Origin of the sequence: Flavobacterium crassostreae (genome assembly GCF_001831475.1) — a bacterium.
Classification (GTDB): Bacteria; Bacteroidota; Bacteroidia; order Flavobacteriales; family Flavobacteriaceae; genus Flavobacterium; species Flavobacterium crassostreae.
The window spans coordinates 2,941,241-2,997,437 of sequence record NZ_CP017688.1; the positions used below are offsets into that span (position 1 = coordinate 2,941,241).

At 33.0% G+C, this 56,197-nt stretch carries 73 protein-coding genes and 1 tRNA gene (2 of these 74 cut by a window edge); 14 read left to right on the top strand and 60 right to left on the bottom strand.

Annotated elements, in window-relative coordinates; translation table 11 throughout:
• Together LB076_RS13060 and LB076_RS13065 are read right to left on the bottom strand one after the other, a co-directional pair.
• Positions 1-228, bottom strand: partial view of an aminotransferase class IV gene (locus LB076_RS13060; protein WP_066332298.1) — the 5' portion only. It extends 606 nt beyond the left edge of the window; only the first 228 of its 834 coding nucleotides appear in the window; it begins with the start codon at positions 226-228; its stop codon lies off the left edge, out of view.
• Positions 229-282: 54 nt separating this feature from the next.
• The gene (locus tag LB076_RS13065; protein ID WP_066332300.1) at positions 283-675 is read right to left on the bottom strand and encodes an START-like domain-containing protein; all 393 of its coding nucleotides are present in this window, start codon (positions 673-675) and stop codon (positions 283-285) included.
• A 151-nt stretch (positions 676-826) separates the two neighbouring features.
• Between LB076_RS13065 and LB076_RS13070 the strand changes: the two genes are divergently transcribed.
• Both LB076_RS13070 and LB076_RS13075 read left to right on the top strand, forming a co-directional pair.
• Positions 827-900 (top strand) — tRNA-Met (locus LB076_RS13070).
• Positions 901-1,021: 121 nt separating this feature from the next.
• Positions 1,022-2,227: a site-specific integrase gene (locus tag LB076_RS13075; protein ID WP_066332301.1), complete on the top strand. Its 1,206-nt coding sequence runs from the start codon at positions 1,022-1,024 to the stop codon at positions 2,225-2,227.
• Positions 2,228-2,421: 194 nt separating this feature from the next.
• On the opposite strand, the gene LB076_RS13080 is transcribed toward LB076_RS13075, so the two are convergent.
• From LB076_RS13080 to LB076_RS13205, 26 genes are all read right to left on the bottom strand, one after another.
• Entirely contained in the window at positions 2,422-2,685 is a 264-nt protein-coding gene (locus LB076_RS13080; RefSeq protein WP_066332303.1) for a hypothetical protein, read from the bottom strand.
• 138 nt (positions 2,686-2,823) lie between these two features.
• A complete protein-coding gene (locus LB076_RS13085) occupies positions 2,824-3,489 on the bottom strand; it encodes a hypothetical protein (RefSeq protein ID WP_066332305.1) in 666 nt (221 codons plus the stop codon).
• Between the two features lie 62 nt (positions 3,490-3,551).
• Positions 3,552-4,013 (bottom strand): M15 family metallopeptidase, encoded by a 462-nt coding sequence (locus tag LB076_RS13090; RefSeq protein WP_066332307.1) that lies wholly within the window; start codon positions 4,011-4,013, stop codon positions 3,552-3,554.
• Positions 3,988-4,455: a phage holin family protein gene (locus LB076_RS13095; RefSeq protein WP_066332309.1), complete on the bottom strand. Its 468-nt coding sequence runs from the start codon at positions 4,453-4,455 to the stop codon at positions 3,988-3,990. The genes LB076_RS13090 and LB076_RS13095 overlap by 26 nt, the downstream gene beginning before the upstream one ends.
• 19 nt (positions 4,456-4,474) lie before the next feature.
• Complete coding sequence (locus LB076_RS13100) at positions 4,475-6,331, bottom strand: hypothetical protein (RefSeq protein ID WP_066332311.1); 1,857 nt, start codon at positions 6,329-6,331, stop codon at positions 4,475-4,477.
• Positions 6,332-6,747: 416 nt separating this feature from the next.
• Complete coding sequence (locus LB076_RS13110) at positions 6,748-8,763, bottom strand: hypothetical protein (protein WP_066332315.1); 2,016 nt, start codon at positions 8,761-8,763, stop codon at positions 6,748-6,750.
• A 4-nt stretch (positions 8,764-8,767) separates the two neighbouring features.
• Positions 8,768-11,008 carry a hypothetical protein gene (locus LB076_RS13115; RefSeq protein ID WP_066332322.1) on the bottom strand — a complete coding sequence of 747 codons (2,241 nt, stop codon included), beginning with the start codon at positions 11,006-11,008 and terminating at the stop codon, positions 8,768-8,770.
• Complete coding sequence (locus LB076_RS13120; RefSeq protein ID WP_066332323.1) at positions 11,008-15,186, bottom strand: hypothetical protein; 4,179 nt, start codon at positions 15,184-15,186, stop codon at positions 11,008-11,010. Before LB076_RS13120 ends, LB076_RS13115 begins: the two co-directional genes overlap by 1 nt.
• 3 nt (positions 15,187-15,189) lie before the next feature.
• Positions 15,190-15,780 carry a hypothetical protein gene (locus LB076_RS13125; protein ID WP_066332326.1) on the bottom strand — a complete coding sequence of 197 codons (591 nt, stop codon included), beginning with the start codon at positions 15,778-15,780 and terminating at the stop codon, positions 15,190-15,192.
• Positions 15,777-16,226, bottom strand: coding sequence for a hypothetical protein (locus LB076_RS13130; RefSeq protein ID WP_066332328.1), 450 nt, complete (start codon positions 16,224-16,226; stop codon positions 15,777-15,779). The genes LB076_RS13125 and LB076_RS13130 overlap by 4 nt, the downstream gene beginning before the upstream one ends.
• Positions 16,227-16,228: 2 nt before the next feature.
• Complete coding sequence (locus tag LB076_RS13135) at positions 16,229-16,408, bottom strand: hypothetical protein (RefSeq protein ID WP_066332330.1); 180 nt, start codon at positions 16,406-16,408, stop codon at positions 16,229-16,231.
• 79 nt (positions 16,409-16,487) lie between these two features.
• Positions 16,488-16,700, bottom strand: coding sequence for a hypothetical protein (locus LB076_RS13140; protein WP_066332332.1), 213 nt, complete (start codon positions 16,698-16,700; stop codon positions 16,488-16,490).
• Positions 16,701-16,715: 15 nt separating this feature from the next.
• Complete coding sequence (locus LB076_RS13145) at positions 16,716-17,579, bottom strand: hypothetical protein (protein ID WP_141672806.1); 864 nt, start codon at positions 17,577-17,579, stop codon at positions 16,716-16,718.
• Between the two features lie 16 nt (positions 17,580-17,595).
• Positions 17,596-18,111 carry a hypothetical protein gene (locus LB076_RS13150; RefSeq protein WP_066332335.1) on the bottom strand — a complete coding sequence of 172 codons (516 nt, stop codon included), beginning with the start codon at positions 18,109-18,111 and terminating at the stop codon, positions 17,596-17,598.
• 2 nt (positions 18,112-18,113) lie between these two features.
• Positions 18,114-18,695 carry a hypothetical protein gene (locus LB076_RS13155; protein ID WP_066332336.1) on the bottom strand — a complete coding sequence of 194 codons (582 nt, stop codon included), beginning with the start codon at positions 18,693-18,695 and terminating at the stop codon, positions 18,114-18,116.
• Between the two features lies 1 nt (position 18,696).
• Positions 18,697-19,983 carry a major capsid protein gene (locus LB076_RS13160; RefSeq protein ID WP_066332338.1) on the bottom strand — a complete coding sequence of 429 codons (1,287 nt, stop codon included), beginning with the start codon at positions 19,981-19,983 and terminating at the stop codon, positions 18,697-18,699.
• Between the two features lies 1 nt (position 19,984).
• Positions 19,985-20,359, bottom strand: a complete 375-nt coding sequence (locus tag LB076_RS13165; protein ID WP_066332340.1) for a hypothetical protein — start codon at positions 20,357-20,359, stop codon at positions 19,985-19,987.
• Between the two features lie 25 nt (positions 20,360-20,384).
• Positions 20,385-21,044 carry a hypothetical protein gene (locus tag LB076_RS13170; protein WP_141672807.1) on the bottom strand — a complete coding sequence of 220 codons (660 nt, stop codon included), beginning with the start codon at positions 21,042-21,044 and terminating at the stop codon, positions 20,385-20,387.
• A gap of 159 nt (positions 21,045-21,203) precedes the next feature.
• Complete coding sequence (locus tag LB076_RS13175; protein WP_066332343.1) at positions 21,204-22,616, bottom strand: phage portal protein; 1,413 nt, start codon at positions 22,614-22,616, stop codon at positions 21,204-21,206.
• A gap of 10 nt (positions 22,617-22,626) precedes the next feature.
• Positions 22,627-24,096 (bottom strand): terminase large subunit domain-containing protein, encoded by a 1,470-nt coding sequence (locus LB076_RS13180; protein WP_066332345.1) that lies wholly within the window; start codon positions 24,094-24,096, stop codon positions 22,627-22,629.
• Position 24,097: 1 nt separating this feature from the next.
• Positions 24,098-24,301 carry a hypothetical protein gene (locus LB076_RS13185; protein ID WP_066332348.1) on the bottom strand — a complete coding sequence of 68 codons (204 nt, stop codon included), beginning with the start codon at positions 24,299-24,301 and terminating at the stop codon, positions 24,098-24,100.
• 2 nt (positions 24,302-24,303) lie between these two features.
• Positions 24,304-24,525, bottom strand: a complete 222-nt coding sequence (locus LB076_RS13190) for a hypothetical protein (protein WP_066332351.1) — start codon at positions 24,523-24,525, stop codon at positions 24,304-24,306.
• A 563-nt stretch (positions 24,526-25,088) separates the two neighbouring features.
• Complete coding sequence (locus LB076_RS13195; RefSeq protein ID WP_066332354.1) at positions 25,089-25,541, bottom strand: hypothetical protein; 453 nt, start codon at positions 25,539-25,541, stop codon at positions 25,089-25,091.
• A 3-nt stretch (positions 25,542-25,544) separates the two neighbouring features.
• A complete protein-coding gene (locus tag LB076_RS13200; RefSeq protein ID WP_066332357.1) occupies positions 25,545-25,784 on the bottom strand; it encodes a hypothetical protein in 240 nt (79 codons plus the stop codon).
• Between the two features lie 106 nt (positions 25,785-25,890).
• Positions 25,891-26,040: a hypothetical protein gene (locus tag LB076_RS13930; protein WP_157776693.1), complete on the bottom strand. Its 150-nt coding sequence runs from the start codon at positions 26,038-26,040 to the stop codon at positions 25,891-25,893.
• An 18-nt stretch (positions 26,041-26,058) separates the two neighbouring features.
• On the bottom strand, positions 26,059-27,543 hold the full coding sequence (locus LB076_RS13205) for a class I SAM-dependent methyltransferase (protein ID WP_066332360.1): 1,485 nt from the start codon (positions 27,541-27,543) through the stop codon (positions 26,059-26,061).
• A 337-nt stretch (positions 27,544-27,880) separates the two neighbouring features.
• Here LB076_RS13205 and LB076_RS13210 point away from each other — a divergent pair, with 337 nt between their 5' ends.
• The 5 genes from LB076_RS13210 to LB076_RS13230 all read left to right on the top strand — a co-directional run bounded on the left by LB076_RS13210 (position 27,881) and on the right by LB076_RS13230 (position 32,812).
• Positions 27,881-28,672 (top strand): KilA-N domain-containing protein, encoded by a 792-nt coding sequence (locus tag LB076_RS13210; protein ID WP_066332363.1) that lies wholly within the window; start codon positions 27,881-27,883, stop codon positions 28,670-28,672.
• Between the two features lie 163 nt (positions 28,673-28,835).
• Complete coding sequence (locus tag LB076_RS13215; protein WP_066332368.1) at positions 28,836-29,456, top strand: hypothetical protein; 621 nt, start codon at positions 28,836-28,838, stop codon at positions 29,454-29,456.
• A 174-nt stretch (positions 29,457-29,630) separates the two neighbouring features.
• Positions 29,631-30,734, top strand: a complete 1,104-nt coding sequence (locus tag LB076_RS13220; RefSeq protein WP_066332370.1) for a DUF4236 domain-containing protein — start codon at positions 29,631-29,633, stop codon at positions 30,732-30,734.
• 199 nt (positions 30,735-30,933) lie between these two features.
• A complete protein-coding gene (locus LB076_RS13225; RefSeq protein WP_066332371.1) occupies positions 30,934-31,545 on the top strand; it encodes an HPP family protein in 612 nt (203 codons plus the stop codon).
• 268 nt (positions 31,546-31,813) lie between these two features.
• A complete protein-coding gene (locus tag LB076_RS13230; protein ID WP_066332372.1) occupies positions 31,814-32,812 on the top strand; it encodes a hypothetical protein in 999 nt (332 codons plus the stop codon).
• Between the two features lie 554 nt (positions 32,813-33,366).
• Here LB076_RS13230 and LB076_RS13235 read toward each other — a convergent pair.
• Both LB076_RS13235 and LB076_RS13240 read right to left on the bottom strand, forming a co-directional pair.
• The gene (locus LB076_RS13235) at positions 33,367-34,419 is read right to left on the bottom strand and encodes a helix-turn-helix domain-containing protein (RefSeq protein WP_066332377.1); all 1,053 of its coding nucleotides are present in this window, start codon (positions 34,417-34,419) and stop codon (positions 33,367-33,369) included.
• A gap of 27 nt (positions 34,420-34,446) precedes the next feature.
• On the bottom strand, positions 34,447-35,073 hold the full coding sequence (locus tag LB076_RS13240) for a hypothetical protein (protein ID WP_066332381.1): 627 nt from the start codon (positions 35,071-35,073) through the stop codon (positions 34,447-34,449).
• A gap of 258 nt (positions 35,074-35,331) precedes the next feature.
• Between LB076_RS13240 and LB076_RS13245 the strand changes: the two genes are divergently transcribed.
• On the top strand, positions 35,332-35,874 hold the full coding sequence (locus LB076_RS13245) for a hypothetical protein (protein ID WP_066332384.1): 543 nt from the start codon (positions 35,332-35,334) through the stop codon (positions 35,872-35,874).
• A gap of 143 nt (positions 35,875-36,017) precedes the next feature.
• Here the strand turns inward: LB076_RS13245 and LB076_RS13250 are convergent, their stop codons facing one another.
• The 29 genes from LB076_RS13250 to LB076_RS13395 form a co-directional block, all read right to left on the bottom strand.
• A complete protein-coding gene (locus LB076_RS13250) occupies positions 36,018-36,197 on the bottom strand; it encodes a hypothetical protein (RefSeq protein WP_066332390.1) in 180 nt (59 codons plus the stop codon).
• Positions 36,198-36,288: 91 nt separating this feature from the next.
• On the bottom strand, positions 36,289-36,498 hold the full coding sequence (locus tag LB076_RS13255) for a hypothetical protein (RefSeq protein WP_066332392.1): 210 nt from the start codon (positions 36,496-36,498) through the stop codon (positions 36,289-36,291).
• Positions 36,495-37,139, bottom strand: coding sequence for a DUF3560 domain-containing protein (locus LB076_RS13260; protein ID WP_066332394.1), 645 nt, complete (start codon positions 37,137-37,139; stop codon positions 36,495-36,497). Before LB076_RS13260 ends, LB076_RS13255 begins: the two co-directional genes overlap by 4 nt.
• Before the next feature lie 85 nt (positions 37,140-37,224).
• Positions 37,225-37,434, bottom strand: coding sequence for a hypothetical protein (locus LB076_RS13265; RefSeq protein ID WP_066332396.1), 210 nt, complete (start codon positions 37,432-37,434; stop codon positions 37,225-37,227).
• Between the two features lie 79 nt (positions 37,435-37,513).
• Entirely contained in the window at positions 37,514-37,774 is a 261-nt protein-coding gene (locus LB076_RS14005) for a hypothetical protein (protein ID WP_066332402.1), read from the bottom strand.
• Entirely contained in the window at positions 37,761-38,003 is a 243-nt protein-coding gene (locus LB076_RS13275; RefSeq protein ID WP_066332410.1) for a hypothetical protein, read from the bottom strand. The genes LB076_RS14005 and LB076_RS13275 overlap by 14 nt, the downstream gene beginning before the upstream one ends.
• Before the next feature lie 4 nt (positions 38,004-38,007).
• Entirely contained in the window at positions 38,008-38,586 is a 579-nt protein-coding gene (locus tag LB076_RS13280; RefSeq protein WP_066332411.1) for an ASCH domain-containing protein, read from the bottom strand.
• Complete coding sequence (locus tag LB076_RS13285) at positions 38,583-39,026, bottom strand: hypothetical protein (RefSeq protein WP_066332412.1); 444 nt, start codon at positions 39,024-39,026, stop codon at positions 38,583-38,585. Before LB076_RS13285 ends, LB076_RS13280 begins: the two co-directional genes overlap by 4 nt.
• Positions 39,023-39,229, bottom strand: a complete 207-nt coding sequence (locus tag LB076_RS13290) for a hypothetical protein (RefSeq protein ID WP_066332413.1) — start codon at positions 39,227-39,229, stop codon at positions 39,023-39,025. Before LB076_RS13290 ends, LB076_RS13285 begins: the two co-directional genes overlap by 4 nt.
• Positions 39,226-40,053: a hypothetical protein gene (locus LB076_RS13295; protein WP_176699270.1), complete on the bottom strand. Its 828-nt coding sequence runs from the start codon at positions 40,051-40,053 to the stop codon at positions 39,226-39,228. Before LB076_RS13295 ends, LB076_RS13290 begins: the two co-directional genes overlap by 4 nt.
• Complete coding sequence (locus LB076_RS13300; protein ID WP_066332421.1) at positions 39,962-40,738, bottom strand: hypothetical protein; 777 nt, start codon at positions 40,736-40,738, stop codon at positions 39,962-39,964. Before LB076_RS13300 ends, LB076_RS13295 begins: the two co-directional genes overlap by 92 nt.
• A gap of 25 nt (positions 40,739-40,763) precedes the next feature.
• Positions 40,764-42,593 carry a DEAD/DEAH box helicase gene (locus LB076_RS13305; RefSeq protein WP_078055246.1) on the bottom strand — a complete coding sequence of 610 codons (1,830 nt, stop codon included), beginning with the start codon at positions 42,591-42,593 and terminating at the stop codon, positions 40,764-40,766.
• On the bottom strand, positions 42,593-43,951 hold the full coding sequence (locus tag LB076_RS13310; protein WP_066332422.1) for a PcfJ domain-containing protein: 1,359 nt from the start codon (positions 43,949-43,951) through the stop codon (positions 42,593-42,595). The genes LB076_RS13305 and LB076_RS13310 overlap by 1 nt, the downstream gene beginning before the upstream one ends.
• Positions 43,952-43,961: 10 nt before the next feature.
• Positions 43,962-44,474, bottom strand: coding sequence for a PcfK-like family protein (locus LB076_RS13315; RefSeq protein ID WP_066332423.1), 513 nt, complete (start codon positions 44,472-44,474; stop codon positions 43,962-43,964).
• A gap of 10 nt (positions 44,475-44,484) precedes the next feature.
• Positions 44,485-45,570 (bottom strand): DNA polymerase III subunit beta, encoded by a 1,086-nt coding sequence (locus LB076_RS13320; protein ID WP_176699271.1) that lies wholly within the window; start codon positions 45,568-45,570, stop codon positions 44,485-44,487.
• 19 nt (positions 45,571-45,589) lie between these two features.
• Positions 45,590-45,745: a hypothetical protein gene (locus LB076_RS14010; protein WP_176699272.1), complete on the bottom strand. Its 156-nt coding sequence runs from the start codon at positions 45,743-45,745 to the stop codon at positions 45,590-45,592.
• A gap of 200 nt (positions 45,746-45,945) precedes the next feature.
• On the bottom strand, positions 45,946-46,506 hold the full coding sequence (locus tag LB076_RS13330; protein WP_066332429.1) for a hypothetical protein: 561 nt from the start codon (positions 46,504-46,506) through the stop codon (positions 45,946-45,948).
• A 6-nt stretch (positions 46,507-46,512) separates the two neighbouring features.
• A complete protein-coding gene (locus tag LB076_RS13335; RefSeq protein WP_066332431.1) occupies positions 46,513-46,818 on the bottom strand; it encodes a hypothetical protein in 306 nt (101 codons plus the stop codon).
• A 3-nt stretch (positions 46,819-46,821) separates the two neighbouring features.
• A complete protein-coding gene (locus tag LB076_RS13340; RefSeq protein WP_066332436.1) occupies positions 46,822-47,211 on the bottom strand; it encodes a hypothetical protein in 390 nt (129 codons plus the stop codon).
• Positions 47,212-47,225: 14 nt separating this feature from the next.
• The gene (locus LB076_RS13345) at positions 47,226-47,861 is read right to left on the bottom strand and encodes a PD-(D/E)XK nuclease-like domain-containing protein (protein WP_066332438.1); all 636 of its coding nucleotides are present in this window, start codon (positions 47,859-47,861) and stop codon (positions 47,226-47,228) included.
• The gene (locus tag LB076_RS13350; protein ID WP_066332441.1) at positions 47,861-48,151 is read right to left on the bottom strand and encodes a hypothetical protein; all 291 of its coding nucleotides are present in this window, start codon (positions 48,149-48,151) and stop codon (positions 47,861-47,863) included. Before LB076_RS13350 ends, LB076_RS13345 begins: the two co-directional genes overlap by 1 nt.
• Before the next feature lie 2 nt (positions 48,152-48,153).
• Entirely contained in the window at positions 48,154-49,353 is a 1,200-nt protein-coding gene (locus tag LB076_RS13355; protein WP_141672809.1) for a hypothetical protein, read from the bottom strand.
• Positions 49,354-49,384: 31 nt separating this feature from the next.
• Positions 49,385-50,266, bottom strand: coding sequence for a recombinase RecT (locus tag LB076_RS13360; RefSeq protein ID WP_066332446.1), 882 nt, complete (start codon positions 50,264-50,266; stop codon positions 49,385-49,387).
• Positions 50,267-50,503: 237 nt separating this feature from the next.
• Positions 50,504-50,683, bottom strand: coding sequence for a hypothetical protein (locus tag LB076_RS13370; protein WP_066332450.1), 180 nt, complete (start codon positions 50,681-50,683; stop codon positions 50,504-50,506).
• Positions 50,670-50,939, bottom strand: a complete 270-nt coding sequence (locus LB076_RS13375; protein ID WP_066332453.1) for a hypothetical protein — start codon at positions 50,937-50,939, stop codon at positions 50,670-50,672. Before LB076_RS13375 ends, LB076_RS13370 begins: the two co-directional genes overlap by 14 nt.
• Positions 50,940-51,013: 74 nt before the next feature.
• Positions 51,014-51,238, bottom strand: a complete 225-nt coding sequence (locus LB076_RS13380) for a hypothetical protein (RefSeq protein ID WP_066332456.1) — start codon at positions 51,236-51,238, stop codon at positions 51,014-51,016.
• A 10-nt stretch (positions 51,239-51,248) separates the two neighbouring features.
• A complete protein-coding gene (locus LB076_RS13385; RefSeq protein ID WP_066332458.1) occupies positions 51,249-51,473 on the bottom strand; it encodes a hypothetical protein in 225 nt (74 codons plus the stop codon).
• The gene (locus tag LB076_RS13390) at positions 51,466-51,657 is read right to left on the bottom strand and encodes a hypothetical protein (protein WP_066332460.1); all 192 of its coding nucleotides are present in this window, start codon (positions 51,655-51,657) and stop codon (positions 51,466-51,468) included. The genes LB076_RS13385 and LB076_RS13390 overlap by 8 nt, the downstream gene beginning before the upstream one ends.
• 210 nt (positions 51,658-51,867) lie before the next feature.
• Positions 51,868-52,104 (bottom strand): hypothetical protein, encoded by a 237-nt coding sequence (locus tag LB076_RS13395; RefSeq protein ID WP_066332466.1) that lies wholly within the window; start codon positions 52,102-52,104, stop codon positions 51,868-51,870.
• A 284-nt stretch (positions 52,105-52,388) separates the two neighbouring features.
• Between LB076_RS13395 and LB076_RS13400 the strand changes: the two genes are divergently transcribed.
• The 4 genes from LB076_RS13400 (at position 52,389) to LB076_RS13415 (ending at position 54,059) form a co-directional block, all read left to right on the top strand.
• Complete coding sequence (locus LB076_RS13400) at positions 52,389-53,033, top strand: LexA family transcriptional regulator (protein WP_066332468.1); 645 nt, start codon at positions 52,389-52,391, stop codon at positions 53,031-53,033.
• A gap of 235 nt (positions 53,034-53,268) precedes the next feature.
• The gene (locus LB076_RS13405; RefSeq protein WP_141672811.1) at positions 53,269-53,595 is read left to right on the top strand and encodes an ABC transporter; all 327 of its coding nucleotides are present in this window, start codon (positions 53,269-53,271) and stop codon (positions 53,593-53,595) included.
• Positions 53,596-53,597: 2 nt separating this feature from the next.
• Entirely contained in the window at positions 53,598-53,807 is a 210-nt protein-coding gene (locus tag LB076_RS13410; RefSeq protein ID WP_066332472.1) for a hypothetical protein, read from the top strand.
• Positions 53,808-53,861: 54 nt separating this feature from the next.
• Positions 53,862-54,059, top strand: coding sequence for a transcriptional regulator (locus tag LB076_RS13415; protein WP_066332475.1), 198 nt, complete (start codon positions 53,862-53,864; stop codon positions 54,057-54,059).
• Positions 54,060-54,342: 283 nt separating this feature from the next.
• On the opposite strand, the gene LB076_RS13420 is transcribed toward LB076_RS13415, so the two are convergent.
• Positions 54,343-54,945, bottom strand: a complete 603-nt coding sequence (locus LB076_RS13420; RefSeq protein ID WP_066332483.1) for a trimeric intracellular cation channel family protein — start codon at positions 54,943-54,945, stop codon at positions 54,343-54,345.
• Between the two features lie 205 nt (positions 54,946-55,150).
• Here LB076_RS13420 and LB076_RS13425 point away from each other — a divergent pair, with 205 nt between their 5' ends.
• Positions 55,151-55,936, top strand: coding sequence for a TrmH family RNA methyltransferase (locus tag LB076_RS13425; RefSeq protein WP_066332754.1), 786 nt, complete (start codon positions 55,151-55,153; stop codon positions 55,934-55,936).
• Between the two features lie 101 nt (positions 55,937-56,037).
• Positions 56,038-56,197, top strand: partial view of an acyl-CoA thioesterase gene (locus tag LB076_RS13430; RefSeq protein ID WP_066332486.1) — the 5' portion only. It continues 236 nt past the right edge of the window; the window shows 160 of its 396 coding nt (coding positions 1-160); the start codon lies at positions 56,038-56,040; its stop codon lies off the right edge, out of view.

Consider the following 56,197-nt stretch of genomic DNA (forward strand, 5'->3'; position numbering starts at 1 on the left):
CAAAGAGATAATTTGCTCTTCAAAAAACTCCATTGTAAAATGCATCGGAATTTCCATTCGTACGACACGCATAGAGGCCATTAATCTAAAATAGTGGTCTTCTAAAAATAAAATCTTAGAGTTTACTATTTTCACTGTTTCAAAAATAGCATCTCCATACAAAAAAGCACGATTGTTTGTGAGTACATTACTGTTATTACCTACGATATTCCCGTTAAAATTAATCATAAAAAAACCCTGAATTTAGTTCAGGGCAAATATAAGTTTTAAAATACAATTTTACTATACCGATCCTATCAGATGTTTTAAATCTGAAATTTGATTTTCCCATAATAATTTAGCTTCGTTAATTTCGGTCTGTTCTGCAAAATCAACAACCATTATAGACACATCTTTAGTAAGCTCATCTACTAGAATATGAATTTCAAAATAATACTCCGTATCTTTATTTTGATCATCTACCCATTTAAATTTTACTTTTTCGCCAGCTTTTTTAGAAGCCAAACGAGCTTTTTCTTCAGAACCGTCCCAAATAAAGGTAAAAAATTCACCACGTGAATTAACATTATCTGCAAACCACTCCGATAATCCTGAAGGCGTAGAAATATATTGGTAAAGTAATTGCGGAGAGGAATTTATAGGAAACTCTATTTCGTAACGTTTTTTCTGATCCATGAGCTACATTTAATTTTTTTCGAATATATAGAATATATGTCCTAAAAAAAAACATTTTTAAATTTATTTTTTTATTTAAAAAATGCTTGTGAATTCTAATATTATTTATATCTTTGCACCCGCATTCAAGGATAAATATCCAATGCCCTTTGGCGAGGTAGCTCAGTTGGTTAGAGCGCAGGATTCATAACCCTGAGGTCACGAGTTCAAATCTCGTTCTCGCTACAAAAAAAATAAAGTCTGAAACCCACTCCCAACAAGGGTTTCAGACTTTTTAATTAAACTTCTTACGGCTAGTAATTACTAAAACGGCAACCCTTACGGCAACCCCAGTAATTACACAAAAATGGCAAAATCACTACTATTCGACTGCTCATACACAGAAATATGGGTACATCCTAAAAATTGGAAAACATTAACTTCAAAGAAAAGTCTAGAACTTAACTGGTATGTAGAATGTAAATTTATTGACCCTCTATTCCTTGAAAAATATCCTAAAGGCTTTCCTTTTAGAAAAAAACTAAACAAATTTAGAACTTTAGAGGAGAGAAAAGCTGCAATTCAAGTATTGTTAACAGAAATACCTAAATTATTTGAAGACAAAGGTTGGAATCCAATTACAAAAAAGTACATGATTCCGGAAGCAATACCAATAAATGGAGTCTTACACCCAAAATTAAACTTTATTGAAGCTTTAGAAATAGCCTACTTAAAGCTATCCGTTTCAGATGGAGTAATAAAAGAACTCCGCAGAATCATTGCTAAGGTTAAAAAATCGGCTGAGCAACAAAGGATAGATTTCTCAATTAGTGAAGTTCATTCTGGCCATGTTCGCGATTTACTTGACTACCTCAACCTTACCCCAAATGAATATAATAAATTTCTGACACATTTATCTATTGTGCTATCTGATTTGGTGGAAAAAAGAATGGTTTTTCATAATCCGATAAAAGATATTAGGAAGAAAAAAACGGTAAAAAAAATTCGTGAAACATTAGAAGTTGATGAACTCAATAAAATTTTTTCTATTTTAAAAACAGATTATTACACATTTTATAGATATGGACAGATATTTTTTCATTCTGGCGCGAGAAGTGCAGAATTATTTAGGGTTCAAAAAAAAGACGTGTACCTGGAGAAAAGAGAATATAGAATTACTATTAAAAAAGGAAATAGCTACAGAGAAGTCATAAAAGTTATTTTACCAAATGCTCTAAAATTTTGGACCGAAATTGTTCAAGAATGCAAAACGGAAGAAGATTATTTATTCACAAGAAACTTACAACCGTCAGTGACTCCCACACAGCCATATCAAATAACTAAGCGATGGAAAAGACTTGTAAAGGATAAATATAACATAACAGCAGACTTTTATGCTTTAAAACACTTATTTTTGGATGAACTTGACAAAGCCACTAGCGAGAGTTCTATGTTATCTAAAGGAATGGCAAGTCACGAAACTGATGTTACTGAAAAAGTTTATTTAGTCGGTAGGAATAGCAGGAAAAACGAAGCTTTAAAAAACATTAGGATCAACGTAATCACTGCTTAATTTTCACAATTATACCAATATCATAATTTGTTATATCAGCTTTAATTTTTGTCTCAGCGGAGCGATGTCAAAATTATGCATCTGATAAGTATTATAATGAAAATTGGAAATCAGAAAGGCGAAAAAAGCAAAGATGAAGATATCTATATCTATTTTATATAAATTATTTTAAAGGCTATCTATAGATAGCTTTTTTATGGATATAATTGTGTTTGAATGTATTTCAATATTTTACTGGTATTCTTTCTATAAATAAAATCATGCTTCCTTAGTTCAAATTCAATCTCTTGAATAGAATTTACTTTTACGAATCCCTTCAATGGATTGTCATTTAGATTGATTCCAAAATGATAGCCTTTATTATTTTTATCAATATCAATGTATTTTGGATTTTCTTTTAAATTTAGATAATCAAACACATCAACATCGCAAATATTTTTAAATCCGTATGATTTCATTATTAAATCTATTTTTTTTTGCCTCTACAGTAATACAGACACAAAATGTTAGTTGCAAAGAAATAAAATTATTTTAAAGAAAAATCATAAAAAAGCAACTCGTTTAAGAGCTGCTCTAATTACTAAAAAAACAAAAAACTATCTCTTAATGTTGAGTATTGATTTCTTTAAGCTAAACATTCCAAAAGCTTGACCACTTATATTTAAGTACTCAGCTGATATAATATCCCCTTTTCTATTTTGGACACTAAGATCAAATTGATAGGCCACTTGATTGAATTCTTTATTTGCTCCAAATGCTCCACCGACTAGTAGCCTTAATACTGTTTCTTTTTGTTTTACGGGAACATGAATAGTTTTTTTCTTGATAGTGTAGCTTGGAGTAATTTCTTTGACCTCTCCTTGTACTATTCCGTTGATGTTTAGTGAAACGTTTTCGTCTTCGAAATCAGTAGAAAATTTATTGAGCTGCGCTATTTTTGAAAACAGAATTTGTTTCTTTAAAGAATCTGTTTCTTTTGCAAAATCGTTTTTTAACTTATCATTCTCGGCAACCAATTTTTCATTAATGGGATTTTCAGTTGTTAAGTATTCCTTTACAACTGATTTTTGAATTACAATCTGCTCTGGCTTTTTTGGCTGAAATTTTCCAACTACTTCGGGAACTTCTACTTTTACATTTTGTGTTCCGTTATCGGATTTTGAACAACCTTTAAACCATAACACCACAAGCAACAATATCCATCCTAAGTAAAGGAACAACTTACTTGCTACTGGCTTTATTTTTGATAAATTGATTTGCATAACTGTATTTTTTTAAATTGATAGATTTAGGGAGGTTTTATGTAAATCTCCCTATTTTACATTTATTTAATTTCAAAGTGCATCCAATCATAATTTTTCTCTACTCCTAATGAAATAAATCCATATCTATAGAAAGTATCAATCATTGGCTTGTATTCGGGTCTTGCAAAACGAGCTGTGCTAGATGTCTCGTGCAATAAGTTTCTTTCTGGGTCTAAATCAATGGCAATTCCCCATGAATGACGGCTATAATCTGAACCTCCACGCATGGCTCTAAAGTTGAAACAACCTCCAAATAAATCAATCCCTAACTCTTGTATTTTGGGTAGTCCGTAATGATCTAAAAGGTCTTTAAAAACATTTTTAAAGTTTTCGGCAACTAATTTATGGCACCTCATTTTAGTAACCTTAGTCTTTTTGTCCCAAGCTAAACGCATAGGATAAGGCAATTCTATTGTAGTTAAATAACTGCCTTGTTGGTTTGGCTTTCCAAACTCATTAATAGCTTGTTTTGTCGTTATCATCGGTATTGTTTTTTAAATCAGTTATGCTGTCTTTAATTTCATTAGCTCTTTTTAAGGCTTTTTTAATCATAGCCCAAACATCTTTTCCTGTAGCTTTTTCATAGTTTTCTTTTATTGAAACCCCCTCGATGAATATCAAAAGGATTGCGCATACTTTGGTGGCGAAAAAGGAAATTGAAAACCATTTTTCAAATATTTCAGAAAGAATGAAGAAATCTATCACATAAAGCAAAATGATACATAGCTCATAAAGAAGCATTTTGGATATAATTTCACTTAGCTTTCTACTGGTAACATATTTCCAACCCTTTACCATTATGGCTCTATATATTCCAAAACAAGTATCTAAGGCTATTGCAGCACCAACAGCTATTAATAATCCCGTGATTGGTGCAAAAAATAAAAAAGTTGCCGTTAGTAGGTATAATAAAAATGTCTTCATATTGTTTTTTGTTGTTGAATTACGCTCCCGCCTTTTTTTCTACCAAAACATATCTTAAAGTAAGGGTAGTTCCAGGCATGGTTTTAAAGTTGATATTCAGCAGATGGTTTATTGAAAATCCATTTGGTAGTGCAAGTGTGCCAAGAGGTGAATTATTAAAAAACACAGCAACTGTAGTGCTCGAATTTCTAATAATTGTATAGGTATAAACGAAAATAGAATTATTAAGAAATTGATGCATAACAACTCCGCCAAGGGACAACTCCATGGAGGTATCCGAGTTGTTTAAACTAGCAATGGCATTAACCGTGATTTTTAAAAAATCACCATCTTTAGCCAAAGTATTTGCGGGCATTGTGTACGAGAAAAGCGTGGTAAAAACAGTATCCGTTGTGCTTACATTAGTGTATAGTTGTGCTAGTACACGGTTGTCTGGAATATCTGAGAGATTGGCTAATGTTTTCCAAGCTGTCCAAGAGTTTCCATTGTTAACACCGTAATTTCCAAAACGAACTTTTAAATTATCGCCACCCAATTGACTACTATACGGCACATACAGCTGCAATGAGCCACCTCCTGCGGCTATCGTTTTTACATTTACCACGCTTCCAAAATGTGGAAATCCTTCCTTTCTAGAAACAAAACTGCAAGAAACACCATCTGCAAAGTCCATTGGTAGAGAAGAAGATTTCCAAGAGTCAACGGCAAAAGGTTTTAGATTTTTCGCACTTCCTGTAATATCAATGCCCCAAGTACCCATAGCTCCTGTACCATCTTGATTGGCTTTGTTGTCTAACAAATTTTTTAATTGCTTTCCCATTTCGGCGGTTAATGCCTTGGTTACGCCTCCTGTGGTTAAGTCATTAACTAATACATTATCTATGTAGGTCTGTACGTTTTCTAAAACGTCTACAATCTCTTGTATGGTGTCCAAATTAATGTTGTCACTAAATAGAATGCTTCGGATAGCATCTAATTGCAAGCCTAACTGCTTTCCCATTTCGGCAGATAGCATGGCAGCGGCTCCTCCTTGAGTTAGGTTGTTTATGATGTTTAGATATACGGCCGCTATTTTGGTGTCGGATTCTAAACCAACGTAGCCATTGGGTTGGTTTTTTTGATTCTTATCTTGTTTGAAAGAAAACAAATCAGTATTGGCACTAGAATAAATCAAAACCAAGTCATCAATTATCATTTGTAATTCTCCAGAGCCATAGTTGCCATTTATGCCTATAAAATTGTATAAAAGATTAACCCCGTTTATTTCGCATCTTATATAATATATTTTTTCTTGATCCGTAAATTTTTTTGCTGGTGTAATATTATTAATTGTCTCTAATATAGACGTATTGATTGCCCCTAAATCATAAACAACAGCACCTGGGGAAGATGTAAGTTCATTAGCCGTTAATTCGCTAATAAATCTAGGCTGTAATGCTATCAACTTATCATTAATATTAGAGGAACCTATCGGATTAAAAGCACCTTTTCCGAGCTTCCATAAATATTGGTGTTGAATCAAAGTTGAGTCGACAGTTGCTAAAGCTGTAAGTATAACTATCTCGTTTTTTGATACTGTAATTCCATTAGTATCCAAGAGGTAATTCAAGTCTTGATTTTTATCAATCACACCCAGTATAACCTCTCTAACATTATTGTTTTGACCAAAATCAGACGCCTCTTCAATTATTTTTTTTATTTCTATTTTTTTAGAAGTCCAAATTCCCGATTCTAATTCAGAAGCTATCAATAATGCTTCCGGATTAGCTTTCACCATCTCAGGAAGTTCTTCTGTTTTTTTAGCGTTAGCGGACCATTTATTTAGGGTCTCGTTTATTTTTTTTACATACACTAAATATTGCTTAGTATCAGCCATTTGATTATTTTTTTATTAAACAAATGTAGTGAAATTTTACTTATTCTTATTTAGACTAAATAAGAATAAAAGAATTAATTAACTTCATTAAAAATTTAAACTAATGCCATTGTATTAATTTGTAATTTTGATTTGATGGAAATATTCTTTTTATTTATTATTTGTGTTGGTGGATGCTGGCTTGTATTTAAAGCCATAGGCGTAGCTTTGTTTGGTAAAAGCAAAAAGGATCAATTCACTTTTATAGATAAATCCGTGCATTATCATCTACATGATAATAAACAAGCCCATCAACATATTCACATTATTGACGATACCACGAAGAAGAAAATACTAGAGCTAAAAAAAACAAAACCCACTAATTGATTAGCGGGTTTTTTTATTAACTAAAAATAGTATTACAGAATACATATATATCAATACTTCAAGAAACCTATTTCGGTCTGAATTAAGCCTGGAATTTCTATTACTTGATCATTCAACATCTCATCCATTTCGCTACTGGTACTATATACCGCTCCTGCTTTGACCATTATTGCACTAAGTACATATAGATTTGAGTCGTTTAAAGGTCCTTCAGTTTCAAAATCACCACTTTTTACATATTGAGTTCCATTGATATATACCATTTTATGGGATAATGCAATCATTAATTTTCTCCATATCTCTTTGCTGAGTGGTTCAAAAGTAAATTTATCTGCCTCATAGGATTGTGCACTTAACAGAACAGCATTTGTATCTGTTTTATAAACTTCACTCTCTTCTTGGCTAACTCCTGCTTGTTTGGTAACTTCAACATTCATTAAATGACGGATACCTGTGGCATAAAAAATATCCGTGTTATCATGGTTCCAATAATTTATTTCTAGATTTTTTAGAAAATTTTTGGCAATGATCAATCTCTCACTAATATGTTTTAGGGAATCGAAACGATTGTCTGTATTTTCAATTTCAATTTGAAGGGTCTGATTTAAATAATTACTCAAGTCAATTGTAAATTCATAAACTTCGTAATTAAAATCATTGTATATAGAACTTACCATCACTCCGACATCTATTCCGGAATAGGTATTGGATATCACCAATACATCCGCATTTTTATCATCATCGTAAAAAATGTTGTCAATTAAGTACCACGCATTTTCTAGATTTATGTAATTGCCAATTATTGCCCACTCAGGAAGCAATCCATTAAGTGCATAAGAATCAATAACTGCATTAGTAGCATAGTCGTATCTATTTCCTGCTAAGAAATACACTCCAGTATTAGTACCGCCTAAATTAAATTTAATAGCATCTCGCTTATCTTTAATTCCAATATTATTTGTTTTTTTTACTACCGGAACAGAAATTTTTGTTTTATCTGATTTTATGATATTAACCGTATTAGTAGCATAGTTCGATTTAAATTGTGTTGTGATAATAGTGTCTGATTTAAAATTTTGACAACCAGAATAAGCTACTTTAACATCCACTTCGGATCCCAAAGTATTTTCATCTGTTTTATAGTTAAAAGTATCACTCCATTTAACTCTTTTAGCAAAACGAATGGAGTTACTTTTTGAAATGTAAAAAAAAGGTACATACACCCCATTTTGGTCCACTGAAAATGATTTTGAAAAAGCTCCCCCATATTGATCCAGAACATAGAGAGTGTAATTACCAACATCTAAGCCGCTAAATACATTTGCGTGTTGAAAGTCAGTACCGTTTAAGGAATAGGCAAGAGTTAATCCTGTCGTGAATGCGTTATTTACTATAGCCGTAGCTCCATTGGGACTATTGTTTATTTTTATTGAAAAATTATCCGCACTCAGAACGTCTGGCAATGTAATTAAATTTGTCGCCTCCAATCCGGCAGCATTCTTTACGGTTAAATTGATGACTTGCCCTCTTTGCCACTCAAAACTAAAAGGATTACTGGTGTTGTTCAGCAAATTAAATGGCGAACTTATACTGACCGCTAATTCTGAAGTAGCTTGTGTAATTTTTATTTTTTTTGATTTATCCTCTGTTGCTTCTGAAAAAGAAGTGATAGTATGAATAAATGGAGGTGTGAACTGTTGGTTAACTATAGAAATAATTGCACCAGAGTCTGTCCCACTTAATATAAAATTTGCATTTTCATAATTAGCCAGTATGGTCACCCTTCCTGCAATTCCAGATCCATTTATTTCAACTGTAAATAAATTGGAAGTGTTATAATCTAAATTGAAAGCATTACGGTAGGAGCTAGCAAGTAGTTTATAATAAATCTCTGGATGATTATAATCTTCTGGAACACCTTCTGGAATTGCTACACTCCCTCTTGAGATTCTTGCATTTTTAAAGATCTCAAATAATGAAATTCCATAATTACTCTCAGTAAGGTTTAAAAAAGTGCCAGCTATAATTGGGCTTGTAAAATCTATTGTTATTTTAGAATATGCCATAATGCTATCTATTTGCTTTTAATAATTTCCATTTTCCTTCATTGGGTTTTAAATTGAATAAAAAACCCTTTTCGGTCTGATTTTTTTCATTAATAAATTCAAATGTTCCGTAGAAATTTTGAACCAATTTTCCGTTGATTAAAGTACTACTTTGAATAAGTTGCATTAAATCAAAGGTACATTCATGTTCAAATTCAATCCATTCTGGAACAAACCTTGGTTTTGTGAGTTCAGAGTTAAAGATATCTCCATTTTCTGAATACTCAGATTGGGTTTTTAACTGCGTTTTTAATTGACTATTGGCTGTTGAAGAACTGTATCTAATTTTTTCAGTTGCAAATTTTGTTAAAGCGGTAGCAATTAGCCAGCCATGTCTTAGTAGCATATTTACAGGCGATAACCTCAAATTTGTTGCCGTTTCTGGTGAAAAAATACCCGTTGGCTGTTTAGAAAAATCATCCTGCCATTTTCTTTCTTCAAACAAACCACTTGTAGCTCGTTTTAGATCCAAAAGAAAGATATCGTTATCGTACTTTGTATCTTCCGTTGGGTATTTTTTTCTTGGCTTCCTTCTGGTGAATTCTTTTGGGTACATCCCACCTATGTATTTAGATAGCTGAGAATAGCTGTTTTTTCCTTTATTAATAAAAGTGGTAAAATTAGACCTCCCGTTAGGTTCGTCCAAACCTTGTGCTTCCTCATTTTCGCCACCCTTTTCATATCCAATTTCTATGGATGGCCAGTAATAGTCTGATGCGGTACTTCTGGTTATTTTTTTTACTTGATTTGGAAGTTTTACTGTTACATTATTATTGTAAAAGAAACTCATATCCTCAACTCGTATACGTTCTTTTCCGTTTATTTCCTCAATACCTACCCCAATATTAAACACACTTTTTAAGGATGTAAATGCATCTCTAAGTGATGTTGTCATCGGTTTGTATAAATTTTCAATACCGTTATCCGGATCCGGTATAGGTAATTTATTAAATCCTCGCAAAGCAAAGCCATGGGTTAATCCAATGAATGCTCCAAATCCATTTACCTCATATCCTAAGTCCTTTCTACCAAAATAATCTGAATAAAAAACCTTTTTACTATTAGAGCATATACTGGCCAAATGATCTAAAACATCATGAACCAAATAACATTTTGCTGTTGAAGCATCAAAACTAGAATCTTCTTCAGCCAAAAAACTACCCTTAATATTAGTAATTGCAATTTTAAATGTAGCTGTCTTGTACCTAAGATCCTTTAAATTTGCTTTTATATAAAACTCCATCGCAACACTTTCGCCCTCATTAACTGTAATAGGTATGTTAAAGTCTGGAATAGTAATTGTTTGATTATTGATATCCCATAAATCTGGAATAGTAGCAGACCCCACACCGGCATGAAATAGTATGGTGCTGGACTTAGCGTTGTAACTTCCCCCATTAGCATAGGTGGTTAATCGTACTGTAAAAAAAGCTAACTCCCAGTCACTTTTTAGAATAGCTGCTTTAAAGGAGATTCCAGATCCTTTGATTATAATTTCCCTAGTTCTATCAAAATTTGCTAAAAACATCATTCCAGCGGTTCCAACATCTTCCGTACCTATGGATTCAGGTAATACATTTTGACCTTGCTCATGGGATTGCGAAATATAACTAAACGGAATACCGTGTGTTTGATTACGTGTATTTCCATCTTTAGAAGAAACAGACAAAATTGCATTATTTTCAATATTTTTAGCATCCCATTTTGATTTTAAAAAAATTCTTCTTCCGCTAATATAAACCTCTTGCTCCTCTATACTTTTTATGGATATTCCGTCAATTGTTGTTGTTCTATCCATTTCAAAACTTGCATCTTCTCTAGATTTTAAATCTTCTTGTAGGCCTCCAGAGTTGAACTTAACAGATACTTGATTTCTTTCTACTTTTCTGGTCATTAGATCTAAATAACCCCAATAAATCTTTATCCATTTATCTGTTTTAGGATGTTTTTCATATTTTGTGAGTTTGATATTAGCCATTACATCATGAAGCTCATAAGCAAGTTGGATATAATCCGCTCCATTACCAACAAACTTTAATGAGTTAGAAAATTTTGCAACAATACCATCATATTCCCCATTTCTAGCAAATTCCTTATTGTCTTCGTTCCATCCGATAGGCTCCGTAATGAGCATTGAACTATTTAATTTCTCGCATTCTAGGATGTATTTTACTCTATCAATATATCCGTGGTTGATTGTCCCCATTAGTTTTTCCAGTTTATATTAGAATTTCTGTAATTTTCATAACCTAAATCAATTTTATTGATTACGTTAAATGTTGTCTTTTGTTTTTTAATTGCCTCCCTGGTTAGTTTCATTTCGTTTATGAGCTCCGAATCATCATTGTATCCTCCTATGATATGGAAAGTATTAGAAAGTTCTTTTTCTTTAAAAAAACCATTGAGGATTTTTTGTCTCATAAATTTATTATATTCTGCTTCTGACTTATGAACAACATCGTCTTTTTCAAGAAATGTAAGGGTAGGCTTGTTTGGTGTTTTTCTGGCTCCTGAACCATCAGGGCGTGAAATAATCTCGGAAACGCCACCATCACCAACCTCAGCGAACTCAGCAGGACCTCCTTTACGACCATCCTTATATTTAGGTATTGGAGTGGCTATTATTGCTGCAAGTTGAGCCGCTGCTACTCCTGCTGTAAGTACAGCTAATACCAGTCCTATTCCGGGACCCGCAGATAATGCTGCCGTCACTGCTTTTGCGGTATTAAAACCAGCCTCAGCTATAGCTAATGCTTTGTTGAATACTGCCTGCTTTATTTGTTCTTTTTTCTTTTCTTTTTGAAGTTCTTTCTCTTTTTTGGCTCGCTCTTTTTCTAATAATACTTTTTGTCTTTCATCATTACCAGCGAGTTCAATTTGCTTGTCGTAATAATCATTAGAAGCGGATATTTCATTATCTATGTTTTGAATTCTGGCATCAAAAATAGTATTGGTCAAATCAACTAAGGTATCTTTTAAAGCTGTTGAAAGTTCTTTAATAGTTTCTACTGCCTCTTTTTCAAGCTCTACTCTTTTCTCAGCCATTGCTGTAAAATCTGAAATTCCAATCTCAGATAACTGCAGTTTATACTTAGCTAAATCATTTTCAATTTTGGCTCTTTTATCTGCTGAAATTCTTTCCGATTCTGGCAATACATCTTGATGGTCCAACAATGTCTGAATAGCATCGATCTGTGCTTGCAATCCTTTTTTAGCGTAAAGTTCTTTTATAGCTAATATTTGACGCTCGTGTTCTTCAGTTGCATCCTTTATGTTTTTTTGCCCTTCAGTTATCGCTTTGAACTTGATGTTCTCAGCTTCCAAAGCCTTGCTTAACTCGGTATCTTGTCCTTGAATTTTTGAGTTAGAATCTTTAGTAATTAAATCAACTTGACTATCGATAATCTTTTGACGTTCCTCTACTCCTTTTTGTTTTAATTTTGTTTGTTCATTTTGGTATTTCTCTAGTATTAGTAATTGTTCCGATGTCAATCTTTTCTTAATCGTACCTTCATCTAATAGTATTTGTATTTCGTTATTAGATAACTCGCGAACTAATTTCCCTGTTTTTTCATTGTAAACTCCCAATTGTTGAAGTTCAAATTCGGCAGATTCTTTGGTTTTAGATGAAAATAATTGCTCAAATTCATTCAATGCGTCTAAGCGATTATCTAATGTAGTTTTATCATTTTTTAATATCTCATCATCCATTTCCATCGCTAATTGTAAACGAAATTGTCTAAGTTTAAATAAGTCGTCTTGTGCTTTTTTCTCTAAGTCATAAGCCTCTTTTAGTCTTTTTTGTCTAACTGCAATTGCTTTTTTATTTTCTTCATTTTGAAAGGCAGCTTCTTTAACAGCTCGATCTTTATCAAGATCATCCAACAATGCTTGACGTCTTTTTTGCTCTTGGATCGTTATTTTTGAATTTTGAAATAAGGCGTTTTTAGTGACTTTTAATTTTTCTTTTTCATTCTCAATCAAAGCGCTTATTTCCTCACTTGTATTCCCTTGCTTGCTTACTCTATAACCGCTTTTTGCTAGTACAGCGTTTTCTTTGGTCAATTGTACTATTCTCGCTTCACTTTGCTCTATTTGATTTCTTGTTCTATCAAGTTCTTGTTTTTTCAGATTTCCATAGGTGTCTAAATTAGTCTGTAATACTTCCTTTTTTAGTAAAATCTCTTCCTCGTCTAGTTTTTTTGAATCTTCGCCTTTAGCACGGCGTAATTTTATTTCCTCCTCTATTTGTTTAAATCTTTTAGCGGTATATTCATCGTTTTTTTTATTATAATTTGCTTCGGTGTCTTGAAGCGTTTTTGTTTGATTCTTGATTATAAGTAATAATTTTTCATTGTTTGAAAGTTCATCATTAAACACCATGTAAGCAACTACAACAGCGGTCAAGGCTGCAAGAATGATCCCCCATGGTGTTGCTTTGGTTGCAATGTTTAATCCTTCCTGAGCTACTGTGGCTTCTTGCGCTGCCAATGCTTGCGCTTTCATAGCTGCAGTACCTAAACCGGTAGCAGTTGTGAATGAAATTTGAGCAGCAACGCCAGCGACTTTAATGGCATTATATGTCAATGACAGGAAATTAAGTAATTTTTGGATTGCTAGAAAAGTAACAATAACGGATCCATATTTTAAAAATCCGCTAATGATATCTTTTAGATTATCCCTAAAGAATTTTAGCGTTTTTGTGATTATCTCAGTACCGTTGTTCGCATCATTTGTGGCTAAAACATAGGCTTCAAATTCATCTTTGATATCTCCAATAATCGATGCAATACTTTGCGAAGCGGCTTCCACTTCCTTATTTAGAGCAATGTTATTTACATATTCTGCATTGGCTAAGTTCATTGCGTTTTCAAGCACACTATAGTTAGCAGCCAAAGAACCTACCACGGTGAATGCTCTTTTTTCTGTAATACCCAAATCTTCTAATACCAAGGATAGATTTTGGCCTTCATCTTTTGCGGAGCTCAATCCTTTTACAAACTTTTGAAATACACCGGTTGCGTCTTTATTAAACTGCTCTGATAATTCTTTTTGAGTAAGTCCGGTCAACTTTAAAACTTTTTCTAAATTGGCACCTGTGGACGTTGCTTTGTTTAAAATTGCAAAGGTAGATTGAATGGCGCTTCTGGAGCTTTCAGCCTCAGAACCTAATGCAGATGTTGCAGCACCCAATCCCAAAACACCTTGGGCAGAGGTTTCATAAACCGCAATACCTTTTTGAATTTCGGAAGCATTCCCTAAGACTTGTGCTTCAGTAGTAGCCATATTATTTCCAAGCTCTGTAATAACTGATGCTAAACGATCTGCATTCTCAAAACTATCCGAGGAAACTTCTATAAATTTTGCAAAATTTTGCACCTGTTCATCTGAAATAATATCAGAGGTTAATTTTAGTTTCTCGATGGCAGTGGAGAATTTCAAAATATTATCTGTTCCTTTTACTCCTAATGTTCCAGCAACCTCAGCAGAACGCAATAAACCATTTATTGAAATCCCATCTAAATCACTCCCTAAATCAACAACTTCACGACCAAATTGTTTTAAATCTTCGCCTGAAATATTAGTTGTTTTTCCAACGGCAATTAACTGGCGGTCAAAATCTTTAATAGTGCTAAAGATATCTTTCATTATGGTGCCAAACAACGCGACACCAGTAAGCAAACCAAAAGTCGATATCAAGTCCTTCAAAGTACTGTTTAGTCCTTCAAATGCCGAACCGTAATTCCCTATATTTTTACTATAGTTTTTGGTTGCTGCATCAACGGCTTTTACTCTTACATCAAGTATTTGATACTCTCTTTGAGCAATTTTTATTTCAGCATTATTTTTTACTTCAGCAGAAAGAAGATCTGCCAGCCTTTTTTGGGCTTCTGTTCGGGCACGATTCAATTTTTCGTAAGCGCCTACTAATCCCAAATTCTCTCTGGCTTGTAATTTTATTTCTTTATTTGTTTCAGATAATAAAACACGCTCTTTCGCTAATGCTTTATTCGTTCCCTCAGTAGCTAATTCATTTTTTCTTTTGGTAGAAATCAACGCTTTCTCTGCCTGATCTTGCTCTCTCCAAACAACTGTGTTTTGCTTTATTTTCTTCTCTAAAGCTGCTTCCGAAGATTCCAGTAATTTATTAGCATTAATTGCTTTAAGAGTGGTTAAATTTTCTTGCTGTTTTAATGCAATATAAGCCTGTTGGCTGTCTGTTTTCCTAAAAGCATTTACTAATGGTGCCATTTCTTTCAATGATGCCACCAATTGTTTATTGGCTTCAATAGCCGGTTGCATATTTTTAGCATATTCAGAACCAATGGTCATTGCTTGGTCCTCAATTATATCTCTTCGAGTAATTATTCCATCTTTTGCCATAGCTTATTTTTTCGGGTTACTTTTTTCAATTGCCTTAATTTTTTCGGAAACCTGTTTTTGTAATGCCATAACCTTAGTATACGTAACTGTGTTGTAGTCAAAATCTAATCCCCCAAGTATTGTACAATAGAAAGCAAGAACCTCGTCAATATTTATTTTGTTCAAACTTTGATTTTCATCTTGTTTTGGTAGTTTGCTTTGATACTTTTTAACGCTAGTTAGAATAGCTTGACTCTCCCGCCTTACCATCTCTAAATCCGAATAGTAATTCTCGGCAGTGATCTTATATCCGTATGTTCGTAAAATGTTTGCTAATTCTTCATCATAATCAAATTCTAAGGCCACAATTGCTAATTGAATAAGATCATGTTTGCAGTTTAATGCTGAAATTTCGCATTCTATTTTTAGTATTTCGTCCGAAGTACTGCTAGTATTCAAAACAATTAGTTCTTCAAAAATAGAAGCCCAAATAAGTTCTAGTTTTTCTAAATCTGGATTTTCTTCATCGGTAAGTAGATGAAGATTTAAAACGGGATCATGGACTATTTTTAGAACTATCTTGTATGGTATGGTCTCTAGTGTTTGGTATGTCATATCCTTAATTTTAAACGATAATAACTAATGATGAAAGGCTTTAATTCGTTTTCAATTAATTCCGAAAGACTTTCATCCGTAAGTCCTAAAATATCTTTTGATAACCAGCTTTTTGATTTTAGTATCTCAGCATAGTGGGGCGATTTTGAACCAAAACGAATTACTCCAGATACTTCCTGCATATACATTTTAGTGAATAAATCACCGGTATCTTTGGCATCGAAAGGTTCGCCTTGTTTCTTTTTTCCTTTGGTAATCTGTTCGGTCGCATAGGAGTAAAAACCAACTGCTTGTCCGTAGATATCTTGGCTTTTTTCAAACAATTGTTCTTTGTTTTTGTCTAAAAATTGCTTCTCTATACTCCTGATGAATTTAAAAAGATCTCTTGAAATCGTTTCTGGTTTCAATTGTTTTGCTATTGCTATATGTTGGTGGAAGTTTGCCATATTTACTTAACATTTCTAAGCAAGAAAAAAATCAAAGTTTTCATGTATAACTGCGATGCTATTTCTTCTCCAACAAACAACCTTAAAAACTTAAATACATAAGGCGCTATTTTGGCAACTGTTTTATAAGTTTTCTCTTTTCTTACATCAATTATATCGCTTCTTTTTATTTGTCCTTTCATGATTTTTGATTTAACTTTTATAAAAAAAGAGGCTAAACCATCATGTGATTTTAGCCTCTTTTACAATAAGATTAGAATTCTATTTTTCTTTAGTAACTACTTTGGCATCCTTTACTTTGATATCTAAAACGCCAGATGTAGCCACTTTAAATGCTTCTTTTAGTTTTACCAATCTTTCCTTCTCTGGGAACTTCTTAAATACATGTGTATTTTCAAATTCTGCCTTGAACACTTCAAATGTGCTGTCGTAGTTTTCTCGGAAAGTAATTCCGTTATAGCTTCTTTTTTCCATGATATTAAGATGAAATTAATGCATTATTGCTTCAGCTATAATTTCATAAGAATCTTCTACTTTGGCAAGCACGCCTGTACCATTTAGAATGCCTTTTGTGGGAAAATCAGTACCCGTTAATTCATATACTCCATTGGCATCTGCTACAATAAATGAGTGAGTAATAGCCGCTCCATCTGTTGTAGTGTAACTTATGTCATCATTTTTTAATGACGTGATAGGATCTTTTGTGTCGTTTTCTAACACTTTGAACTTAACTGAAGTTGCAGATTGTGAAACCAGTTCAATTATTGCATCTATTATGCCTTTAACCTCTACTGTTGGAGACCAATCTGGTCGCAAAATATGGCCATCATTTTCAAATTCTCGATAGTCTTCGTAGGTTAAAGTTACTGGAGTATAAGGTGGTTTATCCTTCATAGCATCCACACGTTTACCAACTTCAATGGTTACCATTTGGCCTTTAACTTTAACGCCATCATTGGAGATTGCCTTAATTTCTTGTTTGTCTGTAAATTCATAAAGACGCATTTTTTTTCCATCATATGAGGCCACTGCATTATGAGATGGCAATCCGATCATCATGTTAAATGTTCTGATTTTCTTCCCGTTTGCCGTTTTGTATTTGGTATTACCCTCATAATAACTATCCGCTGTATCGGCAACTGCTAGTTCTTCCAAATCATAGAATGGAATTATTTTTTTTAATAGCACGTCCGTTTTCCAGGATTCTAACGCTTTAGCAGCTGTTGTTGTCGCAAATTCTTGCTCGGTAGTTGCTATAGCATACTTTACTACCGGACCTTCGAGGACTTGCCTATTGGCTCCTGTATTTCTAGCGGTATTTGTAGCATTGTTTGATTCTACTAATATTGGCATAATTTTAATTTTTAAATTAATAATATAGATTACCATTTATTGAAAAAGTATGATACGGTTGTATGTCATACTCTTTGATTTGATCGGTATTGAAATCCGAAAGCACATTTTCAATTCCTTTTTCAATTGCTGTTATCTCAATTGCTTTTAGTTTTTTGAGCAGATCTATTGCATTCTGTTGAATTTCAGAATCGGATCTATAGTTTTTAATAGATGCAACTTTATTCAAATTGAGCATAAAAACCACCTTTACTTTCGCAAAAAAGCGATCACCATCTGTTGTAGTGTGTTCATCATTATCTACAAAAAAGATACTCCCACCTGGTGCATTTCTATCATCATAGAGGACTTCTTTTCTTTCGGTATTGGATATGCTAATCTGGGGAGAGAGTCCTTTGCCTTCCTTATTTACTATTTTTTGAACTCTACCATAAAAATCAACATTTTCAAAACCTAAATGTTGAAATAGCACATCTTGCATGATCTTTATTTTGTTGTCAATACCTGTTTTTGGATAGTTGTTGTAGTTCATTTTTACCAAGTTTTACCGTTATTAACGGTTGGATTTGTTGGGAACAATCTATTTGAAGCCATTTTGACCGCTTTATTGAGTTTTTGCCCTAACCCGTTAGCTACTGTAATACCTAATTCATTTTTCCATCCTTCTATCTCTAATTTTAATGCAGAAATAGCCATTTGAGCGGATCTTTCGCTAAAATTCTTCCTTTCGGTTGAAATAAAAAGCTCTAAAACGCTCATGGCTACTTTATAACCTACAGCATCGTCAAACAATACAGAATTAGTAATAATACTATTTGAATAATCTGTTTCCAAATCACTGTTTGGATTCAGATCAATAACCAACGTCAACACTGCCCTAGTAGCATTGTCTCTTATTTCGGCTAGTTTAGCATTGAATTCTTCATCAAGTATATTTGGATCAGGAACAGCAGCCAAAACATTCTCTATAGTCACTAATTGGTGAAACGACTGAAAATTGCGTTTGCTTGTGCCATTTTCGATGGCTTCTACTAAATTAATAGTGAAGCCATCTACTTGTGGTTTACCCCAACCAATGCGTTTAGAAATTACTTCTATGCTTTGTTCGCTGTACATATTATACTGATGGTGTTATATTACCTTCGAAAATTAACACTTGCTCTTCTGACATTTCATCAATGTACTTCGCTAATGTAGCATCTAGGTTAGTAGATTTAGCTTTATTAGCTTCATAGGCCGAGTTTATTGCAGAAATAACAGACGGTTTTGTATAAGAAACTGTTTTGTATAAGTAAACAGCGTCACCCTCTGTTTGTGTATCTTTAGAAGCTGTATCTTCCTCTGTATTCAAATAAAACAGAGATTCTACATTCTGCAATACCGGAATAACAAGAGCTTCCCCAGCTGTTCTTTCACTTACGGGATCAGTTGTTCCATCTTTTTTAACCAAGATGTAATTATTAGGCTCCGCATAAACCACTTGAGGCTGTTTAAATGTAGATTCTGCAAGTTTACTGTACACTAAAGCACCGACTTTTGTTCCAGTTGAAAATACTACCATGTTAGGCGTCCATCCTTGAGATGAAGTTCTTTTACCGTCTTTTTCATGGAAAAAAGTTCTATCAATAATTCTTAAGGTTAGATTTAAGTTTCTGCTAAAAACATCTGCTAACTGAGTAGTGCTTAAAGAAGGTACATTTGTCCCAACAAAATTCAAACTAAATGCGAACATCTGTTTTACTTGATCGTTGTTCAAAATATTTCTTGCAATCTTACTATCCATCCAAATAGTATTAGGAGTTTGCCCTGTACTTTTTGCTGCTTCTAAAATCCTGTTTATGTCGTCAATTGGTTTTGAATTAGCATCGCTCCATTTTACAGATGTTCCAAATTGATTGTCTTTTGGAATATTATAATTTATGCGGATTCCTGTGCCGACATTTAAAGCGTCTTCGATCAAAGTAATACCTCCAGAGAAACCTAATAAATGAGCCTGTTCGATTTTTTCTTTGATACCATAAATCACTGATTCTGTATCATTGAAAATCTTTTTGATAAGTTCTTTAACTCTGTCTTTTCTATTGGATAGATTAATCAAAGTGTTCATTTGTTTTTCATCCAAAACATACTTAATAGCCATTTTTGGAATATCTCCAGAAGCCATTTTTAACGAGCCTCTGGTTTTAATTGGAGCTGGAGAATCAAAAGAAACAACGTCAGCCGTAACTCTTGTAAAGTTTCCGCTTATAGAAGCGTATGTCATGTCGTCTGAGAACTCCTCATCTAACATTTCGTCGTGAAGGTATTTAGGCTCTTCTTTAGAACCATTTACCTTATCGTAAAAGTATTTTGCCGTTGTTGGAAAATATTTACTTACTAAATCTTGAAAAATTGACTTTGCCATTTTAGTCTACTTGGTTATGAATGCCTAAAAGTTTTAATGCAGCGATTGAATTTGCATTAAACGGGTATTTAGTTGCATTACTGTTAATAGTTCCTTGTGTCATCATCCCCGTTGAAGGTTTTGATTTTTTAGTGTTCGAGCGCACAACGCCTACTAACTTTTCATGAAGCGAGCCATCAATTGGCTGCGGCTTATAAATTGGAGCTTCTGCAGTCCCATCATTTATAATTCCGTGACCTTTAAAGATAACATCATCAGGAAAACCTGTAGTGTCTAACACTAAACCTCCCTCTTTACCGTGAATGTAGTGTTTGATGGCAGCATCATAACCGCCTTCAAACTCTTGTTCTGTTGTACTTAAATCCAATGTAGCCATTGCTTCTTCCTTTTAGATTATTAAATTATCCTTCGTAAATCGCCTTTATATCTTCCAATGTAGGCTCTGATTTACTAAGTCCAAAACCAGCTGGACCTCCATAAACATTACTATCCGCATTTACTTGTACTAATTCCGAGTATTCCGATTCTAATTCTTTGATTTGATCCTCGAATGGAGTATCAGAGTTAACATCTACACGGTTAATCCAGCGGTCTTTTAATTCAGGTTTCATCCCTTTTAGAACTTCGGATTTACCAAACAACTGCGAGGCCGTTTGTTTTTTAGTTTCAAGCACATTCCCAGATTTGATTGATTCCAAATCAGAAGTTAGTTTTTCGTTTGACTTTAGTAACGCTTTCGCCCAAGCTGGAGCATCATCATCGATTTTAACTTCTTCTTCCTCGTCCTCTTCTTTTTTACCGCCTTTTTTTGCTGCTAATTCTTCGGCTTTCTTTTTGTCCGCTTCAAGAGTTCTTGTTCTATCGTCCTCTTGAGCTACCGCTACAAAATCAATTACATCATTGTAATCGTTAATAATAGCATCAATAGTCGCTTCATCAGCATCATCAGCTGGCTTTGGTGCAAGTTTAGCCGTGTAAACGTCTAGCCTTTTTTGACTTAAGTTCGCCTTAGGAAATAATGCCTTAAGTCGTGCCTTAATAATTTCTGGTTTTACTGCCATGATAAAATGTTTAAATTGTTGATTGTTATTAGTCAACAAATGTAACATATTATGTTACATTTTTATTAAGACTTAATAAAAATTATACTATTAAATAAACCGCATCGAATGGTATGCAATTTATCTCACTCATAAGTAAAATATTTTTAACTTAATCAATTACAAAGCTGGAGGTATCACTTCCGTAACTTTATTTTCCAACTCAATTTGCTTGATCTCTCCCTCTTGATCATCAACTAAGTCGATTAATCCGATAGCCGTTTTTTTGCTGACAAATTTACCTTCTACAGCTGATTTCAGGTAAGTAACTGTTTCTGAAATATCAGACGGTAAAATGGAATTGAATTGAATATCATAATAGAGTGATTTACCAATTGTGGCCGTTCCGATATTGGTAGTTTTAGTTACTCCAGATAGAATCACATTAACACATCTTTCGATGAATGTACGTGCAGCTGACTGTTTTAAAGCTGCTTTTATGTCGGTTGCAATAAACATCAGTTTTACTGTTTTTTCGGCCACATTACCCAAAGCTTTCAATTTGTCTAATGACAAATTAGGAACTCCGGAACCGTAAGCGATAATATCCTCCAGCTTGTCTAGTTCCAACCTGTTGCTTTCAGGTGCCGTTGTTGCTTCAAGAAAACTAACCCCTCCTTTGATAACAGTTTTACCATCGTCACCGCCTAATGTAATTGGGACGTTAAAATGTTTTCCACTTTCTTCTTTTGTTGGCATTCCATTTACTTGCCCCTCGGTAACTAAAATCGGGTGTCCTGAGTAGTCATTGGCATCGCCTAGTTTTGACATGGCTACTTCGTGTCTGTCAATTGGTGATTTTACGGTGTACCAAATTGGCTCGTCTTGACTATCATACACTATGGGGATTCTATCAAATCCATGAGGTAGATTTGCAAACTGTGCTAAATCTTTCAAATGAATCATATTTGTCTCGTTCCAAATTTGCACATTGGCTACTTCTTTATCGCCTTCTTTGGATTTATATTCCCACATGAAGAGCTTCATATCTCCAGAACTATCAAAGTAAGGCGTCATAATGCCTTTGGTATTGTCTAAAACTTTAGCTTTGATTTCTTTGGCTTGTTTTTTCAATTTCATAAACTCCAAAACTTTGTTTAAGAGTGAAGTCTCTCCGGCATCCACAATATAAAACTGCATTGCCACCTGTGTTTGAGAAAACTTGACAATAGTTGCTTCCAGCAATTTAGAATCAATGCGGTTCACGCGCCAAATTTGCTTAACCAGTTTAGATAAATCATTATCCTCTGACGGAATTAAGGTAATGGGTTTTCCAATAACAAATGCAGCCAATGTTTCCGCAATATTCTGGGCGTGGTTAATGTAAATTTTAACCATTCTAGAAACCGTGCCACCTTCTAAAGGTTTATCTTTTTGAATCACTTCAATTTGTTGATCTCTTTGGCTGCGATCAAAGTCTTTGTATTCTTTAATATAGTTTTCAATATCAGACGCTTTCTTGATGCTTTTGGCTTTTATTGTCTCAATCGCCTTTTGTGGGTCGGATTTTAATAGTTCGATTATTTCTTCCATGGTGTTTTTATTAATAATTTAATTTTCTACTTTCTTCTGGTGTTATTGCAAAAACGGTAACTCCTTGGCTATTATGAGCGATGTGGCCATAACGAGCAGCATCCCAAATGTGGTTCCATTTATCAATAGGTTGATTGATTTGAAGTCCAGCAATCTCCTTCATTTTATAGTTTTGCTGCTCCTTTAATGCTTGCTTATACAAGTGATTTTTAACGATATGTATTTTCTTTTTCTTCATAGAAGTAAGCCAAAACATAACCGATTTGGTTTTACTTATTTTATAAGCACGGACAAATCCCTCGTTCTTTAAACCTCGAACCATTTCCACGGTTCCTTTGTTCTCACCAGTGTACTTATCCGCTGAATCACATGGGATAATGTCTTTTGTTTTGTCAATACCTAAGCTAATAAGTAACTCTGCCAATGCTGGTGGAGTTTCTATTGGCTCATAAGACAAAGGCTCAATCCAAATATTATGCTCATCCTCTGCATATCTAACAAGGGTGTTTGGATCTGTTGTAAACCCAAAGTCATTAGGATAAATTGGCGCTTTATCTTCAGGGAATGAATCAATCCAAAATACATGAGGAAATATTAAACCTTTCATTGCACCACGTAAACCAAGCCCGTAAATTTTCCAGTAATCCTCATCGGCTGTTCCGTTAGTAATATTGGTTGGATGCGGTGGAGGCTGATTAGTTTTACTTATTTCTTCGACTTTCTTAGTGTCTTTATTGTAACACATGATCACATTGTCTTTCACAATATAAGAACCAGGCTTCCATGGTTCCGTTATTGTAATCTCATGGCGCTCTTGTGGTGATATGAATTTGTTATCGTGAAATGTTGTTCTTAGGAAAGCAACGTCTGGACGGCCTAAAGCATTATCGAAAAACCAATGATCTGTAAATGATGGATTATAATCCGCCCACCAAAACTTACGGCAGCGCATTTTTACCTGGTCAAATACCGATTTTTTAATAAACATTACTTCATTAAAAAAAGCATAGTCACAACCTCCCCCATGCTTACCATCACCAATAAAATATATTTTTGATTTACCTATTTTAAATGTTTTGACTTCTTCGGCATCATGGAATTTATTAGGCAGCCCAAAATCATCTAACCTACGCTTGAAATCATCGTATAAGGTGGTTTTGAATTCATTGTATGTTTGGCGATAAATGTTGATTGTGCATCCGTTGGTTTCGTAGAATAAGCAAAGCCAAATAATAATATCTACACCGGACCATGTTTTACCAGAACGGGAAGAACCTTCTAACCCAGCACCGCGATAACCCGAAACAAGATCTATTTGACCGTTTACTTCTTCGTACTTTTGTTCTTTAATAGCTTTTTGTAATAGCTTGAAATTTGGGTTTTGCTCTGTAGTTTCGTCATTAAGCTTATTACGTAAAATATCAATATCTCTTTCTTTCAAAAGAGTATCTAGTTCTAGAATTTCGGCTTCTGTAAGCAAATTATTTAGTTTTAAATCCCCTAGATTTCTTTTGCAAAGCTCTTGTTTGATCAGTTTTTGAACGTATTTGAACGTTGTTTTTATTCTCAAACATATTTGTATTTAACTCTTCAGCATAGTCTAATACAGCATATCCAATAAGAACCGGATCTGTTGTTTCTTTTCCTTTAATAAAAACACGTCCGTTTTCTATCTCTATTTTCATAATTACTCTGTTAAATCTTTAATGATTTCTTTGGCAATATGAAGCTCTCTATCCATATAGTTTTTATCTACAACATACTCTTCACCAAATTTCTGAATTTGATAGATAATTCTTTCAATACTATCAGTTGTAGTGTTTTTTAAAAGAATTCCCTTTAAAAAAGGCGTATTCTTTATTAGTTTCTTGAATGTTGGAGTTTCTTGAATTTTTAATTTTATATCCATCTTTTGATTTGGTCTCGGGCTGGTGTATTAAGTTAAGTACTGATTTTACTGGGTTATTCAAAAATTAAAAAAAGTCATTCACATCTGATTTTTTATAGAGTAAGCTTATGAAAATTGTAAACACTCACTTATCTCAACGCTAAACGATTCAGATTGTCTACGAGCCAGACCAATAATCCACGTATCACAGAATGATTTAACGAGCCTTTCCAACCCGAATGGTTCTATGTCCCGACTTATCGGGGTGAATGACTTTTTATATTGTGGAGAATAACAGAATCGAACTGTTTTAATAGTGGCCAGCTACCGTCTTGCCATTAGACGAAATCCCCTGATCACTCTTTCACTTTTAACCTAAAGGAAACGGCTTCTCTGATAACGAAAGGAATTCCCCATTTATGTCTGGAATCAATGGCCTACTTAAAAAGCCAATCGTTTACTGACTGGCTTTTGAGCTAAAGTTTATTAATATTATTTCATGGCTAAATGATTTAATTTGATTTCAAATATAAGCATTAATGTAACATAATATGTTACATTGTGGTTAAAAAAAACACACGCCTTTACTTTGTCGCTTTTGCAACTAATTCTGCTATTCTTTTATCACGGCTAATTGGGTCTGAAACATCAACTAGTGCCACTGGATTATTTTTATCTCCCTGAAGCATAACTCGATGTACTGGATAAAGACCCTCTAACTTATTAATTTCTTTTTGAATTTGGTTTACAGCCGTCATGCCCTGTGGAGTGCCTTTGAACTGATCTTTCATAGATCGTATATTCTGTTTTAACTCAGCAATTCTAAGCGCTCTCTTTTGTTCAATGGTCGCCTCTTGATCTTCATGCCAGATCTTATACGCTTTTTGAAGTAAATTTTTAGACTGTCTCCTACCTACACCCCATTCTTGCTCTATATTTTTTAAAATCAAATAATCCTGAATACCATTAATAATCCACCCCTGAATAGTGAAAACTCTTTTTTCTGTTTCTAATTTTGTTGATTTTATTCCCGGCATGACTTATGGGTTTGTTGGATACATCCTTTTAATTACAGCAATGTGTCGACTCAGTTCCGTTATTCTATCTCTAAGCTTAATGGCTTCTTTTTCTCTTAACAAACGTATCTCTTGATCTTGCTCTGCAATTGGTTTTGGATCATAGGCTGCCAAAGCTTTTTCGTTGATTACTTTTTCTTCTTCTAGATAGGCTACTATAGACTCTCTCATTTCTATTAATATTTGATAGTTACTTTTAGCCATTTATACACTTAGTTTTATTTTTAATGGCTCAAAAATAAACAAAACTAAAATCAAACCTATACGGTGACCGAAGCCACCGTTATAAAAAAATCAATTTATTGTCATTCTAAAAAGCATAAACCTCATGGCCATCTAATAATAAAACCTTGTTACCTATGATTGCAAAAACTTTTGTTTTTACTTCTATTATTTGCCCTCTATCTTCGATTGTATACGTGAAATCTGCTCCTTTTTTTATGTTCTCTAGTAAATACATTTCTTGTCTGTTTTATTATTACAGAGCAATATTGGGTTGATTATTCAACTCTTCCAAGTCTTCACCTAAGTTTAATTCCGGGTAATTTTGCTTTATTTTTTTTGGGTCTCCTTTATAGAAGACTAAAACATTTTGATGCATCTTACCTATTTTACGACCTCCATTGAATTGACGCCTAACACGTACTGCCAGTGACCCAACCACGTTTACTAAAATGATTTCGTTATAATATTCCATCCCAGCATCTTTAAAGGCCTGAATAGTATCACTAACAAAGTTGTAATAGAATCCTTTTTTGTCGCGAACATCGCCAACTACAAAACACGCAAAACGATCTTCTTTTAATTGCGCAACTGATTTCTTAATGATTGAAAAATATACCTCTTTGAAGTCTGCATAGTCCATATTAGATAAGTCCTTTGGATCATCACTGTATTTTTCAAGGTCGGCATAAGGTGGGCAACTATAGAGGAAGTCCACATCTTTAAATTCTACCTCATCTAAAAACTCATTACTGTCTCCGGCGTGCCAAGTAACATCTTCTAAGTTTAATAATGCAGCTTGTTTTCTATTCGCTTCTACTTGAGCTAGCCTTAAATCAATTCCATCGTAAGGATAGCCTAAAATTCCTGCCACAACTCCACGAACCGAACCACCAGCAAACGGATCTAAAATCCTGCCTCCTTTGGGACAAAACCAGCGGTAGGATAATTCACAAAGAACTGGATCAAAAATACTCGCACCTTCATACACGTGCATCCCTTTTTGTTTTGCATAATCAATAATTTCATCCCATGATGGCTCACGTCCTAATGATTCCCGCATTTTATTTCTTAGTTCGTAAATAGCCGTTGACTGGCCACTTTTTGCAATCAATTCTACATCTTCTCTAGTCTCTTGAGAATTAAAGCCCAAAGCAATCCATTTACGTTTGCGTTCTTGCCATACTCCAGAGCGAGTGTCTAGTATTGAAAATGGAGGAAAAATAAAACTATCCTTTAGTGATGAAGGTACTATCGGTTGATTTGTGGACCCGGTATTGTTCATTAGACCCTCAAAGGCAATATTATCAAAATCCGGTATGTTCATCAAACCTTGTAAGTCTGGAAAATCTAAATCAAAATTTTGAACGAAATCTAGCAATCCTTGTTGTGTGATTTTAGCATAAGCACTCGAGTAAACTAAAACCAGTTCCGCAGCTTCTTTCATGTTTGCACAATCAATAAAAGTGGCCGGCAATTCTTCTGGAACTTGATGACCCGCCATTTGTGAAACAAAGTTTAAATCTAAATACCTATGCCTACCATCCAAACAATAGTTCACACCCTGATGATGCCAGACTTTAAAGGGATCTATAAATTGGTATTTAATAATAGATTCGATCAGTTTTTCGGATCCATTGTTTACCCATTCTTTAAAATTTTCTTGTTGAAGAAATTGGAGTTTCCCCCATTTAATAAGCTCTGTCTTTAATATTCTAGATCCAATTATTTGATCATTCATAAGTTATTATTTTTATTTTGGTAACATTATGAAACAAATATAAATAATTATAAGTTCAAAGTAACATATTATGTTACATGTTAGGTGTGAATCAATTAATATATTGTTAAATAATTTCTGTTTTAAAATAAAATATAAACCAACAAAAGGAAGCTGGAGGTATTTTTATGGCTATTACTACCCACTTACAAAAGGTTTTAACCAATTTGTAAATTTTGTAAAACTTCCATTTTAAATTGTATATTCGTTACAGCGAAGGTAATCGTATCCAAAGCCTGCAAACTAGTTAAGGCGTGAACGTTGGCAGTCAGCTTAAAAAATCGTAAATACATAAAATATGTCTAAACAATTAGAAATTCCTTTTATTAACAGAGAACTAGAGCATATACCTGTAGTTCAAAGAATAACTGATGGTTACATTAACGCAACAGATATTTGTAAAGCTGCTAACAAAAACTTTGCAGATTATTCAAGACTAAAAAACACTATTGAATTTTTAGATGCCCTTTCTGCCGATATGGGAATTCCCATATCGGAACTTGTCCAACAAATTAAAGGAGGAATACCTTCTTTTCAAGGAACTTGGGTTCATCCGCAAGTTGCTATAAATTTGGCGCAATGGGCTTCTCCTAAATTTGCAGTTTTAGTTTCAAAGTGGGTTTTCGAATGGATGAATGGAAACATTCCAAACAAATCGAAATTACCTTATCATATCCAAAGATATTTAATAAACCGAAGCGAAATTCCACACACTCATTTTTCTGTTTTTAACGAAATAATTTTTAATTTAATAGCTCCGTTGGAAGATATAGGTTATGAATTGCCAGATAAACTTGTTCCAGACATCTCTCAAGGACGTATGTTTGCAGGATGGATAAGAAAAGAAAAAGGATTAGAACCTAATGACTTCCCTACTTATACTCATACATATCCAGACGGACGAGTAATCCCAAATGTAAAATTATATCCAAATACTTTATTAGCTGACTTTAGAAAACATTTTTATGATATATGGATTAAAGAACGTGCACCAAAGTATTTTTCGGAAAGAGATAAAAATGCTTTACCATATTTACAAAAAGTGATTATTTCATTACCAGCACCTATTGAAATAAAGCAAATTAAATAAAAAGCCGAACTGCCAACAGCCATTTAGCAATATTGCGAGTTTTACGGTAAATTCATGTTTACGTTTCGCAAGATTATATTTCTTTAGCGGAAAATAATCGGTCACGAAGTTCGCAACATAGCTAAGTGGCATAACGTTAGCAACAATTATAAAAAATACGTAAATGAAGAAACTATTATTAATAACTTTAATTCTTACTTTTATAACAACTTATAGTCAAGAAGAAAAAACACAAATGATTTCCAAATTTGATTATTCTGAAGATAATCGTGAATATGTAATGGAAAATTTTCTTGGAATTGAGAAACTCGATTTTAGTTTTACAAATTCAGAAAAATTAATTGGAAAAAATTTTAAAATTACTCTACGTAAATATAAAAACGGGGAAATTGAAATAGAAAAAATTGTCATTAACACTAAAGGAGAAGGATTACCTACGATTAATAAAGATTTTAAATTTTCTTTAATAACCCAACAGATTCTAAACAATGAAAAGATTGCTTTTTTCTTTCCTGCATTTTTTAATAAACAAATTTTTGAAGTTAATAAAAAATTTAAAGATGGTACAATGTTACTTAGAGAAGTAAATGGAGGTTATGAAAAGATTAATTTTGAAATTGGAAAAGAAATACAAATTGCTTTAATTACACCGCCAAATGACAATCCAGATAAAGGCAATTTAGGATATTGTGAAGTGTCAAAAGGGAATATTGATGTTGAAAAATGGTATGAAAAATATAAAATTTCGGAATTTTTCTTAATCTACTTAATTGTTGAAGAATAATAACTGTTGCTAACAGCAGTTTGCAAAAATGGCGGGTTTTGGGCTTAATTTAAAGTTGGTCTTGTATCCGATAAATTTGTGCTCATCCGAAGATTTTGCTTCCTTATTCTCAAACTGCTTGTAGGGCGAGAACGTTATGGGCAATGCTAAAAAAACAGAAAAACATACTAAAATATGAGATTTAGAAAAAGAGTAAAAGTATTCCCAGGATTTCATTTAAATCTTTCAAAATCGGGAATAAGTTCAACACTTGGTGTAAATGGAGCAAGTGTAAACTTCACAAAAAAAGGAAGTTATTTAAACACTGGAATTCCCGGAACAGGTTTGTATGACCGAAAAAAAATAGGAACAAAACAGAATTCAAATTTCACAGATTCTTCAGAAAATATTGAACATAAAAGTAATAGTACGCAAGAAATTGTTGGTGAAATTAAAAGTGCAGAAACTGATAAATTAACAAGCGCAAATCTTATTGAGCTAAAAGAAACACTTGAAGAGGTTTATAAAGACCGAATTGAACTTAATCAAGAAATTATACAAACGAAAAAGGAAATTAAATCTGCAAAAACCATACGTATAGTAGCATTCATTTTTGTTGTCGGACTGTTCGTTAAAGCCTTTAAGAATAAAGTTCTCGATAAAGAGGAATATTTGCGTGATTTAGAAAATCAATTAGAAAATAGTTTTATAAATATTGACGTAGAATTTGACAAATCTTTTGAAGAAAAATACAATGGTTTATTAAACTCTTATAATGAACTCTTAACAACAGAAGTAATTTGGGACATTACTTCGAGCATACAACAGGATATGAAAACTACAAGAAGTGCTGCATCAAGTGTTGTAACTCGTAAACCTGTTAAATTTAAATTCGATAATATTGATATTATAAAATCAACTTATCCAGCATTTCATTTTGAAAATAAAAACGGAGGAGATTTATACATTTATCCTGCATTCATAATTTTCACTACAAGCGATAATAAATTTGCACTAATTGATATTAAAGATTTAGAATTAACTTTTTCACAACAAAGATTTTTAGAAGAAGAAAAAATTCCTTCAGACACAAAAATAATTGATAAAACTTGGGCGAAAGTAAATAAGAATGGATCACCAGACAAAAGATTCAAAGGCAATTATGAAATACCAATTGTTGGTTATGGAAAACTTGAAATTAAAACTTCTTTCGGTCTAAATGAATTATATTCCTTTAGTAGCTTTGAAAAATCAGGACAGTTTTCAGAAACTTTTTTGGAGTATAAAAAAGCAATTTAATTAAAGTACAACCCCAACAGCCATTTTGAGCTAGCTGGAATTTATTCGAATTATGGTCAAACCAAAATAATCATCTTCTAAGTTTGCAACAGCCATAAGTTTAATAACACAGACGGCAAGCGTTGCGGGTGACACATAAGACCAATCCTGCGATATAATAAGTACGTCAACAAAAAGAGTAATTGTAAAAAAGACAAGGGTGGTTAAAAAGACAATAAAACGAGGTTTAAGGGTTTCGCGATATGTTATATATAAAGAAACATTAGTTGACTACAAGGAACACTTTTGGTCTTTTATTGGAGCTTTTATAGGTATCGGACTAATCGCATTCTTTCAACATCATATATTGACAAAGGAGGAAAATATATTTCTTATAGGTTCATTTGGCGCATCAAGCGTTCTTATTTACGGAGCAATTCAAAGTCCATTGGCTCAACCAAGAAACTTAATTGGCGGCCATCTAATATCTGCATTTATCGGTGTAACAATTTACAAATTATTGCCTGACATTATTTGGTTGACAGCTCCTCTGGCTGTTGCTCTATCAATTGTTGCAATGCAAATTACAAAAACACTTCATCCTCCTGGTGGCGCAACAGCTTTAATTGCTGTAATTGGTTCAGAAAAAATCAAAACATTAGGCTATTTCTATCTTTTATCACCTGTTTTTACAGGTACAATGATTCTATTTATAATAGCATTAATATTTAATAACATTACGCCACATAGAAAATATCCAACAGACAAAAGATTTACAAATTCCATTAGACGGATTTTTATTAAAAAAAAACAATTTGATTCTATAACATAGAGCAATGATACAAATATTGAACTTAAAGTCATTTCGAACAAGAGAGCCATTTGAAATCCCCAACTTCTTGTAGCTGCAAATTGTTATAGGTAAGTTTAAAACGAAATATAGTCTGCGAAAGCCAAAGGGTTGACTACCCAAAGTGACAATTAAAAACAAAAAAAGTGGAGAAGAAACCACTTAAAAAACGGACTGTTCCTGTTCAGCAACTTTAATTGGAGGCGGTAATCGAAAAGCCTTATGAGTAGGTAAATCAAAAACAATATTTATGTTCACAAAATCTGAATTAATAAATTTAAAAACATCTTTTGGTAATGCCTATCCTGATTATTTCAAGCAATTAGAGGCCTGTAATACACAACAAGAACTAGCGGATACTTACGAAAAAATTAAAGCAGACGCTTTTGAAAAAGCTAAACCCTTTTTAGCAGAGGGAGATGATCCTACTGGATTTCCTGCAATTGCACTTACTACACAACAGTATAATAACTTGATTTCTGCACAAGGGGATAATATCAAAGTTTACGTTACAGCAATGATAAATACGGCACAACTAATTCAGCCAAGTTTTAACGTTGGTCAAACTGTAGCTAGTTTAATGGGTGGAGGAATTACGGCCATCGGAACAATTGCAGGTGCAGCATTTGGTGAGGGTATTGTGGGAGGTATGGTTGCTACATTAGCGGTTGCAGCAGGTGTTGAAGCCGTTACAGTTGCAGGATTAGTGACATTGATAGCTGTTGCAATTATAGCTATCATTATACCAATCATTTATTTCATGCTTAAACCAGCTTGTTGCTTTGTTGTAGTGTTAAATGAAACAAATAATCAATTAAATTGGGTTGATGATTACAATGTACATGGTAAGCCAATTGGTCATACTCCTTTTATTAGTGCAGCTATAGATATACCTCAGCCAATACCTGGCGCTGGTAGATATGTTTATTGTGGCTTAGTGCAAACAGACAAAAGAGATGCTGCATTAGTTGGAACTCAATACGGATTTACATACTCTGGAAATTCAGGAGCTTACAAAGCTAATTTTGGGGTTGAATGTCCATTAACAAGTTTGTATGTAGACAATAACTGCTTTTGTGAAATTGGTTCTTCATCTGAAGATGCTGCCAATCAAACTGACTCCAAAAATGTATTGAGCTATACTGCCTCTAGTGTAAATCCAAAACTAGACGTAAGTATTAACTGTAATTCAGGTTCTGGGTATGTAGCTTATTACATAGCTAGAGTTAAGGATGGATCTTTAAATTAAAAAATGTTAGATCTGCCCATAACAGCAGCTTAAAAGAAATGGCAGGAGAAGTGGTTAATCAAGCAGTTGGCTTTCTACAAAATTTTGTAGTGCTCAAAAGCTCGTGCCTCTATCCTGCCAGTTCTTTAAAAAGTAAAACGTTATGAATAATTTTAAATCAACTTTATCAATTAAATCTTTAAGACAATATTTCTAGCACGATTGTTAACAGCTTTTTTGTTGATATTATAGCTAATTGCTTTTTAGAAAAAAAAATATTCTATTTTAAAATCTTAACTATTTTATTGCATCTGCATCCATAATTTTTGATTACGATTTAAACCGCTATCTCGAGTACCTATTTTTCTAATCTAAACCTCTTTCTACATAAAATATTTTTGCATCCTCCCATTCAGCAAAAAAAACTCTAAATTGTTATTCTACCTAATGCAATCTTTTGGTTATTATTGGGTTTTTAGCATTTTTTTAATTGAAAACACTCATATCTGAAAAATGGATAAGGCGCTAAAAAACAGAGTTAGTATAATAATTTTGTTTTACAAATCGTTAAAAGATTATTTAATTATCCTTAATCTAGAAGTATTAAAAAATCTTTGAATGACATCTACAGGAATATTAAAAGCATTACTTAATTCCAAATCAGAATAATCTAGTTCATTTTTATGTAATTTATATGCTTCGATAAATAGTGATGGTTCATCTATAAATACAAAACCATCTTCATTCTTCTTTTTTCCATCACGACTTAACTCAATAGTTAAATAAGTAAAATGGCTTTCCGAAATACAACTCAAATCTTTTGCCCTTCTAATTATAGAAGCCATTGATGTTAGCCAGTAACTTTTTAATTGCCCTAAACTAGATAATTTTAAATTAAACAAAGAATTTTTAATAAACTCTGCTGGCATCAGAAATTCAGATGCAAATCTATTTGCTTCATTTTCTTTTATTTTTTCAATATTTCTATGGTAAGGAATTGGAAAATCGTGCATCATTAAATGACCTAACTCATGAGCTAGTGTAAATCTTTTTCTATCATTTGTAAAAGATTTATTTAAAATAATTACCGGATTACCTTTGTCAGTTATAAAAGAAACACCATCGAATTTTTCAGTTATTTCAAACTCTATCACAATAATACCGAAATTTTCTAATAAGGTAAAAATTGATTTTACAGGCTCATTAGGTAAAATTCTCAATAGCTTTCTTGTATTTTTGGCAATTATTTCTGGAGTATAACCCTCCTCAATGTCTAAAGGAACTAAGCGAACTTCAGGCCATTCTATAGAATTTGACATTTGATCAACTAAATATCCAATTAATCGAATACTATACTCAATTTCTGTTTTTATTTTTTTTGTTATTGTTGTTCGCTTTCTATAATGTGCATTCTCAGGTAAATTTGAAATATTATGATCTAACCAACTTTCTGGAAACCCTAAAAAGTCAATGATTTTCAACACCATTTCATCAGAAAGCAAACCAAATCCTTTTTCATACTTAGACAAATTAGATTGGGAAAGCCCAACGATATTTTTAGCTAATTCAGATTGAGTTAACCCTCTATATTCTCTAGCGAATATTAATTGTCTATAATTAAAACCCATATAAAATTATTCAATTATTAATAAAAATTACTGATTTGAAGTTTTCTTTAATGGAGACAAAGATTTGATTTTCGGTTTGGTCTTTTCAATAATTTCATTAGCAACAAATTTATTATCAGTAAACAAACTAATGTTATCTTCAGTAATTGTCCATTGTAAAGTGTTGTCATCAATATAAATCAATTTAGGTTCTACAATATTTCCTAGTCTATCTTTTTTATATCCAAAAAATAATATAGGGTCAATTGAAGTTGTACCTTCATCAAACAACGACATAGTAAATTGATTTGAAATAGCAGATGAAAAATTAGTACTTATATTCATCGGCATATTTTTATTATCCAATTTTTTAAAAAGTATTGAATATTTATTTACTCGCAATATGAATCTTTTGTATTTTCCATACTTCCAATTATTTGGAAAAGTCGTTTGAATACTATGTATCATTTTCGAATTTAAGAGGGATGCTTCAAATCCTCTACCTCTAGCCTCAATTGGAGTTTGACTAACCTCTTTTTCAAAATTTGAAGAAGCATTTTTAAATGCATTAAATATTAATGGCAATTCTTTTCTTAAATCAATTTGACATTCGGTATCTTTTGCTGTTCTTCTTTTAATTGATGATTGATTTTGGCTTGTTAAATTTATTATCATAATATTATTGTTGAGCTATTAGATTGCAAATATATAATTTTTAAACGAATATGTAACTTTTGATATATAATTTTTTAATCAATATGTAAAAAGAAGAAAAAAACCAGCCCATAACAATCGTCTTAACTAATTTGCAGATTCTTTGGAATTACCGTTTTTAATTGTATATTCGTTTCGAAGAAAAACATCCGTATCCAAAGCCTGCAAACTAGTTAAGGCGGGAACGTTGTGCGCAATCATTAAACATAAAAATATATTATGAAATTTATTTATACATTTTCTTTTCTAATTATCTCTATAATTAGTTTTGCTCAAAAACGAGATATTCCTGCTGAAATTATATTGATTGATGGTGATACAATTAATACTGAAATCAGTGTAGGTGTAAATTTATTCAATAAAGACTTTATAAATGAACTAAGCATAATAAAATCAGTAAAATTAGTGCATGATATCAATGGAAAAACAAAAATTTTAGCCAAGGAAATAAAAAAAATAAGCTTTACAGATTTCAAAAATTCACAACGTGTATTTGTTGCTGACAATAAAAAACTTAGAGAAATGATTTATGAAAACATAGTTAAGTGCTATATCTATTATATGGCTAATCCATACGACGGAAGTAAAGTTGCTCAATTTGAATTTTATGATGAGGATGGTAAAAAAGCCCGAAATTTAAAAAAAGCCGTTAAAGAGAAACCCGAAATACTTGATATAATAAAAAATTCTAAAGAATTGAATTACGCAACAATCCAATTTATTTTAAAAAAATATGAAGATGATTATTTAATTAAGAAATAGAATAGATGACAGCGCACAACAGCCGTTTCAAGAAATTTGGGTATTTGGCTTAATTTAAAGACTGTTTTGTACTTATTATTATTGGTCTTTAATTTAGGGTGTCGGGATTTACTACACCCTAACCATCGCCTACTAGCGAAACGTTAGCGGAGATTTAAAACCTTAATGTCAACTAACTTTCTAAGTTCGTATTGAGCACCGTCCACAATAGAAATTAATCCTAATTGGTATTTGTGTTCAACTTTACCTGTAAATAATTCTCTGTTAGCGTTGCAAGAGATATAAAATTCTATTGTGTCACCTTGTTTGATATTCTCAATCATAATAAAAACGTTTGCTGACAAGGTATATTAGCCATACCCAGTTAAGGTTAAGGTTAAGGTTAAGGTTATTGTTTTATTTTTGTGGAATTGCTTATTTTGATCGTGCTCTGGTATTACAAAAATCTAAAGCTTGTTTAAAAAACCTTATATTTTCTTCCGCTCTTGGATGGCTTTCTTTCTCTTGTTTTTGCCAATATATAATAGCACCCTCACAACCATTTTTATACCGATTTAACCCTTCAATAGTATTTGAGGAATTGATCGTTGCTTGCAAGTTTGATTTATCAAATTCTATTATCATTCTCCCCATAGTTTAAGTGCCAAAGAATAATTCTTTTCCGCTTCGTTGACTGCTTTCTTTGCATAGGTAAGGGAATAAGAATGTCTGCGTTCAATAGTTCCGTTTTTCAAACCTTCGTGCTGTATTTTAGCCTCTTCAAGTTTATACTGATAGTATTCTAAACATTCCGGCATTGAAAGGTTTATTATGGATGCTTTTCTTTCCCAATATTCGGCTCTACTTTGGTAATCAGCTGCTTTTTGTAAATGCTGTACTGAATTTTTCATTCTGTTGTAATTTCTTTCAATCAAAGCTCGGTGACGCTTCTCACTATGGTGTCCAATCTTTATTGGCTCTGCTAGTACTAAAAAGTCCTTTCCTTCCTTAGATGCCTCATAATAGTCGTTGCTTTTCTTTTCGGCATTACTACCAGCACCTTGTAGGCGTTCTGCTTTTCTTTTTGCCCATTCCTGAACGTTGAAACCATCCGCTCTTACAATGGAGTAATAGTAATGATCCTCTTTTTGGGCTACGAGATTAAAAACGATACATTCATTTTCTTTTCCGTATTTCGTTTCCAAAATGATTATTTCTCCTTTTTCGTGTGGTTCTGTACATTTTGCAACATACACGTTTGGGCAATATTTTGAATAGGTATTCATGTTTTTAGTTTTTACAGATTGTACATTTTCCTTGTTTGAATAATGTCATGATGAAGCATTTTTTGCAGTATTTAAACATTGGGGTTTAGTTTTGAAGTTCAAAATATCCATTAATGTCATAGGTAATTGATAGTGCTAATTCTTCTTCTAGTTGGTCGATGCTTTGCTCTTCTTCTTCAAATTCATACGATCCGGTCTCAATATTCCATTCGGCATGAAAAGGAGAATTGTCTAATCGATATTGGAATATGTTTGCGTCGATTGTTGTGCGTGGAGTAAATAATAGTGTTGCCATTGTATTGCTTTTTAGAGGTTTATCGTTGAGCAATATTGGGTTGACATTTTGGAAGTATCAAGCATATTTCTGGTTTTTTTTAGAAGGGCAAACCATCATCTATACGTCTATTTTGACAACCATATTGTATCTTCATAACTAATGGAGGTTCTGGAGAAAATGAATTTGGAATGGTGATTCCTTTTTGTTCCATCGTATACATCAAAATAGAAATATAATGGTCGTCACCTGAATTATTATAATAATTACCTTGATCTAAACTTCTTGATATCTGTAAACAATCAGCTTCATTAAAACAATCCCTTCCTAATACACCACCACAAGCGCTACAAGTTCTCATGATTTTTACTTTTCTTTTTGGTTAGTATTAAATGAAATTTATTCTCTTCGGTGACACACTTTTTCACATAGGGATAACCCTCTGCTATTTCAATACAGACTTCAATACATGCCATTGTGTTCTTAAATTTATGAGAAAATCCATCTGTTATAAGAAATTCATAATTAAAAACAGATTGGCAAACAGTAACAACTTTGCCAAATTCTAATAATTTGTCTTTGTCTAACATAATGTTAACGATTAAATAGTTTATTATAACATTCTTCTGAGCATACTACAGGCTCTACTGGCTGTCCCATACATCCACATTCATTTCCCGAACAACAATATTGTGCGTCTTGGCCAAAGAATTTTTTGTCACAGCTCATGCAATTTTGATTTGGAATGGGTTCCCAAAATGAAAGTTTCCCTTTTATGTTTAGGATTGGCTTATCGTAAAGAACTGGATTAGCAAGTACCCAGTTGTAAATAGGCTTATGTGCATACATCAGCTCACCTTCAATTGTTTTTCCTTTAATTTCTGTTATTTCAGCCCAGATACTTGGGTGATTTATAACACAATCAATAATATCAACTTCTCCAATGATGGCTGATACTGGTCTGTCTGGAAAAGGAGGTGCAGCAGTCCAATGAAAACTCATTACTTCAATTTGCTTTTGATTTAGTAATTCATATAATGCTCCAGCATCTTTTGCAGAAGCATGAAGATAAATCCTACCTCTAAAATTAGTTTTCCAAGTTCTATTCTCAATATTTTTTATTCCGTGTGCTATTAATGATGCCCATGGTTGCTTTATAGATAATGCTTTCATAGTTCGGGATGTCTTATAATTTTTAATAAATCATTTTCTAAATTCTGGTAATTCAAAGCCGTATATCGAAGCACTCTCCAGTTATTTTGAATGGCAAGATTGTATTTGTTGCAATCTTCTGAAAATCCCACAGGGGTCGTATGACGGCTTTTTTTGGAGAAGATACCTTCGTATTCAATTCCTAGCTTTAAATCCAACAGAGCCCAATCAAAGCGATAATTACGTACTGCATCAAACTTATGCTCGGTTACAAATCCAGTTATTATCCCTTGTTGTTTTAAACTCATTAAAATAAATTCGATAGTATTTTTCTCTACTGAAATTTTTTCAATTTTTATTTTAGGTGTTCTACCATCGGTAATACCGATTTCTGGTTTTGAATCAAAAACCTTCAAACCATTTGCTTTTGCTTTTTGTAAATCATTTTCAGTCCACCTCATCGCACATAAATTGAAATTTCTACACTAAAAATTGTTACTCTAAAACTTTCTAAGGGATTTTTAAATCCTATCGAAAAAGGTCTAAATTCATTCCTAGTTCTAAACAAATTTTCTAGTTTAACCGAAACAATATCGTCATCAATTTGTGGGTTTTTAGCTTGAAAAATTATCCAAAGAGTGCCGTAGTATGTATTAAATCTCATCTTTCAATCTGATTTTTGAACTCTTGAAAGTCCGTTAGATACTCTTTCAAAATATTGGACACCAAAATGCTTTTGCATTTATTGGCCACGGATCCAATGATTTTCCCTTTTTCAATTTTATTTTTAGCATCCTCAATTATTATTTTGGCTGAGTGAAAATGTCTTTTGGTTGTTTCTTGAACCAACTCCACTAAATAGATTTTAGCTTGCTGGGCATACATTTCTTTTTTTTTAGCCTTAGAGATGTTTATCCTGCCATTGGCTTCTAAATTTTCATAAAGCAGCCAAGCATCCAAACTTAAACCAGTTGCTTTTAAATCCTCAAAAACAATTTTAAACAGCGCTTCTTTGTTTTGTATTATTTCTTTTTCGGTCATAGGGTTTGGTTGTTCTAAAAGAGTTTTTTTCTTAAAGTCATAGGCTCTAAGACTATCGTTTCTAAATTCTTTGTAAGCATTTAGTACCTCTGCTACTACAACACAGTCTAGAATTCGATATACTTTCAGCTCTGGAAATTCTTTAGCGATGAACATTTTAAAAGCTTCTTTGATTTCTGGAACCGTTAGGCTTCCAAACTTTGTTTTTATCAAATCAAAAATTAAAATCATTTGCTTATCGAGTTGTAATTTTTCTTCTTCACTTGAAACTTTGATGTTTATTATTGTGATCAAGAAGTTTAGTAAGCTATTTATATCTTGTTTTGATTCAATAGTTTTTACTTTGGGATAATCTTCATTCAGAATTGCAAGCGTGGGTCTCAATAACCCGGTCAACGCTAAATTCGTATGCTTTTTTGATTTGGGGTATAATTTGTTGTTTTGCATTTTGCAAGTTTTGATTTTGTAAATTTTTGATCCAGGAAGCGTTGAAGCCTTTCCAGTCTTTTTCGATGCAGATTATTAAAACTTCATCAATGGACAATTTTGATATTTCAACTTGTTTTAAAAAACCTGATAAAGCGGTTTCGCTGTTAGTTGCTTTTTTTGTTTTTCTAACTTTTAACCAATCATCAACTAATTTTTCTAAGCCTCCTTTTTTGACTAATACATTTCTAAAAGAAAAAATTTCTTTTGTCTCTTTTTCTAAAAGAGTATTATTGTTTAGTTGTTTAGTTGTTCTATTGTTTAGTTGTTTAACTATGGTATCAGTTGCTTTGTCAAGTGCTTCGTCAGTTGCTTTTATAGTTGCTTTGTCAAGTGCTTCGTCAGTTGCTTTGTCAATTTTTGACAAAGCAACTATTTTACTTTGATGCTGGTTTTTACTATCTGCAACCAATTTTATAAAACCAAATTGAAATAAATCATCTAGCGTTTTTTTATAAGTGTTGTACGAACCTATCCCTAAAGCTTCCATTGTAACTGTTGTAGGTAATCCAAATTCTTTTTTTTGACCTAATCGATTCCACAGGTCCACTACATAAAAAAACATATCCGAATGTGCCGCTTTTACCCTTTTAGGATTTTGAAATTTGTAATTATACCATGCTCTTGTTAAATCGTATCCATTCATTTAGGTTGCTCTCTTTTATAAAAAATTATTTAAATAAATCAATTACTCTACTAACAATGCTTACCGGAACATTGTCCTCTGCTCCTGTAATTTCGTTTGCTATTGCTTTTTTTTCTTGAATAATATCATACAGCCATTGGTCTAAGGTATTTTCTCCCAATAAATAAGTTGCTCTAACATTGCTTGGTTGCCCCATACGGTGACAACGTGCTTCACATTGCTCACAATCTGCTTGTGTCCATGGCAATTCTAGCATTAAAACTTCACTGCTGGCCGTTAGGGTTAAACCCACCCCTCCTGCCTTATGGTTTAGGATAATGATATTGGCACCGCCAGCGCGTTGAAAACTATCCACAGCGGCTTGTTTTTGATGTTCATTATCTTGACCCGTTACTGTAACCGCTTTAGGATATTCTTTTTTGAGTAAATCAACTACCGTCTTATGCTTACAGAACACCACTATCTTTTGATCCGATTCTACAATTTCGTCGATATACTCCTTTGCAGCTTCAATCTTGCCTATGGCTGATAATTGCAACAACATGGTAATTTGAACAATCACGTGGCCATTAATCTTTTTCTTGATTTCAGCATCTGTAAGATCACTACTTGTTAAAAAGGCTTGAAAGTCATTCTTTACTCGGTCAAATTCTGCTTTATTTGTTATCGAACAAATCAAAGTTTGTCGTGACAAAGGGGGTAAATCTTTCAGTACGTCCTCTTTTTTCCGCATGAAATAGCAATTCACATTCATCAAGTAGTTTAGCTCCTTCAAATTAGATTTACCTCTACCTCCTTCGCAATAGCGTTCCTTGAACCCATTTGCGCCACCAAAATGGTTTAATTTGAATATGATAGCCAATTGGCTAAATAAATCAATTGGAAGGTTCACAACGGGTGTTCCTGTAAGTCCTATGATGTATTTTTTGTGCTTGGTTATGTTAATACATATCTTTGCTCGGATGGATTTAGGATTTTTTAACTTGTGTATTTCATCAATAATTGCAGATTTAAACAACCCGATTCTTGGGTCCATAATAATCTGAGTAGAATGCTGTAAGTCTTTAGTGGCTGGTTTAGAAGTCACAAAGAATTTCTCCAATGATTCAAAATTCACTATAAAAACATCCGCTAATCCCATTTCGTGAAAACGGTGCCAATTGGTTCTTAAACTATGGTTTAAAATCATGGCCTTTTTATCGGTCCACATTTCAAACTCTCGTTTCCAGTTTTCTTTCAATGCAGAAGGACAAATTACTATACATGGAAAAACTACTTCTTCCATCTTTTCAGCACCTATTAGTGTACCGATACTCTGCAATGTTTTCCCAAGACCTGGTTGGTCTCCGTTTATAAATCTTTTTAATTCCATGCCTCTAGCCATTCCTTCATCTTGATATGGCCTAGGCTTAAAACCTTTTGTTTTATGAACAATGCCAAGATCTATTTTAAGTTTCGGAAGGAGTGGAATTACATCTACCTTTTCAGGGAGATTGTCTTTTATTATTACATGAGATGCTTTACATTTCTTGCCAATTGCATAGACATGTGATTTGCATTCAATAGGCACTACATATACTTTCTTTTCATGATTCCATCTGGCCACTGGTTCATACTTTCTCCAAGTTATTTTTTCAGTATCTTTTGCATGCTCCAGTGGGATGTTAATTTGATTGATATCTTCACAAAGAGCGGTACCAACAATTGCCGGCGAAGAAATATAAGAACCTGAGAAAATACTTGTTTCCCATTGTCTTACAGTAGTAATACATTTTACTCTTTGGGTTTGGTATTCTTTGAATCTGCCAAAACCAACAGCGATATGAAACTCGTTTAAAAATTCTACTATTTGCATTAGCTTACTTCTTTTAATTTTTTATATTTCTTTTGTTTTTCAGGATCCATTTTGCTTTTTATTTTTGCTAGATTACTCTTTATCAACGAAACAATTTTATTATGATAGTCTGTAGATTTGTTATTAATTCCTCTAGATTGCACTATAGTGAGTTCTGGCATTTTAATCTCTATTGTTTCAGTACGTTTGCCGTTTACTTTAGCAGAAAAGATTAATGATTTTTCCTTGAGATAATATTCATTGGTAAAAACACAATGCCCTAATTCATCTCCTTCTTGTTTGAATTCATCAATGCTTTTTAACATCGCAATTGATATATTGCCTTTGGTAAATTCTAAGTCAAAGAATTTTTGACATCTTTCAGAATATTCAATAATCACTTTCTCAAGTTTTTGTTGACGTTTGATAACTTCGACTCTATTTCTCTCTCTCTCTTGAGCTTCTAAAATGATGTTTTTCTTTTTCACCAAACGATCGTGCTCTTTGTCTAGATTTGTTGGACAAACATATTTTGGATTATGCAAATCCTTATTGAAATAACTCAACAATTCTAGGTAGTCATACCATATTCCAGCATCTTTAATCTTGTATTTATTCCTAATCACAATCTTAATTTGCGCCCAAAATTCATGATGTTTTGTTTGTTTGTGAAGCGCATAGTTTAGCAGTTCTTTTTGTCTGGCTTTTAATAGTGTTTCCAGAATAGGTGCACGGTCAAGTTTATTAATCAAAACCCTGTAATCACAATCATGCTTGTAGGCTGTTAATCCGTACTTTTTAAACTTTGGCAAAATTTCTGCACCTGGACAATTATAATCTGAAAAAAAACTATCGTATTGACTTCCCTTATAACTTCTACTCCATCCACCACTAGTTGGATTTCTTATTTCATAATCCGTTGAATTAAATCCATCACCGGTCCATCCTGTAGTTCTACCAACGATTACTCTTTTCTTCTTATCGCAATCATTCCACTCTTCAAAAAGACTACGAAAACTATATCTTGGTGGTTTATTTTTATGCATGTGCTTCCAGCAAGAAAAATATCTGAACAATTGAAATCTACCTATCACTTGAGTTACTGAATATGTTAAAATTTGAGCAGCTATTCCTCCATTTTGAGTAGTTAGTTTTTTTAATTTCTTTTTGCATGAAGGGCATTCCACTCCTAATAATTCTTCATGCCAAACTTGTGTAGGCTTCCAATTGTGATTACATTCTAAGCATACTAAGCTCTTGTAATGAGTTGTGTAATAGAAGTTATGTTTAGAAATCACATAAGGTTCCTGTTCTTTTGGATTGTTTAATCTTTGATGAAGATTCCAAACTTCTACTTGTAGTTTTGTTTTTGGTTTCATAAATCATCATTTAAAATAATCCCAATTGTTGAACTGGTTTTACACCTTCGGTTTTGGTAGTCTTTGGCTTTCTAGTCAATTTATCTTTTTCCTCATCTACTACTTTGTCAATAGCTTTCTGTTTCACATCCTTAAGATCTTCTTCGGTAAGTTCCACAGTTCCCACTAGCGCTTTTTTAGCATCTTCTTTAGCTTCAGCAACAGCCATATCCATCGCTTTTTCTTTAGCTTGTGCTTTTTCTTCTTCTGTAAGTTTAACTGACCGGTTTATTACTACTTTACCACTAACAGCTTTGATATTTTTAACATCATCTTCATCATAGTAATGAACTGCCCAGCCAAATACTTCCTCATCTGCATAACCTTGTGAGCCTCCGTTTTTTGCACATTGCATAACATAGTTGCAGCATTCATCCAGATTCTTGTTTTCTTTTTTGTAGGTCTCTGCAAAGAGTTCATCTTCTGCAGCAAGTTTATCTAAATAAGTCTTAATTGTTTCCTTAAATGCATTTGATGCTTTCATAATTCAGATTTTAGCTAGCGTTAATAGGTCCTACAATTGCTCTTATGTTTTCGGCTATGAAAATACATGGCTTACTTCCGTCTGTAATATTCATTTCAATGCTTTCCTCAATAGCTATAAGCATATTGTTTATATAGTTTGCATTGAAAGCTATATTGATTTCTTCATCTGAATATTCGCAAGGCAAAGTTTCCTTAGCCTCGTACTTTTGAAGTTCATTGATGAATGACAATTCCACAATATTTTCTTTAATACAGAACTTTACCGTTTGATTATTTTGATCGGTAAGGGCGTACAATCTTTTGATAGCCGGTGCAATGATTCCGTTATCGATGGTTAGCTTTTTATCTGGAGAATATGTTTCAAAAATTCTAGTGTATGGAGGAAAAACAGCACTACTCAAAATTGCATTTACTTCCTTTCCTTCCATCGATAAAAACAAATGACTATCTGTATAGCTTAATTCTATATCTTCATTAGGTGATATAATTTGAATTAAATGACTTGCAATACTTCTAGATACAGTTAAATCCTTTTCTACTCCTGCAGCAGTCATAGAATATTCAAGTATTACATTTCCATCTGTACTTACGATTTTGGTACCTTCTTTTTTAATGGAAATCAAAACATTATGCATGTTGGTTACATTTGTTTTGTCAGTGAATAACAATGCTTTTTTGATTGCATCTATCAGTTGGGTTGATTCTATTTTAACTGTGTCAGTGGCTGTTTTTTCTTTTGATCCAGGAAATGTTGACGGATCTACTAATGGAACAACATAAGTTCCTGTTTCGGAAAGAATTTTCAAATTCATTTTTTCCAAAACCAATTCTATTGGCATGCTTGGAAATCCCTTAAGAATGTTTGAAACTAATTTATATGGCACGCAAGTTTTAAATGCGTCTTTAGAATCGATTGCTAATTCAACTCTTGATCTTATTTCTAAGTTATCAGAAATAAAAATCAATTTATTTTCCTGAAGCTTAATTAAAATATTATCTAAAATTGGCAAGGCGTGGTTTCCCTTTACAATTCCTCCAACGGTCTGCACCGCTTTTAAAATGTCTTTACTGTTTACTACTAATTTAATACTCATTGTCTCTGAAATTTGATTTTTATTTAATTTTTTCTGAATATGCAGTCTTATACTGGCCATATACTTTATATTCAAATTCATAACTGCCGTTTTTATAAACTTCTGTTACGGTTGCAGTTGCAGTATCAGAAGAACCGTGTCCCCATTGATACTCAAATGTGTCTCCTTTATTCATTTTTATTTTTTTATATAATTTGGTATTGATGGGTATATCCAAACTCTTTTAAAAGCTTGTTAGCGAACTTCCCTTTTGGAATCCCCGAAAAACTTCTCTTTCGGGGATTTAATAATTGGTAGTCTTCTGGCTCTTGACTTTTGACTTTGGCATGCAAATAATACCTGCGTTTATTTAGCCTCAATCTTCTACTTCGTATACTACATTTCTTGGTCAGCATCCGCAAAGGCTTCTTTTTCCTCCTCCTCGTCTTGTTCAAACATATTTCCAGTTTGATGCTGTGCAGGAGCTCTTTTTCCTTCGATGTATTCGTAGACTTCAGATTTCAATAAATCAACCGCTGCGATTAGTTCGGTATCAAAAGCATAGTCATCATCCCATTTCATAAATGGAGTAGGAATGCTAATGCTTTTACCGCTTTCCAGCCTTTTAGAACCTATTATGGTCACACCTTCAGAATCTTTACCTAATGTGAAACCTATCACGGTGTATTTTCTCAAAGGATCTGTTTCGGCATCTTGGTAAAAAACTCCTTTTATGTAATCGTCTATTGCTTGACGACATACACTTTCTGAAATCTCTTCACAGATAAAAGCAAAATGAGGTGTCAAGGCCAAGAATGCTTCCCGCAAATCTTCGTGAATTGGCGCATCACCTGTTGTAGATGGATGACTGTATTTTGTCGATCCAACAAAATGATCGTAGCCATATTTTAAGAATAGGCTGTTTTTGATACTGGCGTTTTTAATTGTAATGTTCATAATTATTTAAGAATTTAAAATTTTGTGTGTCACTGTTTTTGCTTTAAGGTTCCACTCACTTAATTCGTGTGGATTTCCATTTGATATTGCTTGGTGGAGTTTTGTTAGAGTTTCGAGTAGTTCTGGAGCTGCAGCAATTAATTTGGCGTTGGCGCATGAAACACTTTCACAAATAAGATTTCCTCCATAGTACTTTATTGCTTCTTCTCCAATTGCACCACTTATGATTAAGCTTTCACTATTGTCGGATACTACACTACCTCCACCAATACCTAATCTCCACGGTCCCTTTGTTCCTTTAAAATTTTCCATAAATCATTGATTAAATGCGGACATTTCCGCTTTTGCTTTTGAAATAATTGTTCGGCACCAGTCTAGTTGATGCGTACAGGCTGCGTTTAATCTTGTAGCCCATGTAAGGGAGTATGTTTCATTTTCAACCAGAGTGTCGGTATATTTTACGGCCACACTAGCAGGAAATTCTAAAAGTTTCTTATACTCTTGTATCATTTGACTTCTCAGCTTTTGTTCCCGATGTATTTTAGCATCTGCAATTAATTTTCCTGTTCTGGACATGTAGACTGCCAAGTCATTCCCTCTTACAACAGCTTCATTGGCATCCTCACTCATAGTAATTTCTAGAAAGGATTGAATTGTTGTCAATTCTGAGATTATATCCGCTGGTGCTGTAATTAATTGATTCATTTTTTAGTAATTTTTTAGTCAAATAATGCCCACCATTTAAATGCGAGCTCGTTATATTTTTTAAACCCCGAGTTAAATAGTTCGTCACCTCTACGTATTGGAACCTTAAATACTTTGTAATTCTCTTTTGAAACCCCAATTAAAACATCTTGATTACTTCCTGCTATATCCATGTACCAAGCTCGTTGTCTGTCGTAATCAAAATATCGTACGGCTTCTTCAAACTGTTTTTGAGTGGTGGCGGTGGTGCTTTTTAGATCACCACCCCATCCCAAACCATCCATCCATAAATCCCATTTGCAGCGGGTGTCTAAATTAAATTCAACCTCATCATAAGTGAATGTTCTATTGGTAATCATTACTTTTTGAGTATCGCTTTGTTTGAGTAGGTTTTCTGCTAAGGGATCTTTCATAAAAGCCTTTTTCATTAGGATAGCTTTCTCAAAATCTTCTTCTGAATACTGAACTCCATCAACTTGAAATTTGAAATAATCTACTTTGAAAGGTTCCGTAATTACTGCATCGATCAGCGTTCCAAATTTGTACGCTTTTTCCTTGGAGACTTCATCCATTTTATTATCGCTCCAATAATCTTTGAGCCAACTTAAATCCGAGTTGCTTACCTCATTTCTTCCAAAGTATGGATCCATTATTTAGTTGCTTTTTGGATTGCGTATAATGCTTCTTCATAAACACCTTGCCAGCCACCTGTAGGTAGAATTTCTTCATACATACGAATCATTTTACTTAATGCTTTTAATAGTTCCGGAGCTGCTGCAATTAATTTTGCATTAGCTAATTTTTCTTCTTCACTTTTACCAAAATCCGCAATATCACAGATTCTTTTACTCCCCTCTAGGATTCCTTTTCGGCTAGCGGTAACTTCCAACCCATCTTTTGAAATCCTCCACTCTTTTGTTGTTCCTTTAAATTTTGTCATGATTACTTTCTATTTACAGCTTTATAAACTGGTTCGTATTTCAAATTCTCACTTACAATTAGATCACCTGATTTGTGTCCTACTTTTTCACAATAGGCTTTCATTTGGGCAATGGACTTCTTTTCTAATTCTTCCAGAGTCAAAGTGATTCCCTCGCGCTGGAACCAAAATGTGAAGATTTCAGCAATGGCAGTTTTGTTTAGCAACTTCAGTTTAAAGCCATCTCTGGCTTCAGGAGCAACCGTATCATTCAATTCTAGATTGTTCATCATAGCATTTGTTTGATCGGCTGTTTTTTTAATTTCAGCGGCTTCTGCATCTGCTTTATTTTTAATTTCAGCATCCGATTTAATCTTCGCCTGTGCAGCCGCTTCTCTTTTAGATTTTTCTGCTGCAAGTCTTTTTTGCTCCTCTTCGCCCGCCTTTGCCATTTCATCAAGACTGGTTTTCAGACTTGGTAGCTTTTCAATCAATTCATCTTTAAATTTTCTGATTTCATCTACTACAACTACAGCGATTAAATCAAAATCTTTTGACTCAATAAAGGCGTTGAGTAATTCTGTCGTTTCTTCTTGAGTAACTAATTTTCTACTCCAATTAGGTGAGAATAAATCATAATGTGACCTCTGGTATTCTATTGCTAGGGTTTTTAAAGCTTTTGATTTTTCTGCAAAATTTTGAAGATTGATATTATTAAATGAATCCTGTAATTTTTGCTTACGATCTGAAATATGATTATTCACATGCTTTGACAATTGAATTTCTAAGCTCGATTTTATATCGATAATTTCTTTTTCTTTATCAATTTTCATTTGAGCAATTCGTTGTTTTTCTGCTTCTTTTGCTTTGATTTGTTTTACGTAATCATCGCGATAAAACTGAATTGCAGCCGGAAGCGCTTCTGCTTTTTTAGGATCTAATTTTCCTTCTATTTCCGTGAATTGTTTTCTTATGGTATCGAAAAAAGCAGTAATTGGCTTTCTTTGGTTTTCAATATCTGTTTTTGCAGTTCTACAATTCACTAAAAATTTATTGGCTCTTTCATCAAGTTGGGCACTCATTCCGTTTTCTTGAATCTCCGCTAATAATTTATTCCCAACACTTATGGCTTTGGAAACTCTTAGTTCACTACTTTTTAATACTTCTGAACCTTTGATAACTACTTCTTGCAATTGGTCCTGTGTGGCTATATCTGTTGTCATGGTCTCTAAAATTTTTGATTTATATTTTTTTTTAAAAAGCTTCATCGTCAATTTCTTCTTCCGGATTGTTTTGGGCAACCTCCGAAACTTCTTCAAATGAATCGTATTGAGGAACTATTAATTTTGGTTCTCCCTCATGTTCTGGTGTTAATGGGTTTTCTTCTTCAGCATCAATTTCAACATTGAACTGTTCAAGTTCAATAGGTGTAGAACCCGTGAACCAGCATTTCTCTTTGGCAGCATGAAGAATAATTTTTGTTCTAAGAAATGCAGGTTCTGGATTCTCACCTCCAATTACTCCATTATCCCATAGTGATTCAGCTAGCCATGTTGGTGATTTTTGAACTGTATTTGGGTTAGATGATTTTTTTCTCCAGGATTCGAAGTCTGATTTTCTATACACGAAATACTTGAATCCTCCACCTGCAGTATTGAATTTCACATAACCCGCGATGATAGTTTCAGTTTCAAATTTTTCAATGTGTTTTTTTACTACTCCATCTTCTACTTCAAAAACATCTCCCTTGAAAACTAGTTTTGCCTGTTCACAGCCTGTTGATTGTTGGGTTTGAATCAATCGACGAACATAAGCGCCAGCTTGTAACTGCATACATGCTTTACCACCTCTGGGCACTAAATAGATTTCGCTATCTAAAGGATCAAAAGAATACCCTTTTACTGCTGCTGTAATAAAACAAGCATAAAGCGAAAACTTATCGGCACTTTGTAATTGCGTGCTTGATGCAATGTTTTGATTAAAATATACCAATTGTCGATGGTACATCAAATCTCCATTTTCTGAACGATTAGCTAGGTTATAATTCTTGATAAACTTTTCTTTTACCAAGTCCAATTCTGCAATTTTACCTGGTGCAGTGTTTTGGATTAATTCTAATGTGTTTACTCTACTCATTTCTTTAAAATTTGATTTTTATTAATTTTCTTTATTAATCTGGTTATGCTATGGTTTGTAACAATTGCTCGTGCATTACACATTGATGTCGCGTTGTGTACCCATCTTGATTTTACGATCTCGGCCATCCAATGATCAAATCTTTGAACATTGTTTTGCTTAGCTATATCCATAATACCAATAGTGTTAAAAGACCTCCAATTGCAAGTCCTGTTAAGAATGATGGTACTATCAATTTTAAACAAGTACTAGAGGTTCTTTCTTCTTCTTCAAACATGCCTTACCATTTAATGGGTTATTAAAAATTTCGTTTTTTGGATTGATTATTGAACCACACTCAATGATTCCAAAATCCCTATCCATTATTTCATTTAGTAAATAAAAATTGAACCTTCTAAACAATTCAAGGGTATTCATAATGCGGTGCTGTTAAGTGAAACAAATCAGATTTAGTCAAGCCAGTTGGTCTATATTCATAATTATTGAAGAAGTACTTATAAGGAATTGCCTTTTTATTTCGATAAAGAAATTCTGCTTTATCAATAGCTTCTTGAATACTTAGCGCTTCAATTTCATGCGTTTCACAATCCTTTTCGATTTCTCCAGCAAAAGAATATCTAAACCAAACCTCGATTTCGTAAGTTTCTAATGCTTTTTTTTGTAAATTTGACATCTCTAAAATGTTTTAAATTATTACTCGTAATTTGAAATTTGATTTAAACCAGTTCTTGTCGGGACTGGTTTTTTTTATTTTGTTAAACTTCCCAAAATTGATAATGTTTGTTTTTCTGAAAGCACATTATTAAGCTTTTTAGATGAGTAGGAACTGGAAGCTCCCAAACTTGCCAGTTCCTGATTTAGCGATTTCTTACGGCTAGTAATTACTGCTAAACTTTGTTTTATTGCCTGTTCTGAAATTTCAAGTTCCCGAACTAATTTTTTTGTTTCTGCTATTTTCTGCTTTTTATTCATGATTAGAATTTTAAGATTCTAGTATTTCATGCTTCATTTTTCCTGTACTCTTAGCGATCAGATCCACAATAAATGGAAGGCTGAGTTTTGGCGACTTTCTAACAGCTGCTACATAAACAGAATTGCTTTCTATATTCAGCGCTGTTGCTATTTGGTGTCTTAAAGGAATGTCGTTTCTTATAATCTGATAAACTTCTTTTTTAAGACTCTTCTTTGGTGTTCTTTTTTTAATCATGCTGTTCTGTATTTATTTCACTTAAAATTGATTTCAATATTCTTTTTTCTTCATCTTTTAGATAGCCTAAACCTTGGTTAATAGCTTCTTCGGCGGCCATAATATCCATCAAAGCACTTTTTAAATATTTTATCTCTATTCCTGATAATTCTATTTTTAGAGTTACCTCTTTAGACACTTTCATTAAGTAAAAATTGACTGGTATAATTTGTCGTATTCCTCTTTGCTTACTTTCTTATTATTAATAAAATAAGAATGTGTCTCGTGGGTATGATGGTAAACATGTGGTGTGTTTACAATGTTGTTTGTAGATGCGGATTGTGCAATTACCAGAACTAGCGCGATAATTATAATTAGTAGTATCATTTTTATTTGATTTAAAAGATTAGTATTATTAGATTCTCCATACTCTTACTTCATTTTGAAATGAAGCTGTAGTAAATTTTGTTTCGGGATGTAGTTGTGAAAATCGCCATGAGGCTAGATATATTTTTTGTTTTTGAATGGATATTTTCACATCCGTATTTAGTTTCACTAAAAAACTATCTCCTATTTCCATTTTGTCAAATGGATAAATTCTTCTACTTGTTTTATTAGGTAACGGAATCCCTTTTTCTATTTTTATAGCCATGATTTATATTTGTTTAGTGCCATTGTTGCTTTGATGCTACGGCAAATCCGCAATGACTATTTTATGCTTTACGATTTTTACTTTTCATCCTTTTTCAAGCAGGTTATTCCAGAACCCATCGGATTAATTTAATTTTTATAGTTTTTTCAATATTTCAAAGAACAATTTTGAGTACATTTGTTTAGAACGTTTGTACAGGGCAAATATAAAACACAATATTGGTAATTTAAACATATTTAACACCAAAATTGTGTTTATTGTGTAATTTATAATCATTCTAAATAATGAAAGGGATCGAGATAAGAAATAAAAGAAAAGAATTGGGGTTAACACAAAAGGATTTGGCCATAAAGCTGGGTGTTTCTCACAATACTATTTCAAATTGGGAAAAAGGTGAAGTCATTCCATTGTCTAAAGAAAATTTGTTAAACAATTTTGTGAATAACAATATTGTGAATTTTGCCACTAATGAAGATCAAAAAAAAATAACTCTTCAGGAGCAATTGGAGCATATAGAAAAAGGAGTTCCTTATTACGATGTAGATTTTACAGCTGGTTTTTTACCCATTGACCATAGCAATAAGTCGTTGCCTGATTCCTACATTAGTCATCCGTTTTTTAAAGGTTGTGATTACGTAGTGAGGGCTTCAGGACAATCGATGGCAAAGTTGATCTGTCATGGTGATGCGATAGGTTTAGTAAAAATAAATAACTGGCAAGACTTTTTCCCTTTTGGAGAAATTTATGCTATTGTAACAACTGATAATTTTAGAATGATAAAAATTATCACAAAAGGTGAAACAGATGATTGTTACACATTAATAAGCAAGCCAACGGATAGTAAAAAGGAGGAGTTTCCTCCACAACAATTAAAAAAATCAACAATATTGTCATTATTTAAAGTTCAAGCATCAAGTCACTTGTTTTAAAAAATAAAATCAAATAGAACCGATGTATATTGCAGAAAATCATTTTCTCTTCATGGGTATGTTAGAAAATAGGTGACGTAAACAACAATTGAGGTAATTTTAACACTTAGTTAATTATAGCTATTATTGCATTTTTTTAAAAATAGTTACTAAATAAATGCTCATGTTAAATCTATAACTAAAAGAGTAATAACTAAAACAATAAGGTAAAATGAAAAAAATAATTTTAATGTTCATGAGTTGCTTATGCATGAGTTGCTCAGAAAAGAATAATGAATTGTTTTCGAAAACAGACAATTTTGTAGAGTCCTTGCAAACTACATATGATAGTTATGGTATTATGAATATTGATGAATTTTCTGAAAAAACTAGTGACAGCTTATATGCTGTAACTCCAATAGGAAGGTTAATAAATGTAAAATTATTAATTCCTTCGGAAGTTTCAGAGTATGAAAAACTAAAAACTGAACTAAGTAACCATTATAAAAATGACAAAAGAGTTAATGATGTTTATATATGTGCAGCTGGAACAATAATGATTGATTGTAGGACTAACAAATAGTTATGAAAAAAATAATATATCTATTGATATCGCTAATATTTTTTAGCTGCTCAAATGACGATTGTCAAGACAAGGTCAATGAAATTAATAAATACTATGATGGTCAAGTTCAATATGCAAAAGACAGTCCAGGTGTAGATGGAATTGATTACAGACAAATAGACTTATTGGAGAAAGAGAGAAAAAAAAGGGTATCTGAAGCTTGTAATTAATCAATGATGAATGTATTTGATCAAAATATCATAAATCTGATTGATATACTTATCATGGAAAAAAAGATAAGTTCAAAAAATGAGTTTTATGCAGAAATTAAATTACAAAGGCAAACCATAACAAAAATTAAAAATGGCACTAACCATTTCACCTCAATTCAAATTGATTTGATTTGCAAAAAATATAATGTAAATGCAAATTGGATTTTTGGACTTGAAAAAAATGTATTTTTCAATCTAAAAAATCACTAAACATAAGCATTAACAGATATTAAATGCCGACAACCCTAAACAATATAAAAAACTGTTAAAACGATAAATCAAGTAACGTAATTACTGGTGGTAAGGAGCATAAAAAAGGGTGAGTTTGATTTTCATAACCCTGAGGTCACGAGTTCAAATCTCGTTCTCGCTACCAAAAAAAACCCTTAAACAGCAATTGTTTAAGGGTTTTTTAATTACAAGTTTTCTGAGTAAGTAAGCCAAGAGATTCCACTATGTTTTACAAAACTCCAAAAAAGCTGTTACAAACACTTTATTGATGTTCTAAAGTAGGTAAATACCACTTCCATTTTACCGCCATCAAACGCACACAAATAATAACTAGTGAGGTAATCAGATACAAAATATCATTTTCTAGACCAAATTTTCGCAATACAAAAAAAACACCACCTCCTAATATACAAATAGTGGCGTAAATTTCTTTTCTAAAAATAACCGGTATTTCGTTACACAAAATATCCCTAGTGACTCCTCCAAAACAAGCTGTCATGGTTCCTAATGCAATACAAATAATAGGATGCAACCCTATATTTATTCCTTTTTCAAGCCCAATTAGGGTAAAAACCCCCAGACCAATAGTATCAAACAAAAAGAGTGAGGTCCGTAGTTGATCAAATCTTTTTCTAAACAACAAAGCCAACACAAAGGCTATACTGATGATACATACATACTCCAAATTAAGCATCCACCCTACAGGAGTATGCCCAATCATTACATCTCGGAGTGTTCCGCCACCAGCAGCAGTAACAAAAGCAATAATAAAAACCCCAAAAGGATCCATTTTTTTGCTCATAGCCGTTAATGCTCCTGACATAGCAAATGCTAAAGTCCCAATGATATCTAATAAATGAAACATGATTTTTTAAGTATAAATAATAGCTCGTTGTATTGTGTAGTGGTTTGCAAAACTATAAAAAATACTCGTTTTACCAGTTTATTTAAGCCATTATTAGCATCTCTTATTTTTATGAGACCACAAAATATTATGTCTCAAATTTATAAAACTGCAGTTTCTCTATGTATCTTTGTTTTTTATTTTAAACCTTAAATTTCAAAATCCATTGAAACAAATTGCCTCTATACAAAACCCCTTTATAAAATCTTTAGTTCTTTTGCAAGAAAAAGCCAAAAATCGCAAACAAAGTGGTACTTTTTTGATAGAAGGAAAACGAGAAATTTCGTTGGCACTAAAAGGAGGCTATACCATAGAGTCTGTATTGTTTTATCCCGAAATTTGTTCGCAAACAGAAGCCGAAAAAACAGCCCCAAACACCCCATTGGTAGAAATCAATGCTGCTGTTTTTCAAAAACTTGCCTACCGAGATACAACCGAAGGCATTTTGGCAGTAGCCCAAACAAAACCAATGCAATTGCAGGATTTACAGCTTTCTAAAAACCCATTAATTCTGATAGCAGAAGCTCCAGAAAAACCAGGAAATATTGGCGCATTATTACGTACGGCGGATGCAGCAAACCTCGATGCGGTGATTATTGCCAACCCAAAGAGTGATTTGTATAGCCCAAACATAGTACGTTCTAGCGTGGGTTGTTTGTTTACCAACCAAATTGCAACAGGATCAACCGCTGAGATTATTGCTTTTTTAAAAGACCAAAACATTAATTTTTATTGCGCTACCTTACAAAACGCTACCGCATACCATACACAAGACTACACGACTCCAACTGCCTTGGTGGTAGGTACCGAAGCCACAGGCCTTACCCAAGACTGGCGAGATGCAGCCAATCAAAACATTATTATACCCATGCAGGGCGAAATTGACAGCATGAATGTATCTGTAGCGGCTGCCATCTTGATTTTTGAAGCCAAAAGACAACGCGGTTTTTAAAGAATCCAACCAACTGCTAGGTTTGTTATTCTATTATAAATCAAAATTACTATCGCTAACAAAATTAAAATCCATACTCCATTTATTAAAAAAGCCTCCAAATGAATCTAGAAGAACAAATTGCCAAAGCCGAAACCAGAATATTCAAAACTGTTTTTCCAAATACAACCAACCACTATGACACCTTATTTGGCGGCACAGCCCTATTTATGATGGATGAAGTAGCTTTTATAACTGCCACTCGGTTTACCCGAAAAAGAT

Coding starts and splice junctions, on each gene's coding strand:
- LB076_RS14010 (WP_176699272.1), bottom strand. CDS start 45,745: ATGAATAAAGGAGACACATTTGAGTATCAATGGGGACACGGTTCTTCT.
- LB076_RS13125 (WP_066332326.1), bottom strand. CDS start 15,780: ATGACATACCAAACACTAGAGACCATACCATACAAGATAGTTCTAAAA.
- LB076_RS13075 (WP_066332301.1), top strand. CDS start 1,022: ATGGCAAAATCACTACTATTCGACTGCTCATACACAGAAATATGGGTA.
- LB076_RS13375 (WP_066332453.1), bottom strand. CDS start 50,939: ATGTCAAATTTACAAAAAAAAGCATTAGAAACTTACGAAATCGAGGTT.
- LB076_RS13160 (WP_066332338.1), bottom strand. CDS start 19,983: ATGGCAAAGTCAATTTTTCAAGATTTAGTAAGTAAATATTTTCCAACA.
- LB076_RS13415 (WP_066332475.1), top strand. CDS start 53,862: ATGGAAAAAAAGATAAGTTCAAAAAATGAGTTTTATGCAGAAATTAAA.
- LB076_RS14005 (WP_066332402.1), bottom strand. CDS start 37,774: ATGAGAACTTGTAGCGCTTGTGGTGGTGTATTAGGAAGGGATTGTTTT.
- LB076_RS13175 (WP_066332343.1), bottom strand. CDS start 22,616: ATGGAAGAAATAATCGAACTATTAAAATCCGACCCACAAAAGGCGATT.
- LB076_RS13280 (WP_066332411.1), bottom strand. CDS start 38,586: ATGAAAGCATTATCTATAAAGCAACCATGGGCATCATTAATAGCACAC.
- LB076_RS13090 (WP_066332307.1), bottom strand. CDS start 4,013: ATGATAACGACAAAACAAGCTATTAATGAGTTTGGAAAGCCAAACCAA.
- LB076_RS13255 (WP_066332392.1), bottom strand. CDS start 36,498: ATGATAATAGAATTTGATAAATCAAACTTGCAAGCAACGATCAATTCC.
- LB076_RS13350 (WP_066332441.1), bottom strand. CDS start 48,151: ATGACAAAATTTAAAGGAACAACAAAAGAGTGGAGGATTTCAAAAGAT.
- LB076_RS13400 (WP_066332468.1), top strand. CDS start 52,389: ATGAAAGGGATCGAGATAAGAAATAAAAGAAAAGAATTGGGGTTAACA.
- LB076_RS13065 (WP_066332300.1), bottom strand. CDS start 675: ATGGATCAGAAAAAACGTTACGAAATAGAGTTTCCTATAAATTCCTCT.
- LB076_RS13310 (WP_066332422.1), bottom strand. CDS start 43,951: ATGAAACCAAAAACAAAACTACAAGTAGAAGTTTGGAATCTTCATCAA.
- LB076_RS13410 (WP_066332472.1), top strand. CDS start 53,598: ATGAAAAAAATAATATATCTATTGATATCGCTAATATTTTTTAGCTGC.
- LB076_RS13130 (WP_066332328.1), bottom strand. CDS start 16,226: ATGGCAAACTTCCACCAACATATAGCAATAGCAAAACAATTGAAACCA.
- LB076_RS13170 (WP_141672807.1), bottom strand. CDS start 21,044: ATGGCAGTAAAACCAGAAATTATTAAGGCACGACTTAAGGCATTATTT.
- LB076_RS13155 (WP_066332336.1), bottom strand. CDS start 18,695: ATGTACAGCGAACAAAGCATAGAAGTAATTTCTAAACGCATTGGTTGG.
- LB076_RS13320 (WP_176699271.1), bottom strand. CDS start 45,570: ATGAGTATTAAATTAGTAGTAAACAGTAAAGACATTTTAAAAGCGGTG.
- LB076_RS13110 (WP_066332315.1), bottom strand. CDS start 8,763: ATGGCATATTCTAAAATAACAATAGATTTTACAAGCCCAATTATAGCT.
- LB076_RS13300 (WP_066332421.1), bottom strand. CDS start 40,738: ATGAATGGATACGATTTAACAAGAGCATGGTATAATTACAAATTTCAA.
- LB076_RS13120 (WP_066332323.1), bottom strand. CDS start 15,186: ATGGCAAAAGATGGAATAATTACTCGAAGAGATATAATTGAGGACCAA.
- LB076_RS13295 (WP_176699270.1), bottom strand. CDS start 40,053: ATGCAAAACAACAAATTATACCCCAAATCAAAAAAGCATACGAATTTA.
- LB076_RS13385 (WP_066332458.1), bottom strand. CDS start 51,473: ATGATTAAAAAAAGAACACCAAAGAAGAGTCTTAAAAAAGAAGTTTAT.
- LB076_RS13315 (WP_066332423.1), bottom strand. CDS start 44,474: ATGAAAGCATCAAATGCATTTAAGGAAACAATTAAGACTTATTTAGAT.
- LB076_RS13235 (WP_066332377.1), bottom strand. CDS start 34,419: ATGGGTTTTAATTATAGACAATTAATATTCGCTAGAGAATATAGAGGG.
- LB076_RS13115 (WP_066332322.1), bottom strand. CDS start 11,008: ATGGGGACAATCAACCACGGATATATTGATAGAGTAAAATACATCCTA.
- LB076_RS13230 (WP_066332372.1), top strand. CDS start 31,814: ATGTTCACAAAATCTGAATTAATAAATTTAAAAACATCTTTTGGTAAT.
- LB076_RS13930 (WP_157776693.1), bottom strand. CDS start 26,040: ATGTATTTACTAGAGAACATAAAAAAAGGAGCAGATTTCACGTATACA.
- LB076_RS13100 (WP_066332311.1), bottom strand. CDS start 6,331: ATGGCTGATACTAAGCAATATTTAGTGTATGTAAAAAAAATAAACGAG.
- LB076_RS13330 (WP_066332429.1), bottom strand. CDS start 46,506: ATGAACATTACAATTAAAAACGCCAGTATCAAAAACAGCCTATTCTTA.
- LB076_RS13210 (WP_066332363.1), top strand. CDS start 27,881: ATGTCTAAACAATTAGAAATTCCTTTTATTAACAGAGAACTAGAGCAT.
- LB076_RS13355 (WP_141672809.1), bottom strand. CDS start 49,353: ATGACAACAGATATAGCCACACAGGACCAATTGCAAGAAGTAGTTATC.
- LB076_RS13085 (WP_066332305.1), bottom strand. CDS start 3,489: ATGCAAATCAATTTATCAAAAATAAAGCCAGTAGCAAGTAAGTTGTTC.
- LB076_RS13260 (WP_066332394.1), bottom strand. CDS start 37,139: ATGAATACCTATTCAAAATATTGCCCAAACGTGTATGTTGCAAAATGT.
- LB076_RS13360 (WP_066332446.1), bottom strand. CDS start 50,266: ATGAGTAGAGTAAACACATTAGAATTAATCCAAAACACTGCACCAGGT.
- LB076_RS13150 (WP_066332335.1), bottom strand. CDS start 18,111: ATGAACTACAACAACTATCCAAAAACAGGTATTGACAACAAAATAAAG.
- LB076_RS13290 (WP_066332413.1), bottom strand. CDS start 39,229: ATGAGATTTAATACATACTACGGCACTCTTTGGATAATTTTTCAAGCT.
- LB076_RS13215 (WP_066332368.1), top strand. CDS start 28,836: ATGAAGAAACTATTATTAATAACTTTAATTCTTACTTTTATAACAACT.
- LB076_RS13205 (WP_066332360.1), bottom strand. CDS start 27,543: ATGAATGATCAAATAATTGGATCTAGAATATTAAAGACAGAGCTTATT.
- LB076_RS13200 (WP_066332357.1), bottom strand. CDS start 25,784: ATGGCTAAAAGTAACTATCAAATATTAATAGAAATGAGAGAGTCTATA.
- LB076_RS13185 (WP_066332348.1), bottom strand. CDS start 24,301: ATGAAAATAGAGATAGAAAACGGACGTGTTTTTATTAAAGGAAAAGAA.
- LB076_RS13405 (WP_141672811.1), top strand. CDS start 53,269: ATGAGTTGCTTATGCATGAGTTGCTCAGAAAAGAATAATGAATTGTTT.
- LB076_RS13195 (WP_066332354.1), bottom strand. CDS start 25,541: ATGCCGGGAATAAAATCAACAAAATTAGAAACAGAAAAAAGAGTTTTC.
- LB076_RS13095 (WP_066332309.1), bottom strand. CDS start 4,455: ATGAAGACATTTTTATTATACCTACTAACGGCAACTTTTTTATTTTTT.
- LB076_RS13340 (WP_066332436.1), bottom strand. CDS start 47,211: ATGAATCAATTAATTACAGCACCAGCGGATATAATCTCAGAATTGACA.
- LB076_RS13240 (WP_066332381.1), bottom strand. CDS start 35,073: ATGATAATAAATTTAACAAGCCAAAATCAATCATCAATTAAAAGAAGA.
- LB076_RS13275 (WP_066332410.1), bottom strand. CDS start 38,003: ATGTTAGACAAAGACAAATTATTAGAATTTGGCAAAGTTGTTACTGTT.
- LB076_RS13140 (WP_066332332.1), bottom strand. CDS start 16,700: ATGGAAAAAAGAAGCTATAACGGAATTACTTTCCGAGAAAACTACGAC.
- LB076_RS13335 (WP_066332431.1), bottom strand. CDS start 46,818: ATGGAAAATTTTAAAGGAACAAAGGGACCGTGGAGATTAGGTATTGGT.
- LB076_RS13285 (WP_066332412.1), bottom strand. CDS start 39,026: ATGAGGTGGACTGAAAATGATTTACAAAAAGCAAAAGCAAATGGTTTG.
- LB076_RS13305 (WP_078055246.1), bottom strand. CDS start 42,593: ATGCAAATAGTAGAATTTTTAAACGAGTTTCATATCGCTGTTGGTTTT.
- LB076_RS13080 (WP_066332303.1), bottom strand. CDS start 2,685: ATGAAATCATACGGATTTAAAAATATTTGCGATGTTGATGTGTTTGAT.
- LB076_RS13165 (WP_066332340.1), bottom strand. CDS start 20,359: ATGGCTACATTGGATTTAAGTACAACAGAACAAGAGTTTGAAGGCGGT.
- LB076_RS13345 (WP_066332438.1), bottom strand. CDS start 47,861: ATGGATCCATACTTTGGAAGAAATGAGGTAAGCAACTCGGATTTAAGT.
- LB076_RS13145 (WP_141672806.1), bottom strand. CDS start 17,579: ATGCCAATATTAGTAGAATCAAACAATGCTACAAATACCGCTAGAAAT.
- LB076_RS13390 (WP_066332460.1), bottom strand. CDS start 51,657: ATGAAAGTGTCTAAAGAGGTAACTCTAAAAATAGAATTATCAGGAATA.
- LB076_RS13220 (WP_066332370.1), top strand. CDS start 29,631: ATGAGATTTAGAAAAAGAGTAAAAGTATTCCCAGGATTTCATTTAAAT.
- LB076_RS13420 (WP_066332483.1), bottom strand. CDS start 54,945: ATGTTTCATTTATTAGATATCATTGGGACTTTAGCATTTGCTATGTCA.
- LB076_RS13135 (WP_066332330.1), bottom strand. CDS start 16,408: ATGAAAGGACAAATAAAAAGAAGCGATATAATTGATGTAAGAAAAGAG.
- LB076_RS13265 (WP_066332396.1), bottom strand. CDS start 37,434: ATGGCAACACTATTATTTACTCCACGCACAACAATCGACGCAAACATA.
- LB076_RS13190 (WP_066332351.1), bottom strand. CDS start 24,525: ATGGATATAAAATTAAAAATTCAAGAAACTCCAACATTCAAGAAACTA.
- LB076_RS13245 (WP_066332384.1), top strand. CDS start 35,332: ATGAAATTTATTTATACATTTTCTTTTCTAATTATCTCTATAATTAGT.
- LB076_RS13250 (WP_066332390.1), bottom strand. CDS start 36,197: ATGATTGAGAATATCAAACAAGGTGACACAATAGAATTTTATATCTCT.
- LB076_RS13380 (WP_066332456.1), bottom strand. CDS start 51,238: ATGAATAAAAAGCAGAAAATAGCAGAAACAAAAAAATTAGTTCGGGAA.
- LB076_RS13370 (WP_066332450.1), bottom strand. CDS start 50,683: ATGAATACCCTTGAATTGTTTAGAAGGTTCAATTTTTATTTACTAAAT.
- LB076_RS13395 (WP_066332466.1), bottom strand. CDS start 52,104: ATGGCTATAAAAATAGAAAAAGGGATTCCGTTACCTAATAAAACAAGT.